Annotated in this window: 51 protein-coding genes and 2 tRNA genes (2 of these 53 only partly in view); 21 read left to right on the forward strand and 32 right to left on the reverse strand. The window is 66.8% G+C overall.

Annotated features, from left to right (window positions below):
• On the reverse strand, positions 1-761 hold the 5' portion of the coding sequence (locus ACWMMN_RS16460; RefSeq protein ID WP_059232917.1) for an AraC family transcriptional regulator. Its footprint begins 184 nt before the window's first position; the window shows 761 of its 945 coding nt (coding positions 1-761); it begins with the start codon at positions 759-761; its stop codon lies off the left edge, out of view.
• Between the two features lie 227 nt (positions 762-988).
• On the opposite strand from ACWMMN_RS16460, the gene ACWMMN_RS16465 reads away from it, so the two are divergent.
• A complete protein-coding gene (locus tag ACWMMN_RS16465; RefSeq protein WP_256085357.1) occupies positions 989-2,041 on the forward strand; it encodes an NAD(P)-dependent alcohol dehydrogenase in 1,053 nt (350 codons plus the stop codon).
• An 87-nt stretch (positions 2,042-2,128) separates the two neighbouring features.
• On the opposite strand, the gene ACWMMN_RS16470 is transcribed toward ACWMMN_RS16465, so the two are convergent.
• The 5 genes from ACWMMN_RS16470 to gatC form a co-directional block, all read right to left on the reverse strand.
• A complete protein-coding gene (locus ACWMMN_RS16470) occupies positions 2,129-2,902 on the reverse strand; it encodes an exodeoxyribonuclease III (RefSeq protein WP_486422853.1) in 774 nt (257 codons plus the stop codon).
• Positions 2,903-2,943: 41 nt separating this feature from the next.
• Complete coding sequence (locus ACWMMN_RS16475; RefSeq protein WP_256085358.1) at positions 2,944-3,783, reverse strand: PPK2 family polyphosphate kinase; 840 nt, start codon at positions 3,781-3,783, stop codon at positions 2,944-2,946.
• Positions 3,784-3,901: 118 nt separating this feature from the next.
• A complete protein-coding gene (gene gatB, locus ACWMMN_RS16480) occupies positions 3,902-5,377 on the reverse strand; it encodes an Asp-tRNA(Asn)/Glu-tRNA(Gln) amidotransferase subunit GatB (RefSeq protein ID WP_059232913.1) in 1,476 nt (491 codons plus the stop codon).
• Positions 5,378-5,381: 4 nt separating this feature from the next.
• Entirely contained in the window at positions 5,382-6,872 is a 1,491-nt protein-coding gene (gene gatA, locus ACWMMN_RS16485) for an Asp-tRNA(Asn)/Glu-tRNA(Gln) amidotransferase subunit GatA (protein WP_486422854.1), read from the reverse strand.
• Between the two features lie 69 nt (positions 6,873-6,941).
• A complete protein-coding gene (gatC, locus tag ACWMMN_RS16490) occupies positions 6,942-7,241 on the reverse strand; it encodes an Asp-tRNA(Asn)/Glu-tRNA(Gln) amidotransferase subunit GatC (protein ID WP_006477478.1) in 300 nt (99 codons plus the stop codon).
• A gap of 367 nt (positions 7,242-7,608) precedes the next feature.
• Here gatC and ACWMMN_RS16495 point away from each other — a divergent pair, with 367 nt between their 5' ends.
• The 5 genes from ACWMMN_RS16495 (at position 7,609) to rodA (ending at position 13,874) form a co-directional block, all read left to right on the forward strand.
• Complete coding sequence (locus tag ACWMMN_RS16495) at positions 7,609-8,652, forward strand: rod shape-determining protein (protein ID WP_004189550.1); 1,044 nt, start codon at positions 7,609-7,611, stop codon at positions 8,650-8,652.
• Positions 8,653-8,778: 126 nt separating this feature from the next.
• The gene (gene mreC / locus ACWMMN_RS16500) at positions 8,779-9,846 is read left to right on the forward strand and encodes a rod shape-determining protein MreC (protein ID WP_174994144.1); all 1,068 of its coding nucleotides are present in this window, start codon (positions 8,779-8,781) and stop codon (positions 9,844-9,846) included.
• Entirely contained in the window at positions 9,843-10,355 is a 513-nt protein-coding gene (mreD, locus tag ACWMMN_RS16505; protein WP_009687274.1) for a rod shape-determining protein MreD, read from the forward strand. Before mreC ends, mreD begins: the two co-directional genes overlap by 4 nt.
• Before the next feature lie 94 nt (positions 10,356-10,449).
• On the forward strand, positions 10,450-12,714 hold the full coding sequence (mrdA, locus tag ACWMMN_RS16510; protein WP_059232910.1) for a penicillin-binding protein 2: 2,265 nt from the start codon (positions 10,450-10,452) through the stop codon (positions 12,712-12,714).
• 11 nt (positions 12,715-12,725) lie between these two features.
• Positions 12,726-13,874: a rod shape-determining protein RodA gene (rodA, locus tag ACWMMN_RS16515; RefSeq protein WP_059232909.1), complete on the forward strand. Its 1,149-nt coding sequence runs from the start codon at positions 12,726-12,728 to the stop codon at positions 13,872-13,874.
• 81 nt (positions 13,875-13,955) lie between these two features.
• Here rodA and ACWMMN_RS16520 read toward each other — a convergent pair whose 3' ends face one another.
• The 14 genes from ACWMMN_RS16520 to def form a co-directional block, all read right to left on the reverse strand.
• Positions 13,956-14,708, reverse strand: a complete 753-nt coding sequence (locus tag ACWMMN_RS16520) for a tetratricopeptide repeat protein (RefSeq protein WP_059232908.1) — start codon at positions 14,706-14,708, stop codon at positions 13,956-13,958.
• Positions 14,705-15,490: an HpcH/HpaI aldolase family protein gene (locus tag ACWMMN_RS16525; RefSeq protein ID WP_059232907.1), complete on the reverse strand. Its 786-nt coding sequence runs from the start codon at positions 15,488-15,490 to the stop codon at positions 14,705-14,707. The genes ACWMMN_RS16520 and ACWMMN_RS16525 overlap by 4 nt, the downstream gene beginning before the upstream one ends.
• Positions 15,491-15,809: 319 nt before the next feature.
• Positions 15,810-16,262, reverse strand: a complete 453-nt coding sequence (gene queD, locus ACWMMN_RS16530) for a 6-carboxytetrahydropterin synthase QueD (RefSeq protein ID WP_059232906.1) — start codon at positions 16,260-16,262, stop codon at positions 15,810-15,812.
• A gap of 18 nt (positions 16,263-16,280) precedes the next feature.
• On the reverse strand, positions 16,281-16,913 hold the full coding sequence (gene queE, locus ACWMMN_RS16535; protein ID WP_021163976.1) for a 7-carboxy-7-deazaguanine synthase: 633 nt from the start codon (positions 16,911-16,913) through the stop codon (positions 16,281-16,283).
• Between the two features lie 72 nt (positions 16,914-16,985).
• Positions 16,986-17,720 carry a 7-cyano-7-deazaguanine synthase QueC gene (queC, locus tag ACWMMN_RS16540; protein ID WP_059232905.1) on the reverse strand — a complete coding sequence of 245 codons (735 nt, stop codon included), beginning with the start codon at positions 17,718-17,720 and terminating at the stop codon, positions 16,986-16,988.
• Positions 17,721-18,070: 350 nt separating this feature from the next.
• A tRNA-Phe gene (locus ACWMMN_RS16545) sits at positions 18,071-18,146 on the reverse strand.
• 61 nt (positions 18,147-18,207) lie between these two features.
• A complete protein-coding gene (gene esaR / locus ACWMMN_RS16550) occupies positions 18,208-18,909 on the reverse strand; it encodes a response regulator transcription factor EsaR (protein ID WP_059232904.1) in 702 nt (233 codons plus the stop codon).
• Positions 18,910-21,324 (reverse strand): sensor histidine kinase EsaS, encoded by a 2,415-nt coding sequence (esaS, locus tag ACWMMN_RS16555; protein WP_059232903.1) that lies wholly within the window; start codon positions 21,322-21,324, stop codon positions 18,910-18,912.
• Positions 21,314-21,904 carry a DUF4390 domain-containing protein gene (locus ACWMMN_RS16560; RefSeq protein WP_059232902.1) on the reverse strand — a complete coding sequence of 197 codons (591 nt, stop codon included), beginning with the start codon at positions 21,902-21,904 and terminating at the stop codon, positions 21,314-21,316. Before ACWMMN_RS16560 ends, esaS begins: the two co-directional genes overlap by 11 nt.
• On the reverse strand, positions 21,901-23,292 hold the full coding sequence (rsmB, locus tag ACWMMN_RS16565; RefSeq protein ID WP_256085361.1) for a 16S rRNA (cytosine(967)-C(5))-methyltransferase RsmB: 1,392 nt from the start codon (positions 23,290-23,292) through the stop codon (positions 21,901-21,903). The genes ACWMMN_RS16560 and rsmB overlap by 4 nt, the downstream gene beginning before the upstream one ends.
• Positions 23,293-23,523: 231 nt before the next feature.
• A complete protein-coding gene (gene htpX, locus ACWMMN_RS16570) occupies positions 23,524-24,381 on the reverse strand; it encodes a zinc metalloprotease HtpX (RefSeq protein ID WP_059232900.1) in 858 nt (285 codons plus the stop codon).
• Positions 24,382-24,481: 100 nt separating this feature from the next.
• A complete protein-coding gene (locus ACWMMN_RS16575; protein WP_174994331.1) occupies positions 24,482-25,123 on the reverse strand; it encodes a LysE family translocator in 642 nt (213 codons plus the stop codon).
• Between the two features lie 120 nt (positions 25,124-25,243).
• Positions 25,244-26,227: a methionyl-tRNA formyltransferase gene (gene fmt / locus ACWMMN_RS16580; protein WP_059232898.1), complete on the reverse strand. Its 984-nt coding sequence runs from the start codon at positions 26,225-26,227 to the stop codon at positions 25,244-25,246.
• Positions 26,228-26,261: 34 nt separating this feature from the next.
• Positions 26,262-26,765 (reverse strand): peptide deformylase, encoded by a 504-nt coding sequence (gene def, locus ACWMMN_RS16585; protein WP_011353573.1) that lies wholly within the window; start codon positions 26,763-26,765, stop codon positions 26,262-26,264.
• Between the two features lie 185 nt (positions 26,766-26,950).
• Here def and dprA point away from each other — a divergent pair, with 185 nt between their 5' ends.
• The 3 genes from dprA (at position 26,951) to ACWMMN_RS16600 (ending at position 31,484) form a co-directional block, all read left to right on the forward strand.
• Positions 26,951-28,276 carry a DNA-processing protein DprA gene (gene dprA / locus ACWMMN_RS16590; protein WP_256085362.1) on the forward strand — a complete coding sequence of 442 codons (1,326 nt, stop codon included), beginning with the start codon at positions 26,951-26,953 and terminating at the stop codon, positions 28,274-28,276.
• Between the two features lie 36 nt (positions 28,277-28,312).
• A complete protein-coding gene (locus ACWMMN_RS16595; RefSeq protein WP_059232896.1) occupies positions 28,313-28,693 on the forward strand; it encodes a thioredoxin family protein in 381 nt (126 codons plus the stop codon).
• Between the two features lie 193 nt (positions 28,694-28,886).
• Positions 28,887-31,484: a DNA topoisomerase III gene (locus tag ACWMMN_RS16600; RefSeq protein WP_174994333.1), complete on the forward strand. Its 2,598-nt coding sequence runs from the start codon at positions 28,887-28,889 to the stop codon at positions 31,482-31,484.
• A 130-nt stretch (positions 31,485-31,614) separates the two neighbouring features.
• Here the strand turns inward: ACWMMN_RS16600 and ACWMMN_RS16605 are convergent, their stop codons facing one another.
• Positions 31,615-32,664 carry a LysR family transcriptional regulator gene (locus ACWMMN_RS16605; protein ID WP_059232894.1) on the reverse strand — a complete coding sequence of 350 codons (1,050 nt, stop codon included), beginning with the start codon at positions 32,662-32,664 and terminating at the stop codon, positions 31,615-31,617.
• A gap of 427 nt (positions 32,665-33,091) precedes the next feature.
• On the opposite strand from ACWMMN_RS16605, the gene ACWMMN_RS16610 reads away from it, so the two are divergent.
• Complete coding sequence (locus tag ACWMMN_RS16610; RefSeq protein ID WP_256085363.1) at positions 33,092-34,105, forward strand: D-2-hydroxyacid dehydrogenase family protein; 1,014 nt, start codon at positions 33,092-33,094, stop codon at positions 34,103-34,105.
• 48 nt (positions 34,106-34,153) lie between these two features.
• Here the strand turns inward: ACWMMN_RS16610 and ACWMMN_RS16615 are convergent, their stop codons facing one another.
• Together ACWMMN_RS16615 and ACWMMN_RS16620 are read right to left on the reverse strand one after the other, a co-directional pair.
• The gene (locus ACWMMN_RS16615) at positions 34,154-35,020 is read right to left on the reverse strand and encodes a patatin-like phospholipase family protein (RefSeq protein ID WP_174994335.1); all 867 of its coding nucleotides are present in this window, start codon (positions 35,018-35,020) and stop codon (positions 34,154-34,156) included.
• A gap of 8 nt (positions 35,021-35,028) precedes the next feature.
• Positions 35,029-35,433, reverse strand: a complete 405-nt coding sequence (locus ACWMMN_RS16620; protein WP_059232891.1) for a PaaI family thioesterase — start codon at positions 35,431-35,433, stop codon at positions 35,029-35,031.
• Positions 35,434-35,623: 190 nt separating this feature from the next.
• On the opposite strand from ACWMMN_RS16620, the gene ACWMMN_RS16625 reads away from it, so the two are divergent.
• Together ACWMMN_RS16625 and ACWMMN_RS16630 are read left to right on the forward strand one after the other, a co-directional pair.
• Positions 35,624-35,699 (forward strand) — tRNA-Lys (locus ACWMMN_RS16625).
• A 329-nt stretch (positions 35,700-36,028) separates the two neighbouring features.
• A complete protein-coding gene (locus tag ACWMMN_RS16630) occupies positions 36,029-36,934 on the forward strand; it encodes a DUF3592 domain-containing protein (RefSeq protein WP_486422855.1) in 906 nt (301 codons plus the stop codon).
• Positions 36,935-36,974: 40 nt separating this feature from the next.
• Here the strand turns inward: ACWMMN_RS16630 and ACWMMN_RS16635 are convergent, their stop codons facing one another.
• Complete coding sequence (locus ACWMMN_RS16635; protein ID WP_059232889.1) at positions 36,975-37,589, reverse strand: CGNR zinc finger domain-containing protein; 615 nt, start codon at positions 37,587-37,589, stop codon at positions 36,975-36,977.
• A gap of 81 nt (positions 37,590-37,670) precedes the next feature.
• Between ACWMMN_RS16635 and ACWMMN_RS16640 the strand changes: the two genes are divergently transcribed.
• Complete coding sequence (locus ACWMMN_RS16640; protein ID WP_486422856.1) at positions 37,671-38,486, forward strand: alpha/beta fold hydrolase; 816 nt, start codon at positions 37,671-37,673, stop codon at positions 38,484-38,486.
• 24 nt (positions 38,487-38,510) lie between these two features.
• On the opposite strand, the gene ACWMMN_RS16645 is transcribed toward ACWMMN_RS16640, so the two are convergent.
• The 5 genes from ACWMMN_RS16645 to phnA form a co-directional block, all read right to left on the reverse strand.
• Complete coding sequence (locus ACWMMN_RS16645; RefSeq protein ID WP_486422857.1) at positions 38,511-39,269, reverse strand: amino acid ABC transporter ATP-binding protein; 759 nt, start codon at positions 39,267-39,269, stop codon at positions 38,511-38,513.
• Positions 39,266-39,946: an amino acid ABC transporter permease gene (locus ACWMMN_RS16650; protein WP_059232887.1), complete on the reverse strand. Its 681-nt coding sequence runs from the start codon at positions 39,944-39,946 to the stop codon at positions 39,266-39,268. Before ACWMMN_RS16650 ends, ACWMMN_RS16645 begins: the two co-directional genes overlap by 4 nt.
• A gap of 14 nt (positions 39,947-39,960) precedes the next feature.
• Positions 39,961-40,743: an amino acid ABC transporter substrate-binding protein gene (locus ACWMMN_RS16655; RefSeq protein ID WP_340624556.1), complete on the reverse strand. Its 783-nt coding sequence runs from the start codon at positions 40,741-40,743 to the stop codon at positions 39,961-39,963.
• A gap of 180 nt (positions 40,744-40,923) precedes the next feature.
• Positions 40,924-42,378 (reverse strand): phosphonoacetaldehyde dehydrogenase, encoded by a 1,455-nt coding sequence (gene phnY, locus ACWMMN_RS16660; RefSeq protein ID WP_059232885.1) that lies wholly within the window; start codon positions 42,376-42,378, stop codon positions 40,924-40,926.
• 29 nt (positions 42,379-42,407) lie between these two features.
• Complete coding sequence (phnA, locus tag ACWMMN_RS16665; RefSeq protein WP_486422858.1) at positions 42,408-43,646, reverse strand: phosphonoacetate hydrolase; 1,239 nt, start codon at positions 43,644-43,646, stop codon at positions 42,408-42,410.
• Positions 43,647-43,854: 208 nt separating this feature from the next.
• On the opposite strand from phnA, the gene ACWMMN_RS16670 reads away from it, so the two are divergent.
• The 7 genes from ACWMMN_RS16670 (at position 43,855) to ACWMMN_RS16700 (ending at position 51,590) form a co-directional block, all read left to right on the forward strand.
• Complete coding sequence (locus ACWMMN_RS16670) at positions 43,855-44,910, forward strand: putative 2-aminoethylphosphonate ABC transporter substrate-binding protein (protein WP_059232884.1); 1,056 nt, start codon at positions 43,855-43,857, stop codon at positions 44,908-44,910.
• Positions 44,911-45,018: 108 nt separating this feature from the next.
• Positions 45,019-46,110, forward strand: coding sequence for a putative 2-aminoethylphosphonate ABC transporter ATP-binding protein (locus ACWMMN_RS16675; protein ID WP_486422859.1), 1,092 nt, complete (start codon positions 45,019-45,021; stop codon positions 46,108-46,110).
• Positions 46,107-47,834: a putative 2-aminoethylphosphonate ABC transporter permease subunit gene (locus ACWMMN_RS16680; protein WP_340624559.1), complete on the forward strand. Its 1,728-nt coding sequence runs from the start codon at positions 46,107-46,109 to the stop codon at positions 47,832-47,834. The genes ACWMMN_RS16675 and ACWMMN_RS16680 overlap by 4 nt, the downstream gene beginning before the upstream one ends.
• A gap of 47 nt (positions 47,835-47,881) precedes the next feature.
• A complete protein-coding gene (locus ACWMMN_RS16685; protein ID WP_486422860.1) occupies positions 47,882-49,012 on the forward strand; it encodes a 2-aminoethylphosphonate--pyruvate transaminase in 1,131 nt (376 codons plus the stop codon).
• A gap of 131 nt (positions 49,013-49,143) precedes the next feature.
• Entirely contained in the window at positions 49,144-50,532 is a 1,389-nt protein-coding gene (locus ACWMMN_RS16690; protein WP_486422861.1) for an FAD-dependent oxidoreductase, read from the forward strand.
• 513 nt (positions 50,533-51,045) lie between these two features.
• On the forward strand, positions 51,046-51,321 hold the full coding sequence (locus ACWMMN_RS16695; protein WP_486422862.1) for a hypothetical protein: 276 nt from the start codon (positions 51,046-51,048) through the stop codon (positions 51,319-51,321).
• On the forward strand, positions 51,318-51,590 hold the full coding sequence (locus ACWMMN_RS16700) for a hypothetical protein (RefSeq protein WP_486422863.1): 273 nt from the start codon (positions 51,318-51,320) through the stop codon (positions 51,588-51,590). Before ACWMMN_RS16695 ends, ACWMMN_RS16700 begins: the two co-directional genes overlap by 4 nt.
• Before the next feature lie 162 nt (positions 51,591-51,752).
• On the opposite strand, the gene ACWMMN_RS16705 is transcribed toward ACWMMN_RS16700, so the two are convergent.
• A complete protein-coding gene (locus ACWMMN_RS16705) occupies positions 51,753-52,478 on the reverse strand; it encodes a phosphonate utilization associated transcriptional regulator (RefSeq protein ID WP_174994347.1) in 726 nt (241 codons plus the stop codon).
• A gap of 199 nt (positions 52,479-52,677) precedes the next feature.
• Entirely contained in the window at positions 52,678-54,849 is a 2,172-nt protein-coding gene (locus ACWMMN_RS16710; protein WP_486422864.1) for a phosphocholine-specific phospholipase C, read from the reverse strand.
• A 228-nt stretch (positions 54,850-55,077) separates the two neighbouring features.
• On the opposite strand from ACWMMN_RS16710, the gene ACWMMN_RS16715 reads away from it, so the two are divergent.
• Positions 55,078-55,995: a LysR family transcriptional regulator gene (locus ACWMMN_RS16715; RefSeq protein WP_342703263.1), complete on the forward strand. Its 918-nt coding sequence runs from the start codon at positions 55,078-55,080 to the stop codon at positions 55,993-55,995.
• 95 nt (positions 55,996-56,090) lie between these two features.
• Here the strand turns inward: ACWMMN_RS16715 and ACWMMN_RS16720 are convergent, their stop codons facing one another.
• A protein-coding gene (locus ACWMMN_RS16720) for an L-lactate permease (RefSeq protein ID WP_059232878.1) crosses the window boundary here: on the reverse strand, positions 56,091-57,175 show its 3' portion. The gene runs 556 nt beyond the window's last position; only the last 1,085 of its 1,641 coding nucleotides appear in the window; its start codon lies off the right edge, out of view; its stop codon occupies positions 56,091-56,093.

Here is a 57,175-nt window from a genome sequence, read left to right on the forward strand (position 1 = left end):
TGGTGCAGCCGCGCGGCCTTCACGTACTGCATCGGCGACGTCGCCGTCACGTGCTTGAACTGCGCATGGAACACCGCGAGGCTCATCCCGGCCTCGCGCGCGAGCGTCTCGACATCGAGGTCGGCCTTCAGCTCCGCATGGATGCGCCGCAACGCCTTCGCGATGCGGCCGAAGTGATGCTGCTGCACGAGCGCCGCGCGCATCGCGTCGCCCTGCTCGCCCGTCAGCACGCGATACGCGATCTCGCGCATGATCGCGGGCCCCAGCACGCGCGTGTCGTGTGGCGACGCGAGCGCTTCGAGCAGCCGCACGACCGCGTCGGCCAGCGGCGCGTCGAGCGGCGTTGAATAGACGCCGAGCGGTTCGCTGGCGGCGGCGCCGAGCGTCTCGTCCAGCAGGATCGCGAGCTCGGCGATCACCGCGAGGTCGACGCGGATCGAGATCGCGAGAAACGGCTCGTCCATGCTCGCGAACGTCTCGCACTCGAATGGCAGCGGCACCGACAACACCAGGTACTGCTGCGCGTCGTACACGAACGAGCGATCGCCCAGATAGCCGAGCTTGCGCCCCTGGCACACGACGATGATGCTCGGCTCGTACAGCACCGGCATGCGCGGCGCGGGACGGGTCACGCGGATGAAGCGCACGCCGTCGAGCGCCGCGAGCGTGTCGCCATCGTTCGGCGCGAGGCGCGTGTGCAGCTCGATCATGCGGCGCTGCACGCGGTCGCCCGCGTCGGCCAAAAGGGGCTGGAAGCTCATCGGCGTGGTCCTGTCCGGCAAGAGAATCTGGCTCGCAATGTAGCACCTTGAATGCGTTTTGACGGCTGTTAGCGTGCAGTTCAAGAGGAATAGGCAAATCTTCCAGACCTTCGTGTATTTCGCCGCGGCGTCGCGCTCCTTACGATGACGTCCTGCCTCGCCGCATCGCCACATGATGCGACGGCAGTCTGTTTCGCCGGATCCGTTCCGGACAAGGAGCCCACCGCATGAGCACTACCTATGCCTACGCGGCGACCGATTCGCAGTCGCCGCTCGCCCCGTTCGAATTCCAGCGTCGCGCGCTGCGCGACCTCGACGTCCAGATCGACGTCCTCTACTGCGGCGTCTGCCACTCGGACCTGCACCAGGCGCGCAACGAATGGCGCAACACGATCTACCCGGTCGTGCCGGGCCATGAAATCGTCGGCCGCGTGACCGCGACCGGCGCGCAGGTCTCGCGCTTCAAGGTCGGCGAGCTGGTCGGCGTCGGCTGCCTCGTCGATTCGTGCCGCACCTGCCCGAGCTGCGCCGACGGCCTCGAGCAATACTGCGAGAACGGCTTCGTCGGCACCTACAACGGCCAGGATCGCGTGACGGGCGACGTCACGTTCGGCGGCTATTCGACGCAGCTCGTCGTCGACGAGGCGTTCGTGCTGCGCGTGCCCGAGACGCTCGACCCGGCCGGCGCCGCGCCGCTCCTGTGCGCGGGGATCACGACCTACTCGCCGTTGCGGCAGTGGAACGTCGGCCCCGGCAAGAAGGTCGGCATCGTCGGGCTCGGCGGCCTCGGCCACATGGGCGTGAAGCTGGCGCGCGCGATGGGGGCGCACGTCGTGCTGTTCACGACGTCGCCGTCGAAGATCGAGGACGGCAAGCGCGTCGGCGCGCACGAAGTCGTGATCTCGAAGGACGAAGCGCAGATGAACGCGCACCTGAACAGCTTCGACTTCATCCTGAACACGGTCGCCGCGCAGCACGACCTGAACCCGTTCCTGCACCTGCTGAAGCGCGACGGCACGATGACGCTCGTCGGCGCGCCGGAGCACGATCACCCGTCGCCGCAGGTGTTCAACCTGATCTTCAAGCGCCGCCGCCTCGCGGGCTCGCTGATCGGCGGGATCGCGGAAACGCAGGAAATGCTCGACTTCTGCGCGGAGCACGGGATCACGTCGGATATCGAAACGATTCCGATGCAGCAGATCAACGCCGCTTACGAGCGGATGCTGAAGAGCGACGTGAAGTACCGGTTCGTGATCGACATGGCGTCGCTCAGGCAGTAAGCGCCGCGTCAAACGAAACGGGCCGCATGTCCGACATGCGGCCCGTTTTGCATGCGGCGGCTGCGCGACGCGGCGCAGCGCCGGCGATCACTTCTTGTAGTCGTAGTCGATCGTCAGCGGCGCATGGTCGCTGAACTTGATGTCCTTGAAGATCGACGTGCTTTTCGCGGTGCCGGCCACGCCCGGCGTCGCGATCTGGTAATCGATCCGCCACCCGACGTTCTTCGCGTACGCCTGGCCGCGGTTGCTCCACCACGTGTACTGCTCGGCGCGCGGGTCGAGCGTGCGGAATACGTCGACGTAGCCGACATCGTCGAACAGCTTCGTGAGCCACTCGCGCTCTTCCGGCAGGCAGCCCGAGTTCTTCTGGTTGCTCTTCCAGTTCTTGATGTCGATTTCCTTGTGGACGATGTTCACGTCGCCGCACAGGATCACTTCGCGCTTCTTCTTCAGCGCGGCGAGGTGCGGCATGAATTCGTCCATGAAGCGGTACTTCGCCTGCTGGCGCTCTTCGCCGCTCGAGCCGGACGGCACGTACACCGACACGACCGACAGCTTGCCGTAGCGCGCCTCGACGTAGCGCCCTTCGGCATCGAATTCGCTGCTGCCGAAGCCGATGATCACGTCATCGGGCTCGCGGCGGCTGTACACGCCCGCGCCGCTGTAGCCCTTCTTCTCGGCGTGGTGGAAATAGCTCTTGAAGCCGTGCGGCTCGACGAATTCGGCCGGCAGGTCGTCGGCCGATACCTTGATTTCCTGCACGCACACGCAATCGGCGCTCTGTTCGCCGAGCCATTCGAAGAAGCCCTTCTTCGCGGCGGAGCGGATGCCGTTCAGGTTGGCGGTAATCACTCGCATCATGTCGGGTTCCGTTCAGTTCGATGTTTTTACAGGGTGGCAGCTTAACGGATCTTCACGCCTTCGAGCTCGGGCTTCGGCGGCGGGAATTCCAGCTTCATGTCGGTCATCGCGCGCAGCAGCAGCTCGGCGATCATCACGTTGCGGTGCGTCTTCGAATCCGCCGGGATCACGTACCACGGCGCATGCTCGGCCGACGTCGCGGCGAGCGCGTCGCGGTACGCGGACTGGTACGCCTCCCAGTGCTTGCGCGCGTCGAGGTCGGAGATGTCGAACTTCCAGTGCTTGGCCGGATCGTCGATGCGCGCCTGCAGCCGCTCGCGCTGCTCGTCCTTCGAGATGTGCAGGAAACACTTGATGATCGTCGTGCCGTTCTCGAACAGCATCGTCTCGAAATCGCGGATCTGCCGGTAGCGGCGCTCGCACTCCTTGCTGTCGATCGCATCGAGCACGCGCGGCACGAGCACGTCTTCGTAGTGGCTGCGGTTGAAGATCGCGAGCTCGCCCGCGGCCGGCACCTGCGCATGCACGCGCCACAGGAAGTCGTGCGCGGCCTCGATCGGCGTCGGCGCCTTGAACGGCACGATGCGCAGGCCGAGCGGGTCGACATCGCGGAACACCGCGCGCACGGTGCCGTCCTTGCCGCTGGTGTCCATCCCCTGCAGCACGAGCAGCACGCGCTTCTTCTGTTGCGTGTGCAGGCGCTCCTGCTGCGTGTCGAGCTCGGTCGACACGGCCGACAGGCGTTCGCGGTCGGCGTCCTTCGAGCCGGACGAAAACGGCTTCGCGCCCGGGTCGAACGCATCGAGCTTGAATGCGGCGGCTTCCTTCTCGCGCGTGCTGTAGGGCACGCGGAAATCGTCGAGCGACGGTTGTTTCGCCATTCGTTCCTCCGTTGGACGGTGTGATGCATACGATAACGCATCCACCAAACGCAACGGGCCGCCCCGAACTGGTTCGGAGCGGCCCGTCGTCAAGCGCGGTTCAGGCGCGCGGTCATGCTCAGCCGAGCTTCTTCTTCAGCAGTTCGTTGACCTGCTGCGGATTGGCCTTGCCCTTCGTCGCCTTCATCGCCTGGCCGATCAGCGCGTTGAACGCCTTTTCCTTGCCTGCGCGGAATTCCTCGACCGACTTCGCGTTCGCCGCGAGCACTTCGTCGATGATCGCTTCCAGCGCGCCGGTGTCGGAGATCTGCTTCAGCCCCTTCGCGTCGATGATCCGGTCGGCCGCGCCTTCGTCGGTCGCCTTCTCGTCCCAGATCGCCGCGAAGATTTCCTTCGCGATCTTGTTCGAGATCGTGCCGTCGGCGATGCGCTGCAGCAGCAGCGCGAGCTGCGCGGCCGACACGGGGATCGCGTCGATCTCGATGCCGTCACGGTTCAGCTGCGACGACACGTCGCCCATCAGCCAGTTCGCGACGATCTTCGCGTTCGCCGCGCCGGCCTTCGCGACCACCGCCTCGAAGTAAGCGGCCATCGCCTTGCTCGTGGTCAGCACGCCCGCGTCGTACGCAGACACGCCGTACTCGTCGACGAAGCGCTGCTGGATCGCGGCCGGCAGTTCGGGCATGCCCGACTGCACGCGCTCGACCCAGTCCTGGCCGATCACGAGCGGCATCAGGTCGGGGTCGGGGAAGTAGCGGTAGTCGTGCGCGTCTTCCTTGCTGCGCATCGAACGCGTCTCTCGCTTGTCCGGATCGTAGAGGCGCGTTTCCTGCACGACTTCGCCGCCGTCCTCGATCAGCTCGATCTGGCGACGGACTTCGAAGTTGATCGCCTCCTCGAGGAACCGGAACGAGTTCAGGTTCTTGATTTCCGCGCGCGTGCCGAACTTCTCCTGGCCGACCGGGCGCACCGACACGTTCGCGTCGCAGCGGAACGAGCCTTCCTGCATGTTGCCGTCGCAGATGCCGAGCCACACGACGAGCCCGTGCAGCGCCTTCGCGTAGGCGACGGCCTCGGCCGCGCTGCGCATTTCCGGCTCGGTGACGATCTCGAGCAGCGGCGTGCCCGCACGGTTCAGGTCGATCCCCGTCGCGCCCGCGAAGTCTTCATGCAGCGACTTGCCCGCATCTTCCTCGAGGTGCGCGCGGGTCAGGTTGACCGTCTTCTCGTACGCGGCCTTGCCGGCCTTTTCGTTGGCGGGCACCTGGATCGTGATCTGGCCGCCCTGCACGACCGGAATCTCGTACTGGCTGATCTGATAGCCCTTCGGCAGATCGGGGTAGAAGTAATTCTTGCGCGCGAAGATGCTGCGCGGCGCGATGGTCGAGCCGATCGCGAGGCCGAAGCGGATCGCCCGCTCGACCGCGCCGCGGTTCAGCACCGGCAGCACGCCCGGCAGCGCCAGGTCGACCGGGCAGGCCTGCGTGTTCGGCTCGGCGCCGAACTGCGTCGACGCGCCCGAGAAAATCTTCGAGACGGTCGACAGTTGCGCGTGCGTCTCGAGACCGATAACGACTTCCCATTGAGTAGCCATATGCTTACACCCCTGCCGGAACTTGCTTGTGCCAGTCGGTCGCGCGCTGGAACGCGTCGGCGACCTGCAGCATCCGGGCTTCGTTGAAATAGTTGCCGATGATCTGCAGGCCGACCGGGCGCTTCGCGTTCGCGCCCGCGCCGAAGCCGCACGGCACGCTCATGCCGGGCAGGCCGGCGAGGCTCACCGACAGCGTGTAGATATCCGCGAGATACATCTGCACCGGATCGTCGCCCTTCGCGCCGAGATCCCATGCGACCGTCGGCGACGCCGGGCCCATGATCACGTCGCAGGACTTGAACGCTTCCTGGAAATCGTTCGCGATGATGCGGCGGATCTTCTGCGCCTGCAGGTAGTACGCGTCGTAGTAGCCGTGCGACAGCACGTACGCGCCGACCAGAATGCGGCGCTTCACCTCGGGGCCGAAGCCTTCGGCGCGCGACTTCTTGTACATGTCGAGCAGGTCGCCGTACTGCGCGGCGCGATGGCCGAAGCGCACGCCGTCGAAACGCGACAGGTTCGACGACGCTTCGGCCGGCGCGATCACGTAGTACACGGGGATCGACAGTTCCGTCTTCGGCAGCGATACCGGCACGAGCGTCGCGCCGAGCGCTTCATACTGCTTCAGCGCCGCGTCGATCGTCGCGCGCACGTCGTCGGCGAGGCCTTCGCCGAAATACTCGTTCGGCAAACCGATGCGCAGGCCCGCGAGCGGCTTGCCCGTGTCGTTGCCGGCCGTCCACGGCTGGCCGAGGTGGCGCGTGAAATCCTCGTCGTCGCGCTCGAGGCTCGTCGAGTCGCGCTCGTCGAAGCCGGCCATCGCGTTCAGCAGCAGCGCGCAGTCGGACGCACTCTGCGCCATCGGGCCGCCCTGGTCGAGCGACGACGCGAACGCGATCATCCCGTAGCGCGACACGCGGCCGTAGGTCGGCTTGATGCCCGTCACGCCCGCGAACGAAGCGGGCTGGCGGATCGAACCGCCGGTGTCGGTGCCGGTCGCGGCCGGCGCGAGACGCGCGGCGACGGCGGCCGAGCTGCCGCCCGAGCTGCCGCCCGGCACCGCGTTCGTGTCCCACGGGTTCTTCACCGCGCCGAACGCGGAATTCTCGTTCGACGAGCCCATCGCGAACTCGTCCATGTTGGTCTTGCCGAGCGTGACCATGCCGGCCGCCTGCAGGCGGGCGACGACGGTCGCGTCGAACGGGCTCTCGTAATTCGCGAGCATCTTCGAGCCGGCGGTCGAGCGCCAGCCGCGCGTGACGAACACGTCCTTGTGCGCGATCGGCAGGCCGGTGAGCGCGCCGCCCGCGCCGCGCGCGAGCGCCGCGTCGGCGGCTTTCGCCTGCGCGAGGGTCAGATCGGCGTCGACATGGACGAACGCGTTCAGGTCGCGTGCGGCGTCGATCCGTTTCAGGTAGTGCTGCGCGAGCTCGACGGCCGAGCATTCCTTGGCGGCGAGCGCGGCGCGCAGTTCGGTCAGGCTTTTTGCGTGCATTGAGTGGTTTTCCTGGGAATTCTGGGTGGCGCGCGGCGCAAGGCGGCCGGCGCGCTTGTCATCGAATGCTTACTCGATCACCTTCGGCACGAGATAGAGGCCGTCCTGGACGGCCGGCGCCGGACGCTGGTTGTCGTCGCGATTGACGACTTCCGTCACGGCGTCGTCGCGCAGGCGCTGCGCGACTTCCTGGATCTGTTCGATCGGGTGGGCGAGCGGCGCGATGCCGGCGGTATCGACCGCCTGCATCTGCTCGACGAGGCCGAAGAATTCATTGAGCTGGCCGAGCATGTGCTCGGCGTCGGCGTCGGCCATTTCGAGTCGCGCCAGGTGCGCGATGCGTTTCACATCGGTCAGGGTCAGGGCCATGCGATCACCGGAAAAACAAGGCTGCGCAGCGCATCAAAAGCAGCACTGCGGCGGGGGGTTGGAGGGTGCGATCCCACCCTCAAAAATCGGGGCCGAAGCGGCAAAAATACCGCCCGTTTCGATTCAAATACCGTGAAATTATAAGGTATCATTACGCGTTCGACCCAAACCCGGCAGCCTTTTCCCGCACCGTTTCGCCCCACTTCGGCAAGCCGTGCGTGCATCGTGCGATCCCCGGTAGACATCACTCGCAGCTTCGTGCGCCGCGGCGGCCGCTTCCGCCACGCTTCCCGAGGCTGTTATTTTTTCCGCTGCCGCCCTCAGCGCTCGCTATGCAGGGCCGGCCCAGAGCGAAACAGGATTCTGAATGTTCGGTTTTTTGCGCAGCTACTTCTCCAACGATCTCGCGATCGACCTCGGCACCGCAAACACCCTGATCTACATGCGCGGCAAGGGCATCGTGCTCGATGAACCGTCCGTCGTGTCGATCCGCCAGGAAGGCGGCCCCAACGGCAAGAAGACGATCCAGGCGGTCGGCAAGGAAGCCAAGCAGATGCTCGGCAAGGTGCCGGGCAACATCGAGGCGATCCGCCCGATGAAGGACGGCGTGATCGCCGACTTCACCGTCACCGAGCAGATGATCAAGCAGTTCATCAAGACCGCTCACGAATCGCGCATGTTCTCGCCGTCGCCGCGCATCATCATCTGCGTGCCGTGCGGCTCGACCCAGGTCGAGCGCCGCGCGATCAAGGAAGCCGCACACGGCGCCGGCGCATCGCAGGTCTACCTGATCGAGGAGCCGATGGCGGCCGCGATCGGCGCGGGCCTGCCGGTGTCGGAAGCCACCGGCTCGATGGTCGTCGACATCGGCGGCGGCACGACCGAAGTCGGCGTGATCTCGCTCGGCGGCATCGTGTACAAGGGTTCGGTCCGCGTCGGCGGCGACAAGTTCGACGAGGCGATCGTCAACTACATCCGCCGCAACTACGGGATGCTGATCGGCGAACAGACCGCCGAGGCGATCAAGAAGGAAATCGGCTCCGCGTTCCCGGGCTCCGAAGTCAAGGAAATGGAAGTGAAGGGCCGCAACCTGTCGGAAGGCATCCCGCGCAGCTTCACGATCTCCAGCAACGAAATCCTCGAAGCGCTGACCGATCCGCTGAACCAGATCGTGTCGTCGGTGAAGATCGCGCTCGAGCAGACGCCGCCGGAACTCGGCGCCGACATCGCCGAACGCGGGATGATGCTGACGGGCGGCGGTGCGCTGCTGCGCGACCTCGACCGCCTGCTCGCGGAAGAAACCGGCCTGCCGGTGCTCGTCGCCGAAGATCCGCTCACCTGCGTCGTGCGCGGTTCGGGCATGGCGCTCGAGCGCATGGACAAGCTGGGCAGCATCTTCTCGTACGAGTGATCGTCTAAGCTGTTTCGTTGATATGACGCACCCGCGGCGTGGCCGGATCGCTCGTTTAGAACGAACCGCCGCGCCGTTTGCGCGTCTGAGCATCATTTAACCGATCACACGCGCCCGGCGCCGACCATGGAATACAGTCCGCCGCCCCTCTTCAAGCAAGGTCCGCCCGCGCTTGCGCGGCTCATCTTCTTCGTTGCCCTCGCCATCGCGCTCCTGGTGTCGGACGCGCGCTTCAGCACGCTCGAAATCGTGCGCGGCGTGCTCGGCACCGTGCTCTATCCGCTGCAGCGCGCAGCGCTCGTGCCGCGCGACCTGTTCATGGGCGCGGCCGACATCGCCGTCACCGGCGCATCGCTGCGCCACGAGAACGACGACCTCCGCAAACGCAACCTGCAGCTGTCCACGCAGGCCAACCAGGCCGCCGTGCTCACGCAGGAAAACGCGCACCTGCGCGCGGTGCTCGAGCTGCGCCAGCACATCGCGACGCAATCGACGCCGGTCGAGATCCAGTACGACACCAGCGATCCGTTCACGCAGAAGATCGTGGTCGGGCAAGGCTCGCAGCAAGGCATCCAGAACGGCTCGCCCGTCGTCAGCGAAGACGGCGTGATCGGCCAGGTCACGCGCGTGTTCCCGCTGCAGGCCGAAGTCACGCTGGTCACCGACCGCGATCTCGCGATTCCCGTGCAGGTGCTGCGCACCGGCCTGCGCAGCGTGATCTACGGCACGCCGAAGGGCGATTCGCTCGACCTGCGCTTCGTGCCGACGAGCGCGGATCTCGTCGCCGGCGACGAGCTTGTCACGAGCGGCCTCGACGGCGTCTATCCGCCCGGCCTGCCGGTTGCGAAGGTCGCGCGCGTCGACAAGCTCGCCGATACCGCATTCGCACGCGTGACCTGCGCGCCGGTCGCCGCCGTGCGCGGCGCGCGCCAGATGCTCGTGCTGCATTACCAGAACGACATCCCGCCGCGCCCGGTCGAGCCCGATCCGGCCGCCGACAAGAATGCGAAGGGCAAGAAGGGCGCGAAAGCCGCCGCGAAGGGCGAGAAGGCGGACAAAGCCGACGCGAACGCGAAGCCGGCCGCCGCGGCCCAGCCCGCCGCGAAGCCTGCGCCGGCGGCGCCCGCCGCCCCGGCCAGGCCGGCCGCCGCGCCCGCGAAGCCCGCGGCCGGGCAACCAGGAGCCCAGCGATGAACCGCCCGCAATACATCCTGCAGCCGGTCAATCCGTACTTCATCGTCTTCAGCCTCGCCGCCGCGTTCCTGCTGAACCTGATGCCGTGGGGCCGCCTGCCCGGCGTGCCCGACTTCGTCGCGCTCGTGCTGCTGTTCTGGAACATCCACCAGCCGCGCAAGGTCGGGATGGGCGTCGCGTTCGCGCTCGGCATCCTGATGGACGTGCATGACGCGGGACTGCTCGGCGAGCACGCGCTCGCCTATACGCTGCTGTCGTACGGCGCGATCACGATCCACCGCCGCGTGCTGTGGATGCCGATCGGCGTGCAGGTGCTGTATGTCACGCCGCTGCTCGTCGTCGCGCAGCTCGTGCCGTTCGTGATTCGCCTCGTGATGGGCGCCGCGTTCCCGGGCTGGCGCTACCTGGTCGACGGCTTCGTCGAAGCCGCGCTGTGGCCGATCGCGAGCCACCTGCTGCTGATGCCGCAACGCCGCCCGGTCGATCCGGACGATACGCGCCCCATCTGAGCCGGACCGACCTTGAATACCCGCCGCCCCCACGCCCGTTGCGCCCAGGGGCGGCACCTCGCCCGCCCGCGCGGGCCGGATCGACTGTAACCGCATGACCGAATTCAACGACACCCAACAGCAGCTCTCGAAGTTCCGCCTGCGCGTCGCGGCGGCGGGCGTGTTCGTGTTCGTCTGCTTCGGGCTGCTCGCGAGCCGCTTCTTCTACCTGCAGTTGATGCAGCACGGCAAATACGCGCTGCAGGCCGAGGAAAACCGCATCTCGGTCGCGCCGATCGTGCCGAACCGCGGGATCATCACCGACCGCAACGGCGTGATCCTCGCGAAGAACTATTCGGCGTACACGCTCGAGATCACGCCGTCGAAGCTCGACGACACGCTCGACAACACGATCGACAAGCTGTCCGAGATCATCCCGATCGACGCCCGCGACCGCCGCCGCTTCAAGAAGCTGCAGGAAGACTCGAAGAATTTCGAGAGCCTGCCGATCCGCACGCGGCTCACCGACGCGGAAGTCGCGCGCTTCACCGCGCAGCGTTTCCGCTTCCCCGGCGTTGACGTGCGCGCGCGCCTGTTCCGCCAGTACCCGCTCGGCATGACGGCCGCGCACGTGATCGGCTACATCGGCCGGATCTCGAAGCGCGACCAGGATCGCATCGACGCGATGAGCGACGACAACGACAGCGACCAGGAACACTACGATCCGCGCCGCGACGCGAACAACTACAAGGGCACCGACTACATCGGCAAGATCGGCGTCGAGCAGAGCTACGAGACCGAGCTGCACGGGCTGACGGGCTTCGAGGAAGTCGAGGTGACGGCCGGCGGCCGGCCGGTGCGCACGCTGTCGCGCACGCAGGCGACGCCCGGCAACAACCTCGTGCTGTCGCTCGACATCGCGTTGCAGCAGGTCGCCGAACAGGCGTTCGCCGGCAAGCGCGGCGCGCTCGTCGCGATCGAGCCGAAGACGGGCGACGTGCTCGCGTTCGTGTCGTCGCCGAGCTTCGACCCGAACTCGTTCGTCGACGGCATCGACCAGCAGACCTGGGACGAACTGAACAACTCGCCCGACAAGCCGCTCCTGAACCGCCCGCTGCACGGCACCTACCCGCCCGGCTCGACGTACAAGCCGTTCATGGCGCTCGCGGGCCTGACGCTCGGCAAGCGCACGCCGGGCTGGGGCTTCCAGGATCCCGGCTACTTCACGTTCGGCGGCCACACGTTCCGCAACGACGTGCGTTCGGGCCAGGGCTGGGTCGACATGAACAAGGCGATCATGGTGTCGAACGACACCTACTTCTACATGCTCGCGCGCGACCTCGGCGTGAACTCGATCGCGAACTTCATGAAGCCGTTCGGCTTCGGCCAGATCACCGGGATCGACATCCAGGGCGAGGCGCGCGGGATTCTGCCGTCGACCGACTGGAAGAAGAAGGCGTTCAAGAAGGCCGCACAGCAGAAGTGGTTCGACGGCGAGACGATCAGCCTCGGGATCGGCCAGGGCTACAACTCGTTCACGATCCTGCAGCTCGCGCACGCGACCGCGACGCTCGCGAACAACGGCGTCGTGATGAAGCCTCACCTCGTGAAGGAAGTCGAGGATCCGATCACGCGCGGGCGCCACCTGACCGTGCCGAAGGAAAGCGAGGTGATCCCGCTCAAGCAGGCCGACATCGACGTCGTGAAGCGCGGGATGGAGAACGTGATCGAGAACCCGTCCGGCACCGCGTACAAGGTGTTCCGCGGCGCCCCGTACCTCGCCGCCGGCAAGACCGGTACCGCGCAGGTGTTCTCGCTGCAGGGCTCGAACTACAAGGGCCACCTGCTCGCCGAGCACCTGCGCGACCATGCGCTGTTCATCGCGTATGCGCCGGTCGACCACCCGCAGATCGCGGTGGCGCTGGTCGTCGAGAACGGCGGCTGGGGTGCGCAGGCCGCGGGCCCGATCGCGCGCCGCGTGCTCGACTACTACCTGATCGACCGCCTGAACCCGAAGAACGAGGCCGCGGCCGTGGCCGCCGCGGCGTCGGCGACCGAGCCGGTGAGCACGCCCGTGGTCGGTGACGCCTCGAAGCCCGCCGCCGTCGCGGCCGGCTTCACCGCGCTGCCGCAGCCGGTCGTGCCGACCGCGGCCAGCGCAGCCGATGCCGCATCGGCTGCATCGGCCGCGTCGGCTGCCGCAGCCCCGGCCGACGCGAGCGCCGCGGCGCCGATGGCCGCGAGCCTGCCGCCGATCCGGCGCCCGCACCGGCCGCGCCGGCCCGCCAGCGACGCGCAGCCGCTCGTCGCCACGCCGCGGGACGACAACCACCGTGCGACGGCCCCCGCGAAGGCGGCGGACGCCGGCACCGCTCATTAACGGAGAAAGGCATGCAATTCGACAAGCGCGCCTGGCTCGACAAGATCAAGCAGATGTTCGCGGGCTTCGACCGCCCGCTCGCCCTCATCGTGTTCCTGCTGCTGTGCGTCGGCATCGTCACGCTGTACAGCGCGGCGATCGACATGCCCGGCCGCGTCGAGGACCAGTTGCGCAACATCCTGCTGACGTTCGTGCTGATGTGGGTGATCGCCAACATCCCGCCGACCACGCTGATGCGCTTCGCGGTCCCGCTCTATACGTTCGGGGTCGCGTTGCTGATAGCCGTCGCGCTGTTCGGGATGACCAAGAAGGGCGCGAAGCGCTGGCTGAACGTCGGCGTCGTGATCCAGCCGTCGGAAATCCTCAAGATCGCGACACCGCTGATGCTCGCGTGGTACTACCAGCGCCGCGAAGGCGGGCTGCGCTGGTACGACTTCATTGCCGCGTTCGGAATCCTGCTGGTGCCGGTCGGGCTGATCGCGAAGCAGCCCGACCTCGGCACGGGCCTGCTCGTGTTCGCGGCCGGCTTCTTCGTGATCTACCTCGCCGGCCTGTCGTTCAAGCTGATCGTGCCGGTGCTCGTCGCCGGCGTGATCGCGGTCGGCTCGATCGCCGTGTTCGAGGAACGCATCTGCCAGCCCGAAGTGCAGTGGCCGCTGATGCACGACTACCAGAAGCACCGCGTGTGTACGCTGCTCGACCCGACTTCCGATCCGCTCGGCAAGGGCTTCCACACGATCCAGGCCGTGATCGCGATCGGCTCGGGCGGCGTGCTCGGCAAGGGCTACCTGAAAGGTACGCAGGCTCACCTCGAATTCATTCCGGAGAAGCACACCGACTTCATCTTCGCGGTGTTCTCGGAGGAATGGGGGCTCGCCGGCGGGCTCGTGCTGCTGACGCTGTACATGGCGCTGATCGCGCGCGGGCTCTACATCGCCGCACAGGGCGCGACGCTGTTCGGGCGCCTGCTCGCGGGCTCGCTCACGCTCGCGTTCTTCGTCTATGCGTTCGTCAACATCGGGATGGTGAGCGGCGTGCTGCCGGTCGTCGGCGTGCCGTTGCCGTTCATGAGTTACGGCGGCACCGCGCTTACGACGCTCGGCATCGCGATCGGGATGATCATGAGCGTCGGGCGGCAGCGGCGGTTGATGAAGAGCTGACCGCGCGGCCTGCACCGCAGTCAAAGAAAACGGCGCCCCCTGGCGCCGTTTTTCATGGGCCAGGAGGCCGGACGCGGCCGCTTACTGCGGTGGCGCGTGCGGCCCGCCTTGTTCCGCTCCGCCGCCCGTTGCCGGCTCCTGCGCCTTCAGCCGCGCGCTCAGCTCCTTGAACTTCAGCCCGGCCGTCTCGTCGCCCTGCGCGGCCGCCGCCGCGTAATACGCGCGCGCGATGTTCAGGTTCTGCGCGACGCCGTCGCCGCCGCGCTCGTAAAACGACGCGGTCACGTACTGCGCGGTCGGCTCGCCCGCGTCGGCGGCCTGCTTGTACCACGCGAACGCCTGCCGGTTGTCGCGCGGCGTACCGCGCCCGTCGAGGAACTGGTTCGCGAGCGACAGCTCGGCCTGCACGTGCCCCTGCTTCGCCGCCCGCAAGAACCAGCGATGCGCTTCGGCCGGATTGCGCGCGACGAACTCGCCGTCGTCGAACATCCGGCCGTACACGTACTGCGCATGCGACATGTTCGCGTCGGCCGCGCGCTTCAGCCAGCGCAGCCCTTCGTCGACGTTCGCGGTCACGCCTTCGCCCGTCAGCAGCATCATCGCGTAGTTGAATTGCGCGAGACGATCGCCGCGCTCGGCCGCGTCGTGGAACTGCACCAGCGCCGCGCGAAAGTCGCCGGCGTTGTAGTCGGCGACCGCCGATTGCGTCTCGTGCGACGGATCGGGCTTCGCTTGCGGCGCACCCTGCGCGATGGCCGCGACACACACGGCCCACAGGCCGAACACCATACCGATCTGCGCGCGCCCACGGCACGCACCGTCGCCGCCGTTCATGACCGTACCTCCTGCAGCGCCTGCCGCGTCGCGCGCAGCAGCCAGCTCACGTCGGCCGACACCGTGATCATCCGGTAACCGGCCTCGCGGTACTGGCGCGCGGCTGCCGTATCGCCCGCGAAAATACCGACCGCGACGCCCGCCTGCCGGCCGGCTGCGAGCACGCGCGCCATCGCGGTTTCGACGTCCGGGTGGCGGATGTCGCCGAGATGCCCGAGGCTTGCCGCGAGATCGGCCGGGCCGATGAACAGGCAGTCGACGCCGGGCGTCGCCGCGATCCGCTCGACTTCGTCGACGCCGCGCGCCGATTCGATCTGCACGACCACCGCGACCTGCGCATTCGCCGTCTGCACGTAATCGCGGCGCATGCCGAACGCCGCCGCACGCACCATGCCCGCGACGCCGCGCAGCCCGTCCGGCGAATCGGGCGACGGATAGCGCGTGAGCCGCACCGCATGCGCGGCTTCGTCGGGCGTCTCGATCGACGGAAACATCAGCGTGCGCGCGCCGGCGTCGAGCGCGCGCTTCACGAGCCACGGCTCGCGCGCCGGCACGCGCACGACGGGTTCGCTCGGCAGGTGCGCAGCAGCAATCGCGCGCAGCTGCGAGGCCACGTCGCGGCTGTCGTTCGGCGCGTGCTCCATGTCGATGCAGAGCCAGTCGTAACCGGCATGCGCCAGCGCTTCCGCAGCCGATTCGCTGCCGAGCGACAGCCACAGGCCGTACAGCGGATCGTCGCCGTCACGCAGGCGTTGTTTGAGGGAATTGGTGAGCGTGCTCATCGATACGGCCTCCTGGACGGAACGGCAATCGAACGGGACAAGCAACTGGCCAAGCGGAATGCGACACGTCGTGCAGCGCAGCACGGCGGCTGCACCGGATCGCACCCTGGAACGTTAGTCGGCGACGGGCAGCCGATCTGACAGCGCATGGCGTACAACGGCGCGCGGAAGCATTTTCCGGTGCCACTCAACGATCATAGCGCGGCGTTGCGCGGAATGCGGGAACAGCCAGGGAAGCGTTGCCGACGCGGGACGGGGCCGGCACGGCGCAGTGACGGGCAGCCCACGCCGGATGGCGGGGGCTGCCGGGAAGGCGGGATCAGCGGCCGGGCTGGCGCTCGACGTCGGCCCAACAGTTCGGCGTTTCGTACAAACGCACGCGTTCGAGGCGCAGGTTCACGCCGTAGTGCGCGTCGTACACGTTCGCGAGAAGGTCGAACGCGAGCGCGGCAAGGTTCTCGACGGTCGGGATCCGGTCGATCACGACGGTCTTGTGGTCGGCCATCTGTTCGAGGAACGAGCGTACGACGTCGTCGCGCGCGTAGACCAGGAACGCGTGGTCCCACTTGCTGACGAGGTGCTCGACCGCGAGCGCCTTCACGTCGGCGAAATCCATCACCATGCCGCGGTCGGGCGCCCCTTCGGTATCGACGAGATCGCCGCGCAGCGTGATTTCGAGCACGTAGCGATGGCCGTGCAGGTTCCTGCACTGGCTGCGGTGATCGGGGATGCGGTGGCCCGCGTCGAATTCGAGTTTTCGGGTAATCAGCACGATGTCAAAAGCCGTGGCTCAGGGAATGTTCAGATATTTGTGGGTCTGCATCGACAGCCGCCACTGCGGATGACGCTTGCACCAGTCGATCGCGAGCTTCGTATTGAGATCGCGCGACGGGCCGTCCATCGGCTGGACCAGGAAGTACTCGAAGTCGAGCTTCGCGTAGTCGGCCAGCCGCTGGTTGTCCTGCGGGATCACGACCTTCAGTTCGTTGCCTTTCGTGACGACGAGCGGCGCGTCGGCCTTCGGGCTCACACAGATCCAGTCGATCGATTCGAGCACCGGCAGCGAGCCGTTGGTCTCGATCGCGATCTCGAAGCCGGCCGCGTGCAGCGCGTCGACGAGCGGCTGGTCGAGTTGCAGCATCGGCTCGCCGCCCGTGCAGACGACGAAGCGGTGCGCTTCGCCCTCCGGCCACAGGCCGGCGATCGTCGCGACGAGTGCTTCGGCGTCCTTGAACTTGCCGCCGTTCTCGCCGTCGGTGCCGACGAAATCGGTATCGCAAAAGCGGCACACGGCCTCCGCACGATCCTCTTCGCGGCCCGACCACAGGTTGCAGCCGGCGAACCGGCAGAACACGGCCGGCCGGCCCGCATTCGCGCCTTCGCCCTGCAACGTGTAGAAAATTTCCTTGACCGCGTAAGTCATCGTGCTTCGTCCGGCTCGCGCCGCTCGTTGTCGATCAGAATCCGTTACCCAGCCGGCACTGCCGGCACCCGCTCACAGCGGCGCCTCGGTCACCCGCTCGCCCTTCAGGTAAGCCTCGTAGCCGCGCTTGCGCAGCTTGCAGGCCGGGCATTCGCCGCAGCCGAAACCCCAGTCGTGCAGTTCCGCGCGCTCGCCCACGTAGCACGTGTGCGTCTCGACGCGGATCAGTTCGACGAGCGCCTCGCCACCGAGCTGTTCGGCGAGCTGCCACGTCTGCGCCTTGTCGAGCCACATCAGCGGCGTCTCGAGCACGATGCGCGTGTCCATGCCGAGGTTCAGCGCGACCTGCAGCGCCTTCATCGTGTCGTCGCGGCAGTCGGGATAGCCCGAGAAATCGGTCTCGCACATCCCGCCGACCAGCACGCGCAACCCGCGGCGATAGGCGATCGCCGCGGCGATCGTCATGAACATCAGGTTGCGGCCCGGCACGAACGTGTTCGGCAGGCCGTTCGCCGTTGTCTCGATCTCGATCGTGCGCGTCATCGCGGTATCGCTGATCGCACCGAGCACCGACAGGTCGATCATGTGATCGTCGCCGAGCCGGTCCGACCAGGCGGAAAAATCGCGCTTCAGCGCTTCGCGCACGCCTTCGCGACATTCGAGCTCGACGCGATGGCGCTGGCCGTAGTCGAAGCCGAGCGTCTCGACCGTCTGGTAGCGTTCGAGCGCCCATGCCACGCACGTGGCCGAGTCCTGCCCGCCGGAAAACAACACGAGCGCGCCGTCTTTAGCGTCTGTCCGAATCACCGTGATACTCCGTGAATGTGTAGGCTCGCGTCGCGCTGCGCCCCAAGGCCGGCTGCCGCCGGGCGGCCCGACGCGGCCGGCCTGCGCCGGCTCGACCAGTATAGGCAGCGCGATTGGCCGCGAACGCGGCGGCGCGCTTATACCGCCCATCGCGCGGCATCGTTGCCGCGCGTCACGGCGGCGCGAGACACGCGGCCTGCCGTGCGCATGAAGCGATGCGCTAAGTCATTGAGCGGGCACGGATTTTATCATGCCCCGGCAAATGCTGCCGGCCACGCCGCCAACGACACGCCATACCCACCACAAACGAAAAACCCCAAGAACCTTCCGATTCTTGGGGTTTTAAATGCTGGTGGCCTGGGACGGAATCGAACCATCGACACGCGGATTTTCAATCCGCTGCTCTACCAACTGAGCTACCGGGCCAACGAAGAAGAGAAAGTATAGCGACCCTTCTTCACTTGAGCAAGTGCTTTCGCAAAATATTTTATAGCGCGCCTTCGGCCGGCTTCTTGCCGAGCTCCACGCCGAGCTGTTTGAGCTTGCGATACAGGTGCGTGCGCTCGAGGCCCGTCTTCTCCGCGACGCGCGTCATGCTGCCGTTCTCGCGCGCGAGGTGATATTCGAAGTACGCGCGCTCGAACGCATCGCGCGCTTCGCGCAACGGGATGTCGAACGGGATCGCGGCCGTCTGGCCCGCAAGGCCGAGGGCCGACACCATGTCGTCGCCGAGCGTCGGCAGCGCAGCCGCGGACGCGACCGCCGCGGGCCCTGCGGCCTGCCCGGCGCCGGCCTTCGCCGCCGCATTCGCCGACACCGGCGCCGCCCCGCGGGCGAGACCGTGCTCGACGGACTTCAACAGCTTCTGCAATGCAATCGGTTTCTCGAGGAAATCGAGCGCACCGATCTTCGTCGCCTCGACGGCCGTATCGATCGTCGCGTGCCCGGACATCATGATCACGGGCATCGTCAGCAGCCCCTGCGCCGCCCATTCCTTGAGCAACGTGACGCCGTCGGTATCGGGCATCCAGATATCGAGCAGCACGAGATCGGGCGCCTGCTTCAGCCGGTATTCCCGCGCGGCCTGCGCGTTCTCCGCCGCCTCGACGACATGTCCTTCATCGCTGAGGATCTCCGAGAGCAATTCCCGGATGCCCATTTCATCATCTACCACCAGGATGGTTGCCATTTACGCTGCCTTTGTCTGCTCACTTGCTTTTGTCTTGGCGGGGGTCGTCCCGTCCTGCGCACCCGGTTCGGTGCCTGGCGTATCGCTCGCCATCTGCAGGAACAGGATCGACACCTGCGCACCCTCGACGGTCTCGCCGTGCATGCGGTTGCGCAGATCGATCCGCGCACCGTGCTCGTCGACGATTTTCTTGACCGTGGCCAGCCCGAGCCCCGTGCCCTTCGCCTTCGTCGTCACGTAAGGCTCGAACGCGCGGGTCAGGATGCGTGCCGGAAAACCGGGCCCGTTGTCGGACACGGTCAGACGTACCGCGACGCGCGTTTTGCCCTCGGCGTCGGGATCGCCATATTCTACTGTCTTGGTTTCGATCAACACACGCGGATGCGCAGACTCCGCGACCGAATCCTGCGCATTCTGCAGCAGGTTGTGAATCACCTGGCGCAGTTGCGTCGCGTCACCGCGAATCACCGGCAACGACGGCGCGAGCTCGGCGACGATCGGGCTCTTGCCTTCGCCGACACCATACAGCCCGAGCACCTCGCTCGCCAGTTCGTTCAGCTGCAGGTTCGCGAGCACCGCCGGCGGCGTGCGCGCGTATTCGCGGAAATCGTCGACCATCCGCTTCATCGCCGCCACCTGGTTCACGATCATCGTCGCACCGCGCTTGAGCACATCCGCATCAGGCGGTGCGAGCTTGTCGGACAGCTTCATCTGCAGCCGCTCGGCCGACAGCTGGATCGGCGTCAGCGGATTCTTGATCTCGTGCGCGAGCCGCCGCGCGACCTCGCCCCACGCGACCGAACGCTGCGCGGAAATCACGTCGGAGATGTCGTCGAACACGACGACATAGCCGGACGTCTGCGGATCGTCGGCCTGCCCCTCGACCGTCGACACGAGGCGCGCGCCACGCACGAGCAGCGTCAGCGGTTCGGTTTCGCCCGGCATCTCGATCGCGAACTGCTGCTGCCAGTGGCCGCGATCGCCGCTGCCGCCGTCGGATGCCGCCTCGCGATCGGCGAACGCCTTGCGCACCATCGCGCCGAACCCGGCGGCCACGCCGATCCGGTCGAGCGTCGTGCCGATCAGCGCGTTGAACGGCTGCCGGAAGATCCGCTCGGCGCCGCGATTGGCCGTCGTCAGCCGGAACTGGCGGTCGAGCACGAACACGCCGGCCGTCAGGTTCGCGAGGATGCTCTCGAGATACGTCTTCGAATGCTCGAGCGCGATACGGTTCTTCTCGACCGCGAGCCGCGCCTCGGACAACTGGCGCGTCATCGCGTTGAACGACTGCGTGAGGAAGCCGAGCTCGTCGCGCGTCTTGATCTCGCGCTTCGGCGTGTAGTCGCCTTCCGCGACCTCCTTCGTGCCCTGCGCGAGCAGGAACAGCGGCCGGGCGAGCTGCTGGCCGAGCGCGAGCGCGAGCATCATCGCGATGAAGGTCGCGAGGAACAGCGCGAGCGTCAGCGTACCGATGTACATCTTGCGCAGCCCCGTGCGGCCGAGCGACTTTTCCTGGTACTCGCGATACGCGCGCTGCACGGCATCCGCGTTGTGCGCGAGCGTCGGGGGCACCGGTTGCGTGAGCTGCAGGAAGCGCTCCGCCGGCTGCAGCAGCGACGTCGTCGCATCGGGGATCGGCCGCACGACGCGCAGCCGCAGCGCGCCCTTCGCGCCGTGCGTGCGCGGGTCACCGTCGACTTCGCCTTCGATCGCCGCATAGGCGCCGTGTTCGCGCGCCTGGCTCAGCATCAGCGACGTCGGCAGGTCGTCCGGGATCAGCGCCGCGAAATTACCCGACGCCTGCGCGACGATGTGCAGGTCGGGCGCCGCGCCCGAGCCGCCGCGGCTCGGCTCGACGATCGTCGCATCCTGCACGCCGAACTGGTCTCGCAGACGCAGCAGCGTGAGCGTCGTGCCGTTCGTGTTCGCGTCGACGCTCGCGAGCTGGTCGGACATCAGCCGCGCCTTCGTCTGCAGATCGGACAGCGACGCATCGAGCATCCCGCGGCCGAGGTTCAGGCCGGCCGTCAGCGCGGTCTCGACGTTCACGTCGAACCACGACTCGATACTGCGCGACACGAACTGGTACGACACCACGTAGATGATCCCGCCCGGCACCACGCCGACGAGCGCAAAGAACACCGCGAGCTTCGCGAGCAGCCGCGTGCCGAATTTGCCCTTCCTCAGGCGCACGATGATCATCCCGATCAGCCCGAGCACCACGAGCAGGAACACCAGCGCGACGATGATGTTCATCGCGTACAGCCACGAGTAGTAGCGGTCGAAGAATTCGGTGTTCGCGCTCGCGGCCGCGAGCAGCACGAGCAGCAGCAGCGCGGTGAGCGCGACGGTCGAGACGATCACGCGAACGAGGAGGCTCTTCCCGCTGGCCGCGCGGCGCACTTTATTTAGCACGTTCGGTCACCGTGAAGTTGAAGCGCTTCCAGTCCGACCCGAGCGTCCAGTCGCGGTTGTTCACGGCATCGACCTGGAACGGCTTCGGCATCAGCGCCGTATCGAGCTGCATCCGCACCGACGCCGTGTAGGTTTCACCCAGGCGCACCTGGTTGCGGTCGATCACGTGCCACGACGTGATGTGCCGCACGACCGCGAGCGCATCCTTCAGCGACGGGAAGCCGAGTTGCAGGCCGCCCGTCGACACGCGGTACTCGCGCGTGAGCGGCTGGAACGACAGGCGGATCGTCTGCGTCACCGCCACCGGCTGCTCGTCGAACCAGTACCAGCGCGCGCGGCTCAGTTCGAAGTCGGTCGTGAAGTAAAGCGGGATGCCCTTGTTGACGGCATCCTCGAGGTTCGGATTCAGCTCGAAGTCGAAACGCGCGTCGAGGCTCCAGCCGCTTCCGTCGGACTGGAGCGACGCGCGCTGTACGGCGATCGATTCGGCATGCGCCGGCCGGACGACGGCCAGGCATAGCATCAACGCGACCAGCAAGACGGCCGCGAGCCGAAATGGAAAAAGGTGTTTGATCGTCACCGTTTCTGAAACCGCGCGTAGAAAAATCCGTCGTGATCGATGTTCTGGTCGAGTGCGCCGGCGGCCGCCCGTCCCTGCACGCCGCCCGGCAGCAGCTGGCCGGGGGCGTCCAATCGTACCGCATCTTCACAGGCCGCTTCAAACCAGCGCGCCTGCCATTCGCCTTCCTCGGGGAAGATCGAACAGGTCACGTAAAGCAGTTCGCCGCCCGGCTTCACGAGCGGCCACAGCGCCGACAGGATGCGGCGCTGCTCCGCGACGAGCGCCGGGATGTCGGCCTCGCGGCGCAGCCAGCGGATGTCGGGGTGCCGCCGCACGATGCCGGACGCCGAGCACGGCACGTCGGCCAGAATGCGGTCGAACGGCCGCCCGTCGTACCACGCGTCGGGCGCCCCCGCGTCGCCGACGCGCACGTCGGCGTCGAGCGACAGGCGCACGAGGTTCTCGCCGATGCGTGCCGCGCGCGCCGCGTCGCTTTCGAGCGCCACGACTTCCGCACCGGCCAGCTCCAGAATGTGGCCCGTCTTGCCGCCGGGTGCCGCGCACGCGTCGAGCACGCGCATGCCGTCACGCGCGCCGAGCCATTCGGCCGCGAGCTGCGCGCCGGCGTCCTGCACCGACACCACGCCATCGGCGAATCCCGGGATGCGATCGACCGGCAGCGCCGACGCGAGCCGCACCGCATGCCGGCCGATCGCGGTCGCCTCGATGCCGCTCGCGCGCAGCGTGTCGAGATACGCATCGACGCTCGCGCGGCGCGCATTCACGCGCAGCGTCAAAGGCCCCTGGCGTTCGCCGGCCGCGAGGATTGCCTGCCATGCATCGGGCCATGCGCGCTGCACTGCATCGACCCACCATGCGCGGTAGTTCCAGCGCGCAACCGGGTCGTCCTGCATCGCCGCGACGAGCGTGTCGCGCTCGCGCAGGAAACGACGCAACACCGCGTTGACCATGCCCTTCGCGAACGCGCATTCACGCCGCGCGCCGATCACGGTCACGGCCTGGTCGACCACCGTGAACGCCGGATACGCGGCATCGTCCGCCGGATCGAGCAGCAGCGCGAGCGCGCCGGCGAGCACCGCATGCACGTGCGCAGGCGGCGCCTTGCTGACGAGTTTGCCGACCAGCCAGTCCGCGCTGCCGAGGCGGCGCATCGTCCGGTAGGCGACGTCCTGCGTCGCGCCGCGCGCGAGCGCCTGCGCACCGGACGGCATCTGCGCGAACACCGCCGACAGTGCCGCCGGCAATGCGGTGCCGCGCCGTACCGCATCGACCGCCTGCGCGGCCGCGTCGAGCGCGAAGCCGAGCGATTCGGGCGCCAGATGCAGCGCGGCCAGACGCGCCGGGCGGCCGGAAGAGGACGGAGCGGAAGAACGGGTTCGTGTCATCGGTACGGAATCGGCAATCAGGCGCGGCAAAAACGTGCAGCAAAAAATGCGGCAAACGGCAGGATCGCGGCGGCCGCGAAGCCTCGCGATCCCAAACCGCGCATTGTAGCGTGCGACCACGCGGCCCCTTTGGCCCCTTTACGGCACGCACAAATGAAACACCCCGCAGCGCGAAGCGTGCGGGGTGGCATGACGGCTCCCCGCGGCAACAGCCGCGCGGGGAGCCGGGGTTTAGTCGAAGCGACCCGTACGCGCCATCTCCATCAGGCGCGCAATGCGCTCCTCGGTCGCCGGGTGCGTCGAGAACAGGTTCTGCAAGCCGCCGCCGTGCAGCGGGTTCATGATCATCATCTGCGCGGTGGCCGGATGGGCCTCGGCCGCCTGGAACGGGATACCCGCCGCATAGCGATGGATCTTGTCGAGCGCGGTCGCGAGCGACTGCGGATCGCCGGAAATCTGCGCGCCGCCGCGGTCGGCCTCGAACTCGCGTGCGCGCGAAATCGCCATCTGGATCAGCGCGCCGGCGATCGGCGCGAGCAGCGCGACCGCGATACCCGCGATCGGATTGGCCGGCCGACCGTTCTCGTCGCGCCCGCCGAAGAACATCGCGAAGTTTGCGATCGCCGAGATCGCGCCCGCCATCGTCGCGGTGATCGTCGAGATCAGGATGTCGCGGTGCTTCACGTGCGCGAGCTCGTGCGCCATCACGCCACGCATCTCGCGCTCCGACAGCACGCGCAGGATGCCCGTCGTCGCGGCGACCGCCGCGTGCTCGGGGTTGCGGCCCGTTGCGAACGCGTTCGGCGCGTCCTCGTTGATCAGGTAGACGCGCGGCATCGGCAGGTTCGCGCGCGTGGCCAGCTCGCGCACCATCCGGTAGAACTGCGGCGCCGTGTTCTCGTCGACTTCCTGCGCGTTGTACATGCGCAGCACCATCTTGTCCGAGAACCAGTACGAGAAGAAATTCATGCCGAGCGCGAACAGCAGCGCGATCGTCATGCCGCGCGAGCCGCCGATCATGCCGCCGATCACGATGAACAGGGCCGTGATCGCGGCCATCAGCATCGCCGTTTTGACCCAATTGAACATACCCACTCCTTATCCGTCAGGGGACCCGCCACGCATCAGAGGGCGCAGCGGAAAATTGTAAGCGATTTGTTAGATAAGGTCTTGCCGGAAAAATTCAATCTCAACGTTGCGATGTCGCAAGACGAAGCCCGAGGCCGACGAACGCGCTGCCGACCGTGCGGTCGAGCCACTTCCTGACGCCCGGCTTGCCGGAAAAGCGCTCGGTGACGCTGCCCGCGACCCACGCGACCAGGCTGGTCCAGACCGTGCTCATCGCGACGAACACCGCCCCGAGGGTCAGGAACGCCCAGGCCTTGTGCGGGCTGTCGGCCGACACGAACTGCGGGAAGAACGACACGAAGAACAGCACGACCTTCGGGTTCAGCACGTTGGTCCAGAAGCCCTGCATGAACAACTGGCGCAACGGCTTGGCGGGGGCGGCCTGCGCGGCCTCGGCGCCCGACGGCGCGCCGGCCTGCTTCGCGATGATCATCCGCACGCCGAGATAGATCAGGTAGGCCGCGCCGACCAGCTTGATCACCGTGAACGCAGTGGCCGACGCCGCGAGCAGCGCGGTCAGGCCGAATGCACAGGCGAGGGCGTGAACGCAGCAGCCGGCCGAAATGCCGAATGCCGACATCAGCCCCGCGCCGCGACCCTGCGCGACGCTGCGGCCGACGATGTAGGCCGTGTCGGGGCCGGGCGTGATGTTCAGCAGGAATACCGCGAACACGAAGAAGCCGAAATGGGTGATGCCGAACATGAAAACCTCGAAACCGGTGAGCGCAAGGAAATTCTACGCGCGCCTGCCACGCCGCGCGACTCGGCCGTCCGGCCAATTGCGCAGCGCCGGCAGACCGTGTCGAATGGCGATCAGGCCGTGTCAGTTCACGTCGGGCAGCGTGAAACGCTGGCCCGCGGCGAGCGGCGAGCCGGCCAGGAATTCGCGCGCGGGCAGTCGTTTGCCGCCCGGCTTCTGCAACTGCGTGACGCGCAGCGCGCCGCTGCCGCATGCGACGACCACGCCTTCCGGCGCAGCTTCGACGATCGTGCCGGGCGCCGCGTCGCCGCGCGCCGCCACGGGCTCGGCCGCCCACAGCTTGATCGCCGCGCCGTCGAGCGTCGCGACGCCGCCCGGGAACGGATCGAACGCACGCACCTGGCGCGCGAGCACGTCGGCCGGCTTGCGCCAGTCGAGCGCCGCTTCATGCTTGCCGATCTTTTCCGCGTAGGTCACGCCGTCGGCCGGCTGCGGCGTGGCCGGCAGCGTGCCGTTGCGCTCGAGCTGCACGAGCGCGTCGACGATCAGCCGCGCGCCGTCGGCGGCAAGACGGTCGTGCAGCGTCGCGGTCGTATCGTCCGCCGCGATCGCGAGGCGGGCTTCCTCGATCATCGCGCCGGTGTCGAGGCCGACGTCCATCTGCATCAGCGTGACGCCCGTCTCGGCGTCACCCGCCTCGATCGCACGATGGATCGGCGCGGCGCCGCGCCAGCGCGGCAGCAGCGAGGCATGGATGTTAATGCAGCCGGCGCGCGGGATGTCGAGCACTTCCTGCGGCAGCAGCAGGCCGTACGCGGCCACCACCATCACGTCGTGCGGCGTCGCGCGCAGCAGCTCGATCGCGTCGGCCGCCTCGGCCGGGTACTTGCCCGCGCGGCGCAGCGACGGCGGCTGCGCGACGGGCATCCCGTGCTCGACGGCGTAGCGCTTCACGGCGCTCGCCTGCAGCTTCATCCCGCGCCCAGCAGGGCGATCGGGCTGGGTGAGCACGAGCGGCACCGGGAAACCGGCCTCGTGGATCGCGGCAAGGGCAGCCGCGGCGAATTCCGGCGTGCCGGCAAAAATCACGCGCAACGTATGGGTCATGACAGCGTTCGGGGTCGGGCAGCGTGAGCGCGCATTACATCGCGCGTTCGAGTTTCTTCATCTTCGTCTTGATGCGCGTCTGCTTGAGCGGCGACAGGTATTCAACGAACACGCGCCCCATCAGGTGATCCATCTCGTGCTGCACGCATACGGCGAGCAGGCCTTCGCAGTCGAGCTCGAAGGTTTCGCCCTGCTCGTTGAGCGCGCGCACGCGCACGTGGTCCGGCCGCTCGACTTCGTCGTAGATGCCGGGCACCGACAGGCAGCCCTCTTCATAGATCTGCTTCTCGTCGCTCGACCACACGATCTCGGGGTTGATGAACGCGCGCAGCTCGTTCTTTTCCTCGGAGACGTCGATCACGATCACGCGCTCGTGCACGTCGACCTGCGTAGCCGCAAGGCCGATGCCGGGCGCCGCGTACATGGTCTCGGCCATGTCGGCGACGAGCTTGCGGATCCGGTCGTCGACCTTGTCGACGGGCTTGGCGACCTTGTGCAGCCGCTTGTCGGGGTAATGAAGAATGTTCAGCAAAGCCATGGTGTTCGGTATTCGGTGGAGCGGCGTGCCGCATCGGCCATCCGGCCGGCTGGTGCCGCCGCCGGGATGCAATGAAGATGAGGCGGATGCGCGGCGTATCAATGCCGCGGATCGCGCCTCCTGCAATTGGCCGGGCGCTCGTGCGCGCGGCCCTGTCGAGTATTTCGGATGATGAAAATTTTATCATGGCGCCACGCGCTTCGCTGGCCGCCACATTCGAGGGCAGCCTCATGTCGCCGCAAGCGCTGACGCACTCCGCGCTGCGCGCATGGCTGCAGCTCGCCCATGCACCCGGCCTCACGCCCGCCGTACTGCAGGCGCTGCTCGATGCATTCGGCTCGCCGGCGGCGCTGCTGCACGCGTCCGACCAGGCCATCGCCGCCGTGAGCAGCCCCGCCACCGCGCAAGCCGTGCGCGCGAGCGAGCGCGACGATCTCGACGCGCGCACCGACGCCGCACTCGCCTGGCTCGACGGGCCGGGCAACCTGCTCGTCGCGCTGAACGATCCGGCCTACCCGCCGCGGCTGCGCGACCTGCACGATCCGCCGCCCCTGCTATATGTAAAGGGGCGGCTCGACCTGCTACATGCGCGCGGCCTCGCCGTGGTCGGCAGCCGCCACGCGACGCCGCAGGGGCTCGCCGACGCAACGCGTTTCGCACGCACGTTGTCCGACGCGGGTCTCACGATCATCTCCGGCCTCGCGCTCGGCATCGACGGCGCCGCGCATCGCGGCGGGCTCGACGGCCGGTCGGGCACCGTCGCGGTGATCGCAACGGGCGCCGATCTCGTCTACCCGGCGCGGCACCGCGCGCTCGCCCACGAGATCGCCGCGCACGGCGCGATCCTGTCCGAATGGCCGCTCGGTACGCCGGCCCGCGCCGCGCACTTCCCGCAGCGCAACCGGCTGATCGCCGCGCTCTCGATCGGCGCGCTCGTCGTCGAGGCCGCGCCGCGCTCCGGCTCGTTGATCACCGCACGGCTCGCGAACGAACTGGGGCGCGATGTGTTCGCGATGCCGGGATCGATTCACGCGCCGCTTGCTCAGGGCTGCCACGCGCTGATCCGCGACGGTGCGAAGCTCACTGCGACACCGCTCGATGTGCTCGAGGAATACGGGCCGGCGGAACCGGCAGCACGCGCAGCAGGCAGCGCGGTGCGCGCCGGAAATCCGGGTCCGGACGCAGGCGAAATCCGCGAACCCGAAACTGCCGGCGTCGCGCAAGCGGATTCCGCCATAGCCGTAGCCGTAGCCGCCGCCGTTCCGGCCCGGATCGAGGCCCCGCCGCCGGATCGCCCGTCCGAGCAAGCCGTGCTGGCCGCATTGGGATACGGCCCCGTTACCTACGAATGGCTCGCCGAGCACAGCGGCCTGTCCGACGACGTGCTGCACCGCGCGCTGCTCGCACTCGAACTGGCCGGCCGTGTCGCGAGCGTCGCCGGTGGACGCTTCGCGCGGCTTGACGCCGCGCCCACCCCGGCCGCGCGCGGCGTGCTACATTCCCCGGCATAGGGGCGGCCGCGCCGCCGACGATATCCAAGGAATTCCATGCCCGCGCTGAACCTCGACACCGATGCGGATCGGATCGCCGAGCGCCTCGCCGATCCCGGTACGTTGCTCGTCGCCTGCCTGTGCGCCGAATGGTGCGGCACGTGCCGCGACTACCGGACGGCCTTCGACCAGCTCGCCGACGCGCATCCGGACGCCTGCTTCGCCTGGATCGACATCGAAACGCATGCCGACCGGCTCGACGATCTCGACGTCGAGAACTTCCCGACGATCCTGATCGAGGATGCGAACACCGCACGCTTCTTCGGCACGGTGCTGCCGCACGCGGCGATCGTCGAGCGGATGCTGTCCGACCTGAGCGCGGTACCCGGCGTGCCGCACGCACCGAAATTGCGCGACGTCCTGATCGTCGAAGCCTGAATTCGCGGGCCGGCCAGGCGGTTTTGCGCATGTTTGCGCGTCCCGCCGCGGCGGGCGCTTGCCGCCGTTGCAGCCCCCCTCTATGATGAGCCGCTTTTTACACGCTGAGCCGCCGTCGCTTCGGCGTGTGCTATAAAGCGGTCGTAAAAGGGACCCACAACCGGCGAACCCGGTCTACCAACACACACCTGTCATGTCCAAAGCACTGATCATTGCGGAAAAGCCTTCTGTCGCGAACGACATCGCACGCGCTTTGGGCGGCTTTACCAAGCATGACGAGTATTACGAGAGCGACGATTTCGTCCTTTCGTCCGCTGTCGGCCACCTGCTGGAAATCGCCGCCCCGGAAGAGTACGAGGTCAAGCGCGGGAAATGGAGCTTCGCGCATCTACCCGTCATCCCCCCGCATTTCGACCTGAACCCGATCGCAAAAAGCGAGTCGCGCCTCAAGGTGCTCACGAAGCTGATGAAGCGCAAGGACGTCGACCGCCTGATCAACGCATGTGACGCGGGGCGCGAGGGCGAGCTGATTTTCCGCCTGATCGCGCAGCACGCGAAGGCGAAGCAGCCGGTCCAGCGCCTGTGGCTGCAATCGATGACGCCGCAGGCGATCCGCGACGGTTTCGCCAACCTGCGCAGCGACACGGACATGCAGCCGCTCGCCGACGCCGCGCGCTGCCGCTCGGAAGCCGACTGGCTCGTCGGGATCAACGGCACCCGCGCGATGACCGCGTTCAACAGCAAGGGCGGCGGCTTCTTCCTGACGACCGTCGGTCGCGTTCAGACGCCAACGTTGTCGATCGTCGTCGAACGCGAAGAGAAAATCCGCCGTTTCATTCCGCGCGACTACTGGGAAGTGAAGGCCGAATTCGCGTGCGCGGGCGGCTTCTACGAAGGCAAGTGGTACGACCCGAAATTCAAGCGCGACGAATTCGATCCGGAAAAGCGCGACTCCCGCCTGTGGAGCCTGCCGGCTGCCGAAACGATCGTCGCCGCATGCCGCGACCAGGTCGGCACGGTCTCCGAGGAATCGAAGCCGTCGACGCAACTGTCGCCGCTGCTGTTCGACCTGACGAGCCTGCAGCGCGAGGCGAACAGCCGTTTCGGCTTCTCGGCGAAGAACACGCTCGGTCTCGCGCAGGCGCTGTATGAGAAGCACAAGGTGCTGACCTACCCGCGTACCGATGCGCGCGCGCTGCCGGAAGACTACCTGTCGACGGTCGAGTCCACGCTCGAGATGCTCAAGGAGAGCAACAACTATCTGCCGCATGCGAAGCAGGTGCTCGACAAGGGCTGGGTGAAGCCGAACAAGCGGATCTTCGACAACTCGAAGATCAGCGACCACTTTGCAATCATCCCGACGCTGCAGGCGCCGAAGTCGCTGTCCGAGCCGGAGCAGAAGCTGTACGACATGGTCGTGAAGCGCTTCCTCGCCGTGTTCTTCCCGGCGGCCGAATTCCGCGTCACGACGCGGATCACCGAAGTCGCCGGCCACCACTTCAAGACCGAAGGCAAGGTGCTCGTCGAGCCGGGCTGGCTGCAGGTGTACGGCCGCGACGCCGAAGGCGCGGACGCGAACCTCGTGCCGGTGCAGAAGGACGAGAAGGTGAAGACGGACGAAATCGCCGCCGTCTCGCTCGTGACGAAGCCGCCCGCACGTTACTCGGAAGCGACGCTGCTGTCGGCGATGGAAGGCGCGGGCAAGCTCGTCGAGGACGACGAGCTGCGCGAAGCGATGGCCGCGAAGGGCCTCGGCACGCCGGCGACGCGCGCGGCGATCATCGAAGGCCTGCTCGGCGAGAAATACCTGCTGCGCGAAGGCCGCGAACTGATCCCGACCGCGAAGGCATTCCAGCTGATGACACTGCTGCGCGGCCTCGGCGTGAAGGAACTCACCGCGCCCGAGCTCACCGGCGAATGGGAATACAAACTGTCGCAGATGGAGCGCGGCAATCTCGGGCGTGAAGCGTTCATGCAGGAAATCGCCCGCATGACGCAGCAGATCGTCAAGCGCGCGAAGGAATACGATTCCGACACGATCCCCGGCGACTACGCGACGCTCGAGACGCCCTGCCCGAACTGCGGCGGCCAGGTGAAGGAAAACTACCGCCGCTTCGCGTGCACGAAGTGCGAGTTCTCGATCTCGAAGATTCCGGGCAGCCGGCAGTTCGAGATCCCGGAAGTCGAGGAGCTGCTGCAGAAGAAGGAAATCGGGCCGCTGTCCGGGTTCCGCAGCAAGATGGGCCGTCCGTTCTCGGCGATCCTCAAGCTGTCCTTCGACGACGAGACGAAGAACTACAAGCTCGAGTTCGATTTCGGCCAGGACCAGGGCGGCGAGGACGGCGAAGCGCCCGACTTCTCCGCGCAGGAACCGGTCGGCGCGTGCCCGAAGTGCAAGGGCCGCGTGTTCGAGCACGGGATGAGCTACGTGTGCGAACACTCGGTGGCGAATCCGAAGACCTGCGACTTCCGCTCGGGCAAGGTGATCCTGCAGCAGGAAATCACGCGCGAGCAGATGGGCAAGCTGCTGGCCGACGGCCGCACGGACCTGCTGCCGGGCTTCAAGTCGTCGCGCACCGGCCGCAACTTCAAGGCATTCCTCGTGAAGCAGCCGGACGGCAAGATCGGCTTCGAGTTCGAGAAGAAGGAGCCGAAGGCTGCCGCCGCGAAGAAGACGGCAAAATCGGCGACGAAGGATGCCGAAACCGTGACGGAAGGCGCCGAAGAGAAGCCGGCACCGGCCCGCAAGACCGCCGCCCGCAAGACGACGGCGCGCAAGACGGGTTCGTAACGGCCCGGCCGCCGGGGCGCCCCCGGCGCGTCAGGCTCCGTCACGCAGCCAATAAAAAAACGCGGATCGATCGCTCGATCCGCGTTTTTTCTTTTGTGCCGGCGGCAACCGCCGCCCGACCGTCGCGCCGTTACAGCGGCGACGGCACCGCCACGCGCGTGCGCGGCGAACGCGGCAGGCGCGGCGACAGGTTCGGGTCGGCCGCTTCCGGCTGTTCGGCACGCGTCTCGACGCCGATCGGCGCGAGCGCCGAACTCTGCGCGGCCCACTGCTCGCCCATCGTCGCATCGGTCGAGTGGCTGAAATGCTCGACGAGGTGGTCGATGAACGTGCGCACCTTCGCCGGCAGATGGCGCCGGCTCGGGTAAGCGATGTTGATCTCGACCTGCGGCAGCCGGAACTCGGGCAGCAGCCGCACGAGCGCGCCGCGCGCGATGTCGCTGCCGATCAGGTAGCTCGGCAGGATCGCCACGCCCATCCCGAGCAACGCGAACTGACGCAGCATCGCAGTGTTGTTCGCGACGATCACGTTGGTCGGGCGCACGCGCACTTCGCCGTCCGGCCCCGTGAACACGCGCTCGTCGCCCCAGTATTCGGTCGGCAGGCTCAGGCTCGGGTGCTCGGCGAGCTGCTCCGGATGGGTCGGCACACCGTGCTTCTCCAGATAGCTCGGCGTCGCGCACACGGTCATGCAGCCGGTGGTCAGGCGCCGCGTGACGATGCTCGCGCTGCGCATCTGGCGCGTGACCACGATGCCGACGTCGAAGCCTTCCTCGACGAGATCGACCTGGCGGTCGACCAGCGTGAGATCCGGCACCACTTTCGGGAAATTCTCCGTGTACGACTGCAACACGGGCGCGAGGTTATGCAGGCCGAACACGACCGGCGCGACGATGCGCAGCGTGCCGACCGGCTCGTGATTGCGTGCGACGACCATCTGCTCGACATCCTCGAGCTCATCGAGGATCTGGCGGGCACGCTCCAGATAGACCTGACCCGACTCCGTCAGGGAGAGGCTGCGCGTGGTGCGGTTAAGCAAACGCGTACCGAGCCGGCCTTCCAGGTCCGCGACGTGGCGCGTCGCGACCGCGTTGGAAATATCCATTGCGCTCGCGGCCCGCGCGAAACTGCCGAGATCTGCAACCTTGACGAACACGCGCATCGACTGCAAATGATCCATAAACGACTCCTGCCGCTAGTACAACTTCAAAAAGATGAAGCAAATGCGTAATTCTCCTACGACAGCGGAAATGATGCAGAGTTGCTCAACAAGGGGCCGGTTGACGATAAAAATAGTCAAAAATCCTCGCCTTCTGCGGATAGATGATCCAATTATTCTGATTAGAGCAACAATTGGGTGAACCTCGTCGAGTAAGTAGCTGAATCAGGAAAGACGTGTTTGATGCGACACAACAGCGCACCCTTCCGCCCAGCACGCGAGCGGCGCCGGGTCAGGCTCCCGCCAATTGCGGCGGAGCGTAACAACCTGTTAAAAAGACACCATCCGGGCGGCCAACGTAGCATCATGTCGGCCCCGGCCGGGCGGGACGGGTGCGCGACGTGCGCCGCCGCCACTGCCGCTTTCAACGCGCGACACCCCGTTCACCATGAAAATTGCCATCCTCGACGACTACCAGGACGCCGTCCGCAAGCTGAACTGCTTCGAGATGCTCGCCGGCCACGACGTAAAGGTCTTCAACAATACGGTGCGGGGCCTGGGACAACTCGCGAGCCGTCTGGCGGAAGTCGAGGCGCTCGTGCTGATTCGTGAACGGACCCCGATTTCCTCGCAACTGCTCGCCAAGCTGCCGAACCTGCGCATGATCAGCCAGACCGGCCGCGTGTCGAGCCACATCGATCTCGAAGCCTGTACCGACCGCGGCATCGCGGTGCTCGAGGGCTCCGGTTCGCCGATCGCGCCCGCCGAGCTGACCTGGGCGCTGGTGATGGCCGCCCAGCGCCGCATTCCGCAATACGTTGCGAACCTGAAGCAGGGTGCGTGGCAGCAGTCGGGCCTGAAGACGTCGGCGATGCCGCCGAACTTCGGCCTCGGCCAGGTGCTGCGCGGCCAGACGCTCGGCATCTGGGGCTACGGCAAGATCGGCCGCCTCGTCGCCGGCTACGGCAAGGCATTCGGGATGAACGTGCTGATCTGGGGCCGCGAGCATTCGCTCGAGGCCGCGCGCGCCGACGGCTACACGGCCGCCGAGAGCCGCGAGGCGCTGTTCGAGCAAAGCGACGTGCTGTCGCTGCACCTGCGCATGCACGACGACACGCGCGGGATCGTGAAGCAGGAAGACCTGATGCGGATGAAGCCGACGTCGCTGCTCGTCAACACGAGCCGCGCCGAGCTGCTCGAGGAAAACGCGCTCGTCAACGCGCTGTCGCACAACCGTCCGGGGATGGTCGCGATCGACGTGTTCGAGAGCGAGCCGATCCTGCAGGGCTACAGCCTGCTGCGCATGGAAAACGTGATCTGCACGCCGCACATCGGCTACGTCGAACGCGAAAGCTACGAGCTTTACTTCAGCGCGGCGTTCCGCAACATCCTCGCGTTCGACGACGGCGACATGTCGAGCGTCGCCAACCCGGAAGCGCTGACGCCGATCCGCAAGCGCTGATCGCACGGGCTGCGCGCGTTGCGCGGCCCGCTTCTCCCTTCCCGATCGTCAGGCGGCCCCGCGGCCGCCCGTCATCGCGCCGACGCGCGTGAGGAAATGCTCGCCGTCGCGCCGCCCGAGATCGTACGCATGCCGCATCTGCGACGGACTCGTGTAATCCCAGCTCGAAATCGGCACCTTGCTCGACGGTTGTACGTACAGCCGCCGCTGGTCGCCGTGCGCGACCGTGAACATCTGCGGCCGCGGATACAGCCGCGTGACGAGCACCAGTACGTCACCCGGCGACGGGTCGAGCGCATCGACCGGCACGTTGTCGACCATCCCGCCGTCGAGCACGGGCCGGCCGCCGCGGCGCAGCACCGGCGTGAACGGCGGCGTACAGGACGACTGCAGGATCAGGTCGGCGAGTTCGTCGACACGCGTGCAGGCCTGCGCGCGCACGAATTCCGGCCGAAAGCCGAGCGAGCGCCCGAGCGTCGGGTGCAGCGTCTTGCGAACGTACTTCTCGATGTTGTACGCGACCAGGCCTGCTGCGACCGCGCTGCGCGCGCCGAGCCAGCGCGGCACGTGCGATACGCCGATGCGGATCTCCGGCGCGCCGGCCAGCTTCGCGAACGGCTCGCCGTAGATGTCGAGCAACGCCTGGCGATAGATCCGGTAGTGCGGAAACACGGGCTCGCGCCCGAACAGGTTGCCCCAGTACGCGTTCTTGCGGTTGTGGCGCAACGCCTCTTCGTAATAGCGCATCACCCACGCGGCGTCACGCGTATACAGCATGCACGCGGTCGCCGCGCCGGCCGAGATGCCGGTGATCACGCGCGGGCGCAGGTCGAGCGCCGGCCGCGCGACATCCCAGAAGCCGGCCTGCCACCAGCAGCGATTGCCGCCGCCCGCAAAGACGATCTGGTCGAACATCGCGCCGCTCAGCTGACGAGCGCGTAGGTCGACGTCGCGTGGACGGCCATCTTGCCGTCCTCGTCGAACAGCTCGACTTCGCCGAACACGAGGTTGCGGCCCATCCGCAGCACGCGCGCGGTGACGAGCACGTCGCCCTTGCGCACGGGACGCATGAAGTTCGTGTTCAGCGATACCGTTGTCATCGGCCGGAATTCGCCGAGCGCGACCGAGATCGCGACCACCATCGCAGTGTCGGCGGCGGCCGTGAACACCTGGCCGCAGATGATGCCGCCCGAATGGCGGAATTCGCCGGAAAACGGCAGGCGCAGCGTGACGCTGTCGTCGCCGATCGACACGGGGACCAGACCCAGCGAGCGGACCCACGGGGCCAGCAGGCGATCCAGCAATTCGCGGACTGCGTTTTCGTCCATCTTCGAATGTCCAGAAAGCGTTGCGCGACCGCCGCGCAACACGTGTGGCGTCATCATACCGGGAGCGCGCAAACCGCGACCGCTCGTTATCGCGCCGACAGCTGCCGTTGGCGGGACGAAATATTTTGAGGAAATTTGCAGAAAGGTCTTGCCAGGGCTGAAGAACTCATGCATAATCTTTCTTCTGTTGGGGGCGTTAGCTCAGTTGGTAGAGCAGCGGACTCTTAATCCGTAGGTCGAGTGTTCGAGTCACTCACGCCCCACCAGGAATTTCAAAGGCCGGTTAGCGCAAGCTAACCGGCCTTTTCCTTTTCCGCCGCCGTATTCACGGCGCGCGCCATTCGCGGTACGCAACCGCACGCCTCTCGCGCATCGTTTCCGCTAGAATCGTCCGACAAATACCACACGACCGGCGCAGGCACTGTCGTTTGCCCGCCGGCACTGAGAGAACATGGGACGTCAGACATGGAAGCATGTGAACGAGACGCGACCATTCAGAGGGCCTGGTTGCGCCGATATCGGCTTGTCCGCCGGGACGAGCCGCTCACCCGATCACACCCGACTCCGCCGCGCGACGCACAAACTGGATCGGATCATGCCGGGTAAGGACGCGCTCATCGCGATACTGCTCGGAGTCGTGCTGCTCGTGCTGGCCGGCGTGTTCGCCGCCACGGCCGGCGGCGAAACCGGTCGTCTGGTCCGTGCGCCAGGCACGGTCGTGCGCATCGTGCAGGACAGCGACGCGATGCGCGCGTACCGGCCGATCGTCGCGTACCTGTCGAACGACGGACAGCGCCGCGAAATTGCCGGCAATACCGCATCGACCGTCCCCGCGTACGACATCGGCGAAAACGTCGACGTGCTGCTCGACCCCGACCACCCCGACCGCCCCGCCCTGATCGACGATTTCTCGCAACGCTGGTTTCCGGTGGCCGTGCCGGCGCTGCTCGCCGTCGCGTCGTTTGCGATCGGCGGCCTGCTGATCGGCGGCGAGCGCCGCCGCCGGCAATCCGAGCCGCCGCCGACCCGCGCCACACGCAAGGAAGCGAAGCGCCGCTGGGATGTCGCGATCGTGCTGATTCCGATCGCGATCGGCACGGGCTTCCTCGCCGGCGCCGGTGCGACCGGGCTGCGTCAATGGCAGATCGTCCATCACTACGCGCGCTCGACCGGCCATGTCGTCGAGATTGCGAAAAACGGGCGATCGTCGCGGTCGCGCGCGTCGCTCTATTCGGCCATCGTCGCATTCACGACCGACAGCGGGCGGCTGATCACGTTCGCCCAGGGCTCGGCGTCGTCGCATCCGGGCCTGCACGAAGGCGACGCGGTCGACGTGCTGTACGACCCCGTCACCCCCGAACGCGCGATCGTCGACCGTTTCTGGGATCGCTGGGGCCTCACGGCGATCCTGTTCGCGATCGGTGCGCCGTTCCTCGCGGCCGGACTGTTCGTCGCCGCGACGCTGTGGCCCGAACATCGTCCGCACGAAGCCGCCCAGTGATGCGCACGGGACGCGTGCGACGACCGTAGCGGCACGCGCTTCACCGCTCCCGGAACGCCTCGACCTTCGCGCGGTTTCCGCACGTGCGCATGTCGCACCAGCGCCGCCCGACGCCACGGCCGCGATCGACGAAGAACCACGTACACCGGCCGCACTGCCGCACACGCGCGAAATCGTCACTGCGCATCAGCTGCTCGAAACCGAGCGCGGCCGCATCGATCCAGCGTGACGCGGCGCGCGCATCAGGCCGCCACGCAAAGCGGCCGCCGACCGCGTCGAACGCGCTGCGGCCGATCGCTTCGCGGATCGCCATCGCAAGCCGGTCCGCGGCGCGCGCACCGGCGCTCCCCCCCTCCTCCGCCGTCAGGTGCACGATCGCGGCGTACGCGTCGTCGCGAAAACGGCGCAGCGCCGCCAGCTCGTCAGGTCCGTCCAGCCGCGGATGACGCAGCAGCCGCGCCAGATCGTCCGGCGCCAGCAACCCGGATGGTTCGGCCCACGCGCGCACGGCCGGCCAGTCGACGAGCTTGTCCTCGTCGCGCGTCTTGCCCGTATCGGCCACCGTGTTGAGGAAGTCGAGCGCCGGATGCCCCCCGACGAAATCCGCCGCGCCCCATGCGGGCGCAAATTGCGCCGGCTCAGATCGAGTAACCATTTATTTTCACCTGTCGGTTTCACATCCGGACAATCCGGCGTAACCTGTTAACAACCAAAACAGGTTAGCATGGAGAAGCCGATGCTCGAACTCGCGAATCGCTTCAATTTCGAAGGCCACCGGATCGCATGGGGCACGCTCGGCGAAGGCCCGCCGCTCGTACTCGTGCACGGCACGCCGTTTTCGTCGCAGGTCTGGCGCCGGATCGCACCTTGGCTCGCGCGGCGTCATCGCGTGTATTTCTACGACTTGCTCGGCTACGGCCAGTCCGACATGCCAGACGCGGACGTGTCGCTCGGCCGCCAGAATGCGCTGTTCGGCGCGATGCTGAATGAATGGAAGATTTCACGGCCACGCGTGCTTGCACACGACTACGGCGGCGCAACCGTGCTGCGCGCGCACTTCCTGGACGGCATCGCGTATGCGGATCTCACCCTCGTGAATCCGGTCGCCATCGCGCCGCAAGGGTCGCCGTTCGTGCGCCATGTCGCGCAGCACGAAGCCGCATTCACCAGCCTGCCCGCGTATGCGCATCACGCGCTCCTGTCGGCCTATCTCGGCAATGCGGTCGCGCGGCCGCTGAGCGACGAAGCGCTGTCGATCTACCGCGCGCCATGGCTCACGCCCGCCGGTCAGGCCGCGTTCTATCGCCAGATCGCGCAGATGCGCCAGCGCTACATCGAGGAAGCAGAGGCCCGCTACGCGCCGCCTGATTTTCCGGTGCGGATCGTGTGGGGCGAGGACGACGCGTGGATTCCGCTCGAACAGGGGCAGGCGCTCGCCGATCGCATCGCGAACGGCAAGCTGATCACGGTGCCGCACGCGGGCCACCTGGTCCAGGAAGATGCGCCGGAGGCGATCGTCGCCGCAGTCCTGGACGGGCACGCGCCGGACTGACCTCCGCCGGCATCGCGTGTCGTATCAGAACGCCGGCACGCCCTGCGCGAGCGTCGCGACGAACTTCGCGGTGCGCGGGTCGCGCGGCCGGCCGAACAGGTCGCGCGAGGCACCGGCTTCGACAATGCGGCCGCCCGCGAGGAACACCGCGTCGTGCGCGATCGATGCGGCGAGGCGCAAGTCGTGCGTGGCCATCAGCATCGTCGTGCCTTCGCGTGCGAGCTGGCGCAGCACCTCGACCACTTCGACGGACAGCTCAGGATCGAGCGCCGACGTCGGCTCGTCGCACAGCAGCACCTGCGGCGACGGCGCAAGCGCGCGCGCAATCGCGACGCGTTGCTGCTGGCCACCCGACAGCGTACCGGGCCACGCGTCGGCCTTGTCCGCGATGCCGACCTTCTCCAGCAGCGCAAGCGCGCGCTCGCGAGCCCGTTCGCGCGGCCAGCGCTGCACGGTCACGAGCCCTTCCATCACGTTCTGCACGACGCTCAGGTGCGGAAACAACTGGAAGTTCTGGAACACCATGCCGGTCTGCCTGCGCACCGCGAACACCGCGTCGCGCGACGGCCGGTGCCTCGGCGCAAATTCAATGCGCGCATCGCCGACCACGAGCGTGCCCGCTTCCGGCACTTCGAGCAGGTTCACGCACCGCAGCAGCGTGCTCTTGCCGCTGCCGGACGGCCCGATCAGCGCGGTCACGCTGCCCGGCTGCAATGCGAGGTCGATGCCGCTCAGCACGCGATGCGCGCCGAACGACTTGTCGATTTGGTCGAGACGGATCACCGCAACTCCGCCTGGAACAGCGCGTGACGGCCGAAGCGGGCTTCGAGGCGGCGTTGCAGCGTGGACAGCACCGAACTGAACAGCAGGTAGATCAGCGCGGCTTCGGTATAGAGGATCAGCGGCTCGTATGTCACGGCCGCGATCCGCTGCGCCGCCTGGAAAATCTCGGGCACGGTCAACACGGCCGCGAGCGACGTGTCCTTCACGAGCGAGATGAACGAATTCGACAGCGCGGGCAACGCCACGCGTGCGGCCTGCGGCAGGATCGCGCGGCGCAATGCCTGCGCGCGCGTCATCGCCATCGAGTACGCGGCCTCCCACTGCCCCTTCGGCATCGATTCGATCACGCCGCGAATCACCTCGGCGTTGTACGCGCCGACGTTCAGCGAGAAGCCGATCACGGCGGCCGTCAGCGGGTCGAGCACGATGCCGACGTTCGGCAATCCGTAGAAGATCACGAACAGCTGCACGAGCAGCGGCGAGCCGCGGAACAGCCAGATATAGAAGCGCACGGCGGCCTGCGCCCAGCGCGGCCCGAACAGGCGCGTGAGCGCCGCGCCGAATGCGAGCAGCAAGCCGATCGCGAACGACGCGAGCGTGAGCGGAACCGTGAACACGAGCCCTGCGTAGAGCAGGGGCCGCAGCGATTCCGCCATCAGGTGCAGCCAGGCCGGCATCGTTCAGTCTCGCGTCACGGCTGCGACACGTCGCGGCCGAAGTACTTCTGCGAGATCTTCGCGTAGGTGCCGTCGGCCTTGATGTCCGCGAGCGCCTTGTCGATCGCGGCCACCAGCGCGGGGCTGCCCTTGCGCAGCAGCACGCCGGACGCGTCGCCGGCACCGGTCTTGTCGGTCGCCGCGACCTTCAGTTTCGCGTCGGGCTTGTGCTTGCGGAAATCGAGGTACGACAGCGAATCGTTGATCGTCGCGTCGACGCGCCCGGACGTCAGCAGGTCGATCGATTCGTTGAAGCCCTGCACCGGCACCACGTCGGCGCCATGCGCGGCCGCGAGCTTGCCGAAATTGCTCGTCAGCGTGTTCGCGGATTTCTTGCCCTTCAGGTCGTCGAACGAGCGGATCGCCGTGTTGTCCGCGCGCACGATCAGCACCGCGTGCGACGTGATGTACGGGGACGAGAAATCGTATTTCGCCTTGCGCGCGTCGGTGATCGACACTTCATTGACGACCGCGTCGTAGCGGTTCACGTCGAGGCCCGCGATCAGTCCGTCCCACTTGCCTTCGACGAACTGCGGCTTCACGCCGAGGCGCTGCGCGATCGCCGTGGCGATATCGACGTCGAAACCCGTCAGCTTGCCCGTCTCGTCGTGGTACGTGAACGGCGCGTAGGTGCCTTCGGTGCCGACCCGGAACACGCCGGCCGACTTGATCTGCGACAGGTCGTCGGCAGCCAGCGCACTGGTGGCCGCAGTGGCCTGCAGCAGCGCGACGACCAGGATGGAGCGGAGGAATTTCATGGTGCGGACCCCGAATGATTGGAGAGAATCATCCCGCCGGCATGCCTGCGCCGTTCGAGAAGTCCGCGAATTCTACCGACGCGTTGGAGCACGGCAAAAACGCAAATCGGCTAACCATATGAGCCGATCGAATAACGCCCGCACCGGCTGCGAAGCCGGCGCGGGCGCCTTACACGCCACTTACCACGGCAGCGAGTACGTCTTCGTATTCGTGAAGCTCTTCATCGCTTCCTGCACGCCTTCCTTGTACCCGAGCCCCGAATCCTTCACGCCGCCGAACGGCGTCAGTTCGAGCCGGTAGCCGGGCACTTCGCGCACGTTCACGCTGCCGACTTCCAGCTCGGTGATGAAACGCGTGATGTTGTCGAAGCGGTTCGTGCACACCGACGACGACAGCGCATAGTCGGTGCTGTTCGACATCCGGATCGCTTCGTCGATGTCGCGAAAGCGCATGATCGGCGACACCGGGCCGAACGTCTCGTACTTCACGAGCGGCATGTCGGGCGTCACACGGTCGATCACCGTCGGCGAATACAGCGCGCCGTCGCGCACGTTGCCGACCAGCAGCCGCGCCCCGCGCGAAATCGCGTCATTCACCTGCTGCTCGCAGAACTTCGCGGCCGCCTCGTCGATCACCGTGCCCATGTCGACCGACGGATCGGATGGATTGCCGTACGACCACGCACGCGTTTTTTCAACGACCAACTCGGTGAAGCGATCGGCCACCGACTCGTGCACGAGCATCCGCTTGATCGCCGTGCAACGCTGCCCCGAATTCTTGTACGAGCCCGACACCGCGAGCGTGCTCGCCTCGTCGAGATCGGCGTCTTCCATCACGATGATCGGATCGTTGCCCCCGAGTTCGAGCACCGCGCGCCGGTAGCCCATCCGCGATGCGATCGACTTGCCGATCGACACGCCGCCGGTGAACGTGATGAGATCGATCGCCGGGTTCGTGATCAGCTCGTCGGCGATCTCCCTCGGGTCGCCGGTAATCACCTGCAGCATCTGCGGCGGCAAGCCGGCCTCATACAGGATGTCGGCAAAGAGGTAACACGACAGCGGCACCTTCTCCGACGGCTTCACGACGATCCGGTTGTTGGTCGCGACCGACGGCACGATCTTGTGCGCGACCTGGTTCATCGGGTGGTTGAACGGCGTGATCGCCGAAATCACGCCGAGCAGCGGATCGCGCTGCGTGTACACGCGGCGTTTCTTGCCGTGCGGTGTCAGGTCGCACGAAAAGATCTGCCCGTCGTCCTTCAGCACTTCACCGGCGCCGAACGTCAGCACGTCGGCCACGCGGCCCGCTTCGTATGTCGAATCCTTGATGCACAAGCCGGCCTCTGCCGTGATCAGCGCCGCGATCTCCGCCGTGCGCGAGCGCACGATGTCGGCCGCACGGCGCAGGATCGCCGCGCGGTCGTGGCGCGTAAGCGTCGGCCGGTACGCACGCGCAACCGCAAACGCGCGGCGCACGTCGTCCAGCGTCGCCTTCGGCACAGTGCCGACCAGCGTGCCGTCGTACGGGTTGCGCACGTCGATCACCGCGTCCCGATGAATCCGCTCTCCATTGATTCGCAGTGCTTCGCGACGAATCTCGCGGACGTCCGTCGATGCTGCAATGGCGTTCATGAATGTGTCCCCTTACGGATGCATGCGTATCACTGCAGATGGTTGAGCGCGATGTCGATGATGTCGAAGTTGCGCAGCCGCGCGCGGCCCGTGACGTCGGTCGCGACCGGCTTGCTGAAGATCAGCGGCACGATCTGCTCGGAGATGCCGCCGTGCGAACGCAGCGGCACGTCGAGGCCCGACAGGTCGTGCTTGATGCGGCGCGTGCCGAGCACGACCTCCTGCTTCGAGATCACGATCAGGTCGCCCATCCGCGCGGGCGGCAGCTCGAAGCGCGCGCAACCTTCGGCGCCCGTCAGCACGACCTCGATGCCGTCGACCGCGGCGAGCCGCGCGCGCAGTGCGTCGGCATCGGCCGTCGCCGGCACGTAGACGGTCGCGAACGAACCGAGCGCGCCGTGGTGCACGACGTACGGATCGGTGATCGGCAGGATCACGCGCGCCGCGTCGTGGCCGAGCCACTCGTCGAACAGCTCCTGCAGGTAGATCACGTTCGGCTCGCCGGTCTCGTCGTCATGCTTCGCGTTCATCCCGTGGTCGGCCGTGATCGCGACGATCGCGCCGAGTTCGTCGAGGCGCCGCAGGTACGTGTCCATCATTGCGTAGAACGCGTTTGCGCCTTCCGTGCCGGGCGCGCACTTGTGCTGCACATAGTCGGTGGTCGACAGGTACATCAGGTCGATCGGGCGCGTCTCGAGCAGGCGCACGCCGGCCGCGAACACGAATTCCGACAGGTCCGCGCTGTACACGCTCGGCACCGGCTTGCCGACCAGCTCGAGCACGTTGTCGATACCGTTTTCCTCGACGCTCGCCTCGTCGGCCTTTTCCGACGAGAAGCAGATGCCCTTCAGCCCCTTGCCGAGCAGGCGGCGCAGCTTGTCCTTCGCGGTGACGACCGCGACGCGCGCGCCCTGTTCGGCGAAGGTCGCGAGCACGGTGGGCGCGACCAGGTACTTCGGATCGTTCATCAGCACCTCGGCGCCGGTGTCGCGATCGTAGAAGTAGTTGCCGCTTATGCCATGCACTGCCGGCGGCACGCCGGTCACGATCGACAGGTTGTTCGGATTCGTGAAGCTCGGCACCACGCACTCGCCCTTGAGCGCCGTGCCCGGCTTCAGCAGCGTGCGCAGGAACGGCGCAACGCCGGCCTCGGCAGCTTCTTCCAGATATTCGTATGCGCAGCCATCGACGCAGACGACCACCACGGGCCGGCTCATCCAGTTGTAGCGGCGGCCGTTCACTTCCACGGATACAGGCGTTTCAATCATGACGTTCATTCCTTTCAGTTCGAAGGGTAGAGCCGTCGGCGCCCGCGTCGCGCCGAAGGGAGGTGTTTTCCATGCTTGACATTAAAATTGATGATTTGTAGATTGTCAACAACATGCAGAGAACAGAAAGCAAAACAATGGTGTAGCAAGAGGGCTGGTCTCCACTCATCCGCCGTGTGCCGCGGCGCCACAGTCAAGGGGTCTGAAGATGAACGAAGTGCCGGTAAACAAGCGTTTGAATGCATGGGCGGCGGGCGCGGCCCGTTTCGCGCTGGCCGCGGCGGTCGCGCTCGGCGCCGCGCAGGCGGCGCACGCGAAGACGTCGCTGCTCGTCTACACCGCGCTGGAAGACGAGGCGATGAAGCCCTACAAGGACGCGTTCGAGAAAGCGAACCCCGATATCGAGATCCGCTGGGTGCGCGACTCGACCGGCTCGGTCACCGCGAAGCTGCTCGCCGAGAAGAACAACCCGCGCGCGGACGTCGTGCTCGGCCTCGCCGCGTCGAGCCTCACGCTGCTCGACCTGCAGGGCATGCTGATGCCGTACACGCCGAACGGCTTCGACCAGCTCACGCGCAAGTACAGCGATGCGAACACGCCGCCGCACTGGGTCGGCATGGACGTGTGGGGCGCGACCATCTGCTACAACCGCGTCGCCGCGCAGGCGAAGAACATCCCGAAACCGACGTCGTGGGAAGACCTGACGAAGCCCGTCTACAAAGGCGCGATCGTGATGCCGAGCCCGGTCTCGTCGGGCACCGGCTACCTCGACGTGACCGCGTGGCTGCAGACCTTCGGCGACGACAAGGGCTGGAAATTCATGGACGCGCTCGACAAGAACGTCGCGCAGTACGTGCACTCGGGCTCGAAGCCGTGCACGCTCGCCGGCACCGGCGAATTCCCGATCGGCATCTCGTTCGAGTTCCGCGGCCACGAACTGCAGTCGCAGGGCGCGCCGATCGATCTGGTGTTCCCGAAGGAAGGGCTCGGCTGGGACATGGAAGGCACGGCGATCATGAAGACGACGAAGCAGCCCGATGCGGCGAAGAAGCTCGCCGATTTCATGGCGAGCAAGGAGGCGAACCAGATCACCGCGCGCTGGTGGGCAATCGTCGCGTATCCGGGCGTCGCGCGGAAGCTGGCCGGCATCCCCGACAACTATTCGGAGCTGCTCGTGAAGAACGACTTCGTGTGGTCGGCGAAGAATCGCCAGTCGATCCTCGATACGTGGCAGAAGCGCTACGGGGCGAAGACGCAGCAATGACGCGGCCATGACGCCGCGACCGGCAGCGGGGCCGCGCAGCGCGCCGCCCCGCGTCACTCTTCCCCTCGTCGAATCCGGCCCCCGGGCCGCCCCAGCATGGAGGCGCGCATGGCACCTTATCTGAGCGTAGAACGCATCGAGAAGCGGTACAACGACACGCAGGTTCTCACCGACATCAACCTGAGCGTGATGAAGGGCGAGATGATCTGTTTCCTCGGGCCGTCCGGCTGCGGGAAAACCACGCTGCTGCGGATCATCGCGGGGCTCGAAACGCAGAACGCCGGCCAGATCATGCAGGACGGCCGCGACATCTCGCGGCTGCCGCCGCAACTGCGCGACTACGGCATCGTGTTCCAGTCGTATGCGCTGTTCCCGAACCTCACCGTGTACGACAACGTCGCGTACGGGCTCGTGAACCGGAAGATGAAGCGCGAGGCGATCCACGAGCGCGTGCACACGCTGCTCGCGCTGGTCGGTCTGCCCGACAGCCATCGCAAGCATCCGGGCCAGCTGTCCGGCGGCCAGCAGCAGCGCATCGCGCTGGCGCGTGCGCTCGCGACGTCCCCCGGCCTGCTGCTGCTCGACGAGCCGCTGTCGGCGCTCGACGCGCGCGTGCGCGTGCGGCTGCGCCAGGAAATCCGCGCGCTGCAGCAGCGGCTCGGCGTGACGACGATCATGGTCACGCACGACCAGGAAGAAGCGTTGTCGATGGCCGATCGCATCGTCGTGATGAACCACGGCGTGATCGAACAGATCGGCACGCCGCTCGAAATCTACCGGCAGCCGGCTTCGCCGTTCGTCGCCGACTTCATCGGCCGCGTCAACACGATTCCCGCCGAAGTCGCGCAGGACGGCACGCTGCGCGCGGGCGCGGTCGGCCTCGACTGCCGTCATGGCACGGCCCGCCCCGCACAAGGTGCGGCGGTGTCGGTCTACGTGCGGCCGGAAGACCTGCGCATCCGCGTGCCGGGCGAGACGGCCGACAACGTGCTGGCCGGCCGCGTCGAGAAGCTCGAATTCCTCGGCGCGTTCTGCCGCGTGAGCTTCCGGATCGACGGGCTCGACGGCCAGGAAATCGTCGCCGACCTGTCGTATCACGACGTCGACCGCACCGGCGTAACGGCCGGCGCGCGCATCGACCTCGCGCTCGATCGCGAGCATGTCCGCGTGTTTCCGTGCGCGAAGGAGCGACTGCAATGAGCACCGTCCTGACCGAGCGCCGCCGCGGCGCCTCCGCCCCCGCCGACGTGCGGCAGATCACACACTGGCACGACCGCATCGCGCAGCTCGCGCTCGTCGCGATGGCCGCGCTGATGTCGCTGTTCCTGCTGCTGCCGCTCGCGCTCGTCGTGCAGAAATGCTTCGTCGACGCGGACGGGCGTTTCGTCGGCGCGCACAACTTCGTCGAGTACCTCGAGGACAGCGGCGTGCTGCGCTCGATGCTGCATTCGCTGACGGTCGGCGCACTCGTCACGATGATCGTCGTGCCGATGGCGTTCACGTTCGCGTATGCGCTGACGCGCTCGTGCATGCCGCTGAAGAACGCCGCGCGCACGATCGCGCTGCTGCCGCTGCTCGCGCCGACGCTGCTGTCGGCCGTGTCGTTCATCTACTGGTTCGGCAACGCGGGGCTGCTGAAGCCGCTGCTGCACGGCCATTCGATCTACGGGCTGCCGGGCATCGTGCTGAGCATGGTGTACGCGTCGTTCCCGCACGTGCTGATGATCCTCGTCACCGCGCTGTCGCTCGCCGACGGCCGGCTCTACGAGGCCGCCGACGCGATGGGCACGAGCCGCATCCGCAAGTTCTTCACGATCACGCTGCCCGGCGCGAAGTACGGGTTGATCAGCGCGACGATGGTTGCGTTCACGATGTGCATCAACGACTTCGGCGTGCCGGTCGTGATCGGCGGTTCGTACAACGTGCTGTCGACCGACATCTACAAGCTGATCATCGGGCTGCAGGATTTCAACCGCAGCGCGGTCGTGAGCCTGATGCTGCTGTGTCCGGCGCTGGTCGCGTTCGGCGTCGACTTCTTCATCCGCCGCCGCCAGCAGTCGCAGCTCGGCGCGCGCTCGACGCCGTACCAGCCGAAGCCGTCGCGCGGCTTCGACGCCGCGATGCTCGCGTACTGCACGCTCGTGTGCGCGTTCTTCATCGCGGTGGTCGGCATCTCGGTATTCGCGTCGTTCGTGAAGTTCTGGCCGTACCAGATGAGCCTCGGGCTGCAGCACTACAAGATGGGGCTGATCGGCGCCGGCATCTTCGACGCGTACAAGAACAGCCTGCGGATGGCCGCGACGGTGGCGGCCGGCGGCACGATCGTCGTGTTCGGCGGCGCCTACCTGATCGAGAAGACCCGCGGCGCGCGCTGGCTGCGCGGCTTCATCAGCCTGTGCGCGATCCTGCCGATGGGCGTGCCGGGGCTCGTGCTCGGCATCAGCTACATCTTCCTGTTCAATGCGCCCGGCAATCCGCTGAACGGGCTGTACGGGTCGCTGTGGCTGCTCGCGATCGTCACGGTCGTCCACTACTACGCGTCGAGCCACCTCACCGCCGTTACCGCGCTCAGGCAGATCGACAGCGAGTTCGAGGCCGTGTCCGCCTCGCTGAAGGTGCCGTTCTACAAGACCTTCCTGCGCGTGACGGTGCCCGTGTGCCTGCCCGCGATCCTGCTGATCGCGCGCTACCTGTTCGTCAACGGGATGACGACGGTCTCGGCCGTCGCGTTCCTCTACTCGCCGGACACGCAACCTGCATCGGTCGCGATCCTGAACCTCGACGACGCGGGCCAGATGGGCCCGGCCGCCGCGATGGCCACGCTCGTGCTCGCGACCTCGTCGTTCGCGTGCGTGCTGTTCGCCTGCATCTCGCACCGCCTGCTGCGTCGCACGCAAGCGTGGCGCACCCCGCATCGTCGTTGATTCCCTGCCGCATCCACGTGACGTCCCGACTTCATCAAGGAGACACCATGACGCTCGCCGCCCAGCCCATCCTGCTCACTCCCGGCCCCCTGACGACCTCCGACGCGACGCGCGACGCGATGCTGCGCGACTGGGGGTCGTGGGACAGCGACTTCAACGCGATCACCGCGCGGCTGCGCGAACGCCTGCTGCAGATCGTGCACGGCGAAGGCACGCACGAATGCGTCCCGCTGCAAGGCAGCGGCACGTTCTCGGTCGAAGCGGCCCTCGGCACGCTCGTGCCGCGCAACGGCCACGTGCTCGTGCCGAACAACGGCGCGTACTGCCAGCGCATCGCGAAGATCTGCCGCGTGCTCGGCCGCAAGCTGACGACGATCGACTACCGCGAGGATCGCCGCGTCGATCCGGCCGACGTCGAGCGCACGCTCGCCGCCGATCCGACCATCACGCACGTCGCGCTCGTGCACTGCGAGACCGGCGCCGGCGTGCTGAACCCGCTGCACGACATCGCGCAGGCCGTCGCGAAGCACGGGCGCGCGCTGATCGTCGATGCGATGAGCTCGTTCGGCGCGCTCGACATCGACGCGCGCACGATGCCGTTCGACGCGGTGATCGCGGCGTCCGGCAAATGCCTCGAAGGCGTGCCGGGCCTCGGCTTCGTGATCGCGAAGCGCAGCACGCTCGAACGCTGCGAAGGCAACAGCCATTCGCTCGCGATGGACCTGTACGACCAGTGGGTCTACATGCAGCGCACGACGCAGTGGCGCTTCACGCCGCCGACGCACGTGGTCGCAGCGCTCGACGCGGCCGTCGCGCAATACGTCGACGAAGGCGGGCTCGCCGCGCGCGGCGGCCGCTACCAGCGCAACTATCGCGCGCTGATCGACGGGATGCTCGCGCTCGGCTTCCGGCCGTTCCTCGATCCGGCGATCCAGGCGCCGATCATCGTCACGTTCCACGCGCCGGACGATCCCAACTACGACTTCAAGCGGTTTTATCAGGAGGTCAAAAAGCGCGGCTACATTCTGTATCCGGGCAAGCTGACCGAAGTCGAAACGTTCCGGGTCGGCTGCATCGGCCACTTCGGCGAAGCCGGGATTCCGGGCGCCGTCGCGGCGATCGCCGACACGCTGCGCGCGATGGGTGTGCGCCGCGTATCGGCCGAAGCGGCGGCCTGACGCGACGTGATGCGATACCCCGGCCGCGTGCCGATATGCACGCGGCCAACTCCGCCGCCTCTCGCCACGCGGCAGCCAGGTTTTCCGGCCGTGCACGTGCACGGCCCCGACCCTTATTGAAGAACCATCCGATGCGACCCTTCTGGATCGAACAAGCACTGTTCAACGACGGCGATCTCGCCCCCGCGCTGCAGGGCGCAACGCAGGCCGACGTCTGCATCGTCGGCGGCGGCTTCACCGGGCTCTGGACCGCGATCCAGGCGAAGCAGCAGAACCCGGCGCTCGACATCGCGATCGTCGAAGCCGACCTGTGCGGCGCCGGCGCGAGCGGCCGCAACGGCGGCTGCCTGCTCACGTGGTCCGCGAAATTCCTGACGCTGCGGCGCCTGTTCGGCGAAGCCGAGGCAATCCGGCTCGTGAAGGCGTCGGAAGCGGCCGTCCAGCACATCGCCGATTTCTGCCGCGCGCACGACATCGACGCCGAACTTCGACTCGACGGCACGCTGTACACCGCGACGTCGCGCGCGCAGGTCGGCACGCTCGCGCCGGTGCTCGACGCGCTCGCCGCGTGCGGCATCCACAGCTACGAGCCGCTGCCGGCCGCCGAAGTCGCGCGCCGCTCGGGCTCCGCGCGCAATCTCGACGGCGTCTACTCGCCGATCGCCGCCACCGTGCATCCCGGCAAGCTCGTGCGCGGGCTGCGCCGCGTCGCGCTTGCGATGGGCATCCGCATCTACGAGCGCACGCCGATGCTCGACTTCACGCCCGGGCAGCCGGCCGTCGTGCGCACGCCGTCGGGCAGCGTCACGGCGGGCAAGCTCGTATTCGCGATCAACGCGTGGATGGCGAGCCGCTTTCCGCAGTTCGAGCGCACGATCGCGGTCGTGTCGAGCGACATGGTCATCACCGAGAAATGCCCCGAGTTGCTCGAACAGACCGGGCTCGTCGACGGCGTGTCGGTGCTCGATTCGCGGATCTTCGTCTACTACTACCACACCACCGCCGACGGCCGGCTGATGCTCGGCAAGGGCGGCAACACGTTCTCGTGGCGCAGCCGCATCGCGCCGGTGTTCGACCAGCGCTCGCCGTACGAGGCGCAGCTCACGCAAAGCCTGCGCGAGTTCTTTCCGTCGCTCGCGGGCGTGCCGGTCACCGCGAGCTGGAACGGCCCGTCGGATCGCTCGGTCACGGGTTTCCCGTTCTTCGGCCGCCTCGACGACGCGCCGAACGTGTTCTACGGCTTCGGCTATTCGGGCAACGGCGTCGGGCCGACCTACATGGGCGGGCAGATCCTGTCGTCGCTCGTGCTCGGCCTCGACAACGCGTGGACGCGCAGCCCGATCGTGCGCGGCCCGCTCGGCCATTTCCCCCCGGAGCCGATCCGCTATGTCGGCGCGCACGTCGTGCGCAACGCGATCCGCCGCAAGGAACGCGCGGAGGACGAGAGCCGGCAGCCGTCGACCGTCGATACGTGGCTCGCGAAGTTTGCGAGCGCGGCCGGGAAGGCCGACAAGGCGTGACGGGAGGGCACCCTGCGCGGGGGATCAGGGAGACGCGGACGACGCGCCAGGCGCTATCCCGCCGCCAGCTTTTTGAGCCCTCGCCTCGACCGAATCGCAAGCGAGGAAAGCCCATCTATGGCGCAAGTCCAAGCTCCAACATCGTGTTTCCCGCAAAACAGGCAACCCATTATTCGAATTACCGCACATCGATGAGACATGTCCCAATACGGACATAACTGACAAATAGATTCACCATTCATCCAATATTTATTTCTTTGATTGAATATCTCGATTTTAAAATCAAAACCACCATGATAGGGTTTCGTGAATTCGATAAATAATTAATGCACTTCATTCTTCATGCACCCGCGATCAATCATCGAGATCCTGATTAGCGACTCCCGATCCGTCTCTAGAGGATCTCAGTTCGGACATGCCGCGATCGCGATCGACGGAATCGTATACGGCAGGGCACACCCGGGATGGGACGTCGATAACATCCTGAGCTATCTGAATCGCCAGCAAACCAAGATGCAACTCGACACCATCGGCAATCTCCTCACTAGCTCCGAGGATGAGAAGAAAATCATCCTTTCCGAGATCAAAAGACGGCGACATGAAAACAAACCATACTCGCTCGTCGACAACAATTGCTCGTCGAACATAGCCGAATTACTGGGCAAGGCGGGAATTCTGGCTTATGACCCAAGATGGCAACTGCCGGGTATCATAGCCCCTGCGGATTTGATGACCGGTCTGCGCCACTCGAAACGCCTGATTGGAATCCGACGATATCCAAAAAAATGATGCGCTTTCTGCTATTCGCCGCACTCACCATGACGATCGGAGCGTGCTCGAAATATAAGGATGAGAACTGGACGGCGCTTCAGGACATGCCTGCGTTTGCCGAGCCAAACGACGATAGAACCCAACCGATCTTTACGATGAGGAATGGTGAGTCCTGTGTTCCATTGACGGATCGCGTTGCCAAAATCTACGCATACACACAAGTGCGCTGCGAATCCGGCACAGGCTGGGTTCTGGACGATGCCTTCGATAAACGACACGGCAAATGATCGCCTGCTGTCGACCCTTGCATTCGGCCCGGGCATCGTCGATTTCGACCGTCGCCACGCCCGTCCGACGCAACCAGCGAGCCAGTCGCAACTCGCCATGCAAGAACAGAGGGCAATGATCGGCAGGTCAACGCTCTTTCACCATCACTGCACTGCACTCGCTCACGCGCCGGCCTTCTCCCGCGCCGCCTTGCCCGCGGCGGGCAACCCCTGCTCGTGCGTGCGGCGCATCCGCGCAAGACCGTGCGCGACGTGTTCGCGCACGAGCGCGACGGCCTTCTCCTCGTCGCCGCCGGCCAGTGCCTGCACGATCTTGTCGTGCTCGGCCGCTGACACCGAGATCGCATCTTCCTCGGCCTCGATCGCGGCCTGGCGCAGCAGCCCGAGCTGGCGCACCAGCCGGCGATAGGTATCGGTGAGGTGCGTATTGCCGACACCGACGACCATCGCATCGTGGAACTGCACGTTCAGCTCGGTATAGCGCGTAACGTCGTGCGTCTTCGCGGCATCTTTCATCGACTGGATGATGCCCTTCAACACCTTCAGCGTATCGGGCGAGATGCGCTTCGCGAGCGCGCGTGCGACAGATTCGTCGAGCATCGCGCGCACTTCGTAGATTTCCTCGGCCTCGCGCAGCGGCACGACGCGCACGGTCACGCCGCGGTTCTTCTCGTTGCGCAGCAGGCCGGCCTGCTCGAGCGCACGAAACGCTTCGCGCACGGGGCCGCGCGACACGTTCAGCTTCGTCGCGATCTCGACTTCGTTGAGCTTCTCGCCGGGCGCGTATTCGCCGGAGACGATCGCGCGCTCGAGCATGTCCTGGACGATCATCGCAAGCGACTGGCTTTGCAGGAGTTCGATGGCGCTGAGCGCGTTCGGGGAAGTCATGGTCGGGCAGGCAGCAACGCTGCGGTAGAAAACGAGGGCGCCATATCGGCGAATGATCCTTATATACCCTCGGCCTCGCACATTGTCAACAGTTTTCAGTTTCCAATAGCCAATTCCGCCTGCCGGAACGCACCCGGCGGGCGGCGATCGGCGATCGCGCGGCGGGCGAACCTGCCCCGCCCCGCGCGACGTACGGCCGTCAGGCCGTGTGCTTCACCGGCCCCGGATCGCTGTGGCTCGGCCGGCCCGTCTCGACGTGGCCCGCGAAGCGACGCACGACCTTGTCCTCACCGCCGCGCAGCGTCGTCGCGGTAATCGTCAGATCGTACCAGCCGTGGCTCGACGACAGCTCGAAGTGCCCCTCGACGCGCTCGCCCGGCTCCAGCGTGTAGGTGCGCGCATGCGCATGGCTGTACGCGTTGTCGACCGTCACGCGGCACGTCGCGCGGCCGCTGTTGCGCAGTTGCAGGTACACGTGGCGGTTGCGCACGTCGTAGCCGATCTTCGCTTCGGGGTTCGCGTGGCGGCCGTCCGCCGCGAGCCGCGTGTTGCCCTGGAACTCGCACAGATAGCCGTTCGGGCCGTAGGCGGCGAGATGGTACTCGCCGCGCGCGGCCGACGTGCTCCACGTATCGACGAAGCGGTCGTGCGCGGACACCGCATAGCGGCGCGGCGGCGTTGCCGGGTTGCGGCGGTCGTACACGTAGAACGCGGCGCCGGCATCACCGGTATTCGCGAAATCGAGCGACACGGTGTCGTCATGCGCGCCCACGCGGCTGTGCACGAACAGCTCATACGGCAGCGCACGCGCCGGACGCGTGCCGGGCTCCTGCGCCGGCATCGACTGCTGCGCGGGCACCTGGTACGCCTGGCCGGCCGTCGCGATGTGCTGCGGCACCGTGAAGCTCACCGTGCGCGTGTCGGGACGCGCGGAGAAGTCGAATGCCGACGTGAGGTCGCCGCAGATCGACCGGCGCCAGGCGCTGATGTTCGGCTCCTTCACGCCGAAGCGTGCTTCGAGGAAACGCAGCACCGACGTATGGTCGAACGTCTCCGAGCAGACCCAGCCGCCCTTCGTCCACGGCGAGATGATGATCAGCGGAACGCGCGGCCCGAGGCCGATCGGCTGGATGCCGCCCGGGTCCGCGCCCGGCACGAGCGGGCTCATTTCGCCCGGATACTTGTTCAGGTCGAGCAGCTCGTCGCCGAGGTTCGACAGCAGGTTCGACGACACGATGCCCTGTCCGCCCACGCCGCTCGCGACCGGCGGCACCGGCGGCACGACGTGGTCGAACAGCCCGTCGTTCTCGTCGTAGTTGAGGATGAACACCGTCTTCGCCCACACCTCCGGGTTCGACGTCAGCGCCTCGAGCACCATGTTGATGTAGAACGCGCCGTCCGTCGGCGAGGCCTGCGGGTGCTCGCTGTACTTGTACGGCGACACGATCCACGACACCTGCGGCAGCCGGTTCGCCTGCACGTCGGCCTTCAGCTCGGCGAGCGTGTGATCCGACGCGCCCTTGTCGACCAGCGGGCCGCTCGCGCCTTCCTTCACCTGGAACTTCTTGAAGAACATCAGCGAGTTGTCGGTGTAGTTGTCGGTCGGGTCACCCGGAATGCCCGTGCCGCCCTGGTACACCTTCCAGCTGACCTTCGCGTTCTCGAGGCGCTCGGCATAGGTCGTCCACGTGTAGCCGTTCACGTCGTCGCGCTCGCCGATGCCCGGGCCGTTCGGCGGGTTGCCGTAGATGTTGCGCGGGTCGACCGTGCCGGTCCACAGGTAGATGCGGTTCGGCGCCGTGTCGGCGTGCGCGGAACAGAAGTACGAATCGCAGATCGTGAACGCGTCGGCCAGCGCGTAGTGGTACGTGAGATCCTGGCGCTTCAGGTAGCCCATCGTCAGCACGTCCTGCTTCTGGTTCACCCACTGGTCCCACTGGCCGTTGTTCCAGGACAGGTGGCCGCTGCTCCAGCCGTGGTTGGTGCCCGGCTGGAATTCGGTCGTCTGCTTCGGGTCGAGGTAGAACGGCAGCACGTACGGCGCCGACGGATCGAGGCCGCGCGAATGGTAGTTCTTCGTGAACACCGATGCCGGCGGCTGTTGCCACACCGGCGCGCCGCTCGGCAGCAGGTGCGGACGCGGGTCGTTGAAGCCGCGCACGCCGCGCAGCCCGCCGAAGTAATGGTCGAACGAACGGTTTTCCTGCATGAAGATCACGACGTGTTCGACGTCGCGGATCGTGCCCGTGCGATAGGCGGCCGGCATCGCCAGCGCATTGCGGATCGCGGGCGGGAAGCCCGCATAGGCGGCCATCGCGCCGGCCGACTGCGCGGCGAGGCGAAGGAAATCGCGTCGATTGTTCGAGGACATGAAGAGAACCCTGTTGTCGATAGGAGTGGGGGCGCCGGTCGAGCGGGGCCGGCGGTGGTACGTTGCCGCTATTACCCCGCACCGGCATGTCCCGGCCGTGACCGGTTACCGCAGGTTTCTTTTGGTTACCCACAGGATTTTTTGGAAGCGGCGCACGACGCACCTTTCATGCGGCCGACACACGCGTGCGCTACGCTGACGCGCGATACAGAGGGGAGAAGCCGAGTCGTGTTCGATCAGCTGAAGGCGTTCCACGCGACCGTCCGGCAGGGCAGCATCACGCGCGCCGCGCGCCACCTGGGTGTCAGCCAGCCGACGATTGCCGCGCAGATCCGGCAGGTCGAGCAGGTGTACGGCGTCGAGCTGTTCTACCGCAGCGGCCGCAAGCTCGAGGTGACCGAAACGGGCATCGAGCTGCTGCCGCTCGTCGAGAAGATGATCGCGCTCGAGGCGCAGGCCGACATCATGCTGCGCAACGTCGGCGGCCGGTTCGAAGGCCACCTGCGGATCGGCGCGACGGGCCCGTACTACATCATGGATGCGGTCGGCCGGTTCTCGAGCGCGCATCCGTCGATCGCGCTCACGTGCCGGATCGGCAACTCCGAGGAAATCCTGCAGGCGCTGCAGGAGTTCCGCATCGACCTCGCCGTCTCGTCGCAGCGCAATGACGCCGACGGCCTCGAACGCAAGGTGATCTCGACCGATCCGCTCGTGCTCGTCGTGCACCGCAACCATCCGCTCGCGCGGTTCGACGCGATCGATCCGGCGCAACTCGCCGACGTGCGGCTGCTGATTCGCGAGGAAGGGTCGGTCACGCGCCGCTGCACGGAGACGATTCTCGCGGCGGCAGGTGTGTCAGCCGTGTCGGTTGCCGAGATCGGCAGCCGCGAAGCGATCCGCGAGGCAATCCTGCACGGCGTAGGCGGCAGCCTGTTTCCGCTCGGTGAGGCCGAGCGCCATCCTGACCTGCGCGTGATCGCGCTGCGCGGCGTCGATACGACGATCGACGAATACGTGTACTACCTGAAAGCGCGCCGCCAGAGCCCCGCGATCGACGCGTTCCTCGCATGCATCCTGCCGGACGGCGCCGAAGCAGCCGGCGCATCCGACCACGGACAACCGGTGCGGCGGGCGAACGCGCGCTGACCTGCCGCGCGTTCGCCGGTTCCGCATCTGACTGGCGCTTTTCCCGCGCCTTCCCTCGTTTTTCCTCGTGCCTTCCTTCTGTCGTTGCGCTCACATCATTTCGGCAATGCCGGAATCATCCACGTCAGCACGTGCTGCTGCAGGAACACCAGCACGCCGAGCAGCAGCGTGAGAATCACGCTGTGCCAGAAGGTGCGCGCAAACACGACACCTTCCTGCCCTTTCAGGTCCGTCGTCGACACGCCCGTCGCGATGTTCTGCGGCGAGATCATCTTGCCCATCACGCCGCCCGACGAGTTGGTCGCGGCCATCAGCACCGGATCGAGGCCGAGCTGCCGCGCGGCCACGACCTGCAGGTTGCCGAACAGCGCGTTGCCCGACGTGTCGCTGCCGGACAGGAACACGGCGATCCAGCCGAGCGACGCGGACACCAGCGGGAACAGCGCCCCCGTCGACGCGACGCCGGTGCCGAGCGTGTAGCTGATCCCCGAGTAGTTCAGCAGGTACGCGAGCCCGACGATCATCATCACCGTGACGATCGCGATCCACGTCTGCCGCCACGTCTTCACCACGCATTCGACGAACGCGCCGGCGCCGGTGCGCGTGAGCGCGGCCGTGATGATCGCCGACAAGAGGATCGCGGTGCCCGTGCCGAGCGGCTGGAAGTCCCAGATCGCCGCGTACGGCTTGTGATACAGCGACACGAACACCGCGTTGTGCAGGCCCGGCCACTTGATCTTCACGTCGCCGATCGCCGCGATGTTCGCGTGCACCCACACGATCACGACCACCGACACGACGATCCACGGCAGCCAGCCGCCGAAGCCCGCGCGCGCGGCGCCGGCCGCGGCAGGCACGCTGCGCGCGAGCGCGTATTGCGGATCGGGCTGCGGCTTCCACACCTGCAGGAAGCCGATCGTCACGATCAGCGACGTGAGCGACGACAGCACGTCGGTAAGCTGGTAGCCGAGGAAGTTCGACGTGACGAACTGCGCGAGCGCGAAGCTGGCGCCCGACACGAGCAGCGCCGGCCACAGCTTCGAGATCGAGCGCAGCCCGCCATACGCGCCGACCACGTAGAACGGCAGCAGCAGCGCGAAGAACGGCAACTGGCGGCCGACCATCTGCGCGAGCGTCGCGGGCGGCAACGACGTGACCGCGCCGAGCACGGTGATCGGCA

This window comes from Burkholderia cepacia complex sp. TUM26381 (assembly GCF_057439935.1).

Bases quoted from the DNA above. Each gene is read 5' to 3' on its own strand.
- htpX (WP_059232900.1), bottom strand. From the start codon at position 24,381: ATGTTCAATTGGGTCAAAACGGCGATGCTGATGGCCGCGATCACGGCC.
- mrdA (WP_059232910.1), top strand. From the start codon at position 10,450: ATGACCGAATTCAACGACACCCAACAGCAGCTCTCGAAGTTCCGCCTG.
- def (WP_011353573.1), bottom strand. From the start codon at position 26,765: ATGGCTTTGCTGAACATTCTTCATTACCCCGACAAGCGGCTGCACAAG.
- ACWMMN_RS16575 (WP_174994331.1), bottom strand. From the start codon at position 25,123: ATGTTCGGCATCACCCATTTCGGCTTCTTCGTGTTCGCGGTATTCCTG.
- phnA (WP_486422858.1), bottom strand. From the start codon at position 43,646: ATGATTGAAACGCCTGTATCCGTGGAAGTGAACGGCCGCCGCTACAAC.
- ACWMMN_RS16605 (WP_059232894.1), bottom strand. From the start codon at position 32,664: ATGGATCATTTGCAGTCGATGCGCGTGTTCGTCAAGGTTGCAGATCTC.
- gatA (WP_486422854.1), bottom strand. From the start codon at position 6,872: ATGCACGCAAAAAGCCTGACCGAACTGCGCGCCGCGCTCGCCGCCAAG.
- ACWMMN_RS16495 (WP_004189550.1), top strand. From the start codon at position 7,609: ATGTTCGGTTTTTTGCGCAGCTACTTCTCCAACGATCTCGCGATCGAC.
- ACWMMN_RS16635 (WP_059232889.1), bottom strand. From the start codon at position 37,589: ATGGTTACTCGATCTGAGCCGGCGCAATTTGCGCCCGCATGGGGCGCG.
- ACWMMN_RS16600 (WP_174994333.1), top strand. From the start codon at position 28,887: ATGTCCAAAGCACTGATCATTGCGGAAAAGCCTTCTGTCGCGAACGAC.
- ACWMMN_RS16630 (WP_486422855.1), top strand. From the start codon at position 36,029: ATGCCGGGTAAGGACGCGCTCATCGCGATACTGCTCGGAGTCGTGCTG.
- ACWMMN_RS16640 (WP_486422856.1), top strand. From the start codon at position 37,671: ATGCTCGAACTCGCGAATCGCTTCAATTTCGAAGGCCACCGGATCGCA.
- gatB (WP_059232913.1), bottom strand. From the start codon at position 5,377: ATGGCTACTCAATGGGAAGTCGTTATCGGTCTCGAGACGCACGCGCAA.
- ACWMMN_RS16465 (WP_256085357.1), top strand. From the start codon at position 989: ATGAGCACTACCTATGCCTACGCGGCGACCGATTCGCAGTCGCCGCTC.
- esaR (WP_059232904.1), bottom strand. From the start codon at position 18,909: ATGGCAACCATCCTGGTGGTAGATGATGAAATGGGCATCCGGGAATTG.
- ACWMMN_RS16650 (WP_059232887.1), bottom strand. From the start codon at position 39,946: ATGCCGGCCTGGCTGCACCTGATGGCGGAATCGCTGCGGCCCCTGCTC.
- ACWMMN_RS16610 (WP_256085363.1), top strand. From the start codon at position 33,092: ATGAAAATTGCCATCCTCGACGACTACCAGGACGCCGTCCGCAAGCTG.
- ACWMMN_RS16710 (WP_486422864.1), bottom strand. From the start codon at position 54,849: ATGTCCTCGAACAATCGACGCGATTTCCTTCGCCTCGCCGCGCAGTCG.
- fmt (WP_059232898.1), bottom strand. From the start codon at position 26,227: ATGACCCATACGTTGCGCGTGATTTTTGCCGGCACGCCGGAATTCGCC.
- ACWMMN_RS16520 (WP_059232908.1), bottom strand. From the start codon at position 14,708: ATGAACGGCGGCGACGGTGCGTGCCGTGGGCGCGCGCAGATCGGTATG.
- mreC (WP_174994144.1), top strand. From the start codon at position 8,779: ATGGAATACAGTCCGCCGCCCCTCTTCAAGCAAGGTCCGCCCGCGCTT.
- ACWMMN_RS16470 (WP_486422853.1), bottom strand. From the start codon at position 2,902: ATGATGCGAGTGATTACCGCCAACCTGAACGGCATCCGCTCCGCCGCG.
- rodA (WP_059232909.1), top strand. From the start codon at position 12,726: ATGCAATTCGACAAGCGCGCCTGGCTCGACAAGATCAAGCAGATGTTC.
- ACWMMN_RS16705 (WP_174994347.1), bottom strand. From the start codon at position 52,478: ATGACTTCCCCGAACGCGCTCAGCGCCATCGAACTCCTGCAAAGCCAG.
- ACWMMN_RS16595 (WP_059232896.1), top strand. From the start codon at position 28,313: ATGCCCGCGCTGAACCTCGACACCGATGCGGATCGGATCGCCGAGCGC.
- ACWMMN_RS16620 (WP_059232891.1), bottom strand. From the start codon at position 35,433: ATGGACGAAAACGCAGTCCGCGAATTGCTGGATCGCCTGCTGGCCCCG.
- mreD (WP_009687274.1), top strand. From the start codon at position 9,843: ATGAACCGCCCGCAATACATCCTGCAGCCGGTCAATCCGTACTTCATC.
- ACWMMN_RS16655 (WP_340624556.1), bottom strand. From the start codon at position 40,743: ATGAAATTCCTCCGCTCCATCCTGGTCGTCGCGCTGCTGCAGGCCACT.
- ACWMMN_RS16700 (WP_486422863.1), top strand. From the start codon at position 51,318: ATGATGCGCTTTCTGCTATTCGCCGCACTCACCATGACGATCGGAGCG.
- ACWMMN_RS16615 (WP_174994335.1), bottom strand. From the start codon at position 35,020: ATGTTCGACCAGATCGTCTTTGCGGGCGGCGGCAATCGCTGCTGGTGG.
- queE (WP_021163976.1), bottom strand. From the start codon at position 16,913: ATGACTTACGCGGTCAAGGAAATTTTCTACACGTTGCAGGGCGAAGGC.
- ACWMMN_RS16675 (WP_486422859.1), top strand. From the start codon at position 45,019: ATGGCACCTTATCTGAGCGTAGAACGCATCGAGAAGCGGTACAACGAC.
- phnY (WP_059232885.1), bottom strand. From the start codon at position 42,378: ATGAACGCCATTGCAGCATCGACGGACGTCCGCGAGATTCGTCGCGAA.
- dprA (WP_256085362.1), top strand. From the start codon at position 26,951: ATGGCGCCACGCGCTTCGCTGGCCGCCACATTCGAGGGCAGCCTCATG.
- gatC (WP_006477478.1), bottom strand. From the start codon at position 7,241: ATGGCCCTGACCCTGACCGATGTGAAACGCATCGCGCACCTGGCGCGA.
- ACWMMN_RS16525 (WP_059232907.1), bottom strand. From the start codon at position 15,490: ATGAGCACGCTCACCAATTCCCTCAAACAACGCCTGCGTGACGGCGAC.
- ACWMMN_RS16685 (WP_486422860.1), top strand. From the start codon at position 47,882: ATGACGCTCGCCGCCCAGCCCATCCTGCTCACTCCCGGCCCCCTGACG.
- ACWMMN_RS16670 (WP_059232884.1), top strand. From the start codon at position 43,855: ATGAACGAAGTGCCGGTAAACAAGCGTTTGAATGCATGGGCGGCGGGC.
- ACWMMN_RS16475 (WP_256085358.1), bottom strand. From the start codon at position 3,783: ATGGCGAAACAACCGTCGCTCGACGATTTCCGCGTGCCCTACAGCACG.
- rsmB (WP_256085361.1), bottom strand. From the start codon at position 23,292: ATGACACGAACCCGTTCTTCCGCTCCGTCCTCTTCCGGCCGCCCGGCG.
- ACWMMN_RS16680 (WP_340624559.1), top strand. From the start codon at position 46,107: ATGAGCACCGTCCTGACCGAGCGCCGCCGCGGCGCCTCCGCCCCCGCC.
- ACWMMN_RS16695 (WP_486422862.1), top strand. From the start codon at position 51,046: ATGCAACTCGACACCATCGGCAATCTCCTCACTAGCTCCGAGGATGAG.
- ACWMMN_RS16690 (WP_486422861.1), top strand. From the start codon at position 49,144: ATGCGACCCTTCTGGATCGAACAAGCACTGTTCAACGACGGCGATCTC.